The following is a 57,269-nucleotide window of genomic DNA, read 5'->3' as shown; positions in this document are numbered from 1 at the left end:
CGGGGGAGCCAATGTTCCGGCTGGTCTGGACGCATCCGTGGAAACGCTGGTGCGTCGCATGGAGCAGAACCACGTTGCGCGCACGGTGCTTATCCAGGTGATCCATTACAAGTGGGACAACCGGTATCTGGTCGACTGCCTGCGGCGATATCCGAAGATGTTTGCCGGTGTGTGCCGTGTGAATCCCGAAGATCCTGATGCTGCCGACCAACTGAGCCATTGGACGGAGCAGGGCTGCCGGGGCGTGCGGCTCAGTCCGGCAGCGGATGCCTCCGGCGACTGGATTCGCGGTGCCCGGATGGCTGCGTTGTGGAAGCGCTGCGAGGAACTTCGCGTGCCGATGACGCTACTGATTCCTGCATCACGACTTGCCGATGTGCAACCGCTGATCGAGCGGCATCCCGAGCTCACGGTAGTGATCGATCACATGGCCGACTGCGCGATTGACGATGAGAAAGGGCAGGCACAACTGTTGGCGCTGGCTCGCTATCCGCGGGTCTTTGTGAAGATCACGCACCTGTGGTCGCTGTCGCGGCAGGCGTATCCGTTCCGCGATACCTTCGCCCTGGTGGCCCGCGTATGCGATGCCTTTGGCTCGCAACGCATCATGGGTGGAACGGACTGGCCCATCAAGACGGAGCTTGCCGGCTACGAACAACGCCTCGCGCTCTATCGTGACGCGCTGACCTTCCTGAACACAGACGAGCGCAAAGACGTGCTCTTCGGGACCGTGCAACGTGTGTGGCCCTTTGGGCTGTGAGCAAAGTAAAAGGGCACAGCCGCAGCCGTGCCCTTTGGTTCGTGTAATTGTTTAGCGGAAGGTGACCTTGTAGGTCACTCCGGGTTTGAGCGTGAGCTTGCCATCGGCGCCGACCTTCGATCGGTCAGAGGCGGTGACGCCGGCAATGCTTTGGCCTGCGGGCAACAGCAGGTGAAGGGTGCTGCCGTGCGCAGAGAGCAGACTCATGGACGTGACCTTGCCAGTCTTCCAGGTGATGTCTGCAACGGCACCTCCGCGCAGATGCACGCCCTGCAGATTGCCTTCTGTCCACTGCGTGGGCAGCGCGGGCAGCAGTTCGATCTCTGCTCCATCGTCCATCCAGCGCGACTGCACCAGGGCTTCCAGCATGCCGTTGGCTGCGCCAAGGTTGCCGTCAATCTGGAAGACGCCCGGTGGATGGGTGTCCATCAGGTTAGGAAAGGTGGACTGGCGGAAGAGCACCTGCATGCTGTCATAGGCCTGCTTGCCGTCATGCAGATGGTCCCAGTAGTTGACTACCCAGGCACGTGACCATCCGGTCTGTCCGCCGCCGTTGTCCAGGCGGCGCTGCAGGGAGGTGCGTGCGGCCTGCGCTAGCTCCGGCGTGTGCTGCAGTGAGATCTGCGTTCCTGGAAAGAGTGCCCACAGGTGCGAGATGTGGCGATGGCCCGGAGCGCTGTCTTCATAATCAAGCTGCCACTCCTGCAGATTGCCCAGCTTTCCTACCTTGAACGGCGGCAGCTTGGCGCGGGCGTCTTCTACCTGTTTCAGAAAGGGATTGTCCTGGCCGAGGATGCGGCCGGTGTCGAGCGTGCGTGTGAACAGCTCGCGGATAATCTCGATGTCCATGGTGGGCGCCATGGTCAGCGAGTGCGGTGTGCCGTCAGACAGGTTGTACTTGTTCTCCGGCGAGAGCGATGGCCCGGTGACCAGGTGCCCTTCGCCATCGGGAGTCAGATAGTCGAGGAAGAACAGCGAAGCGTCATGCAGGATAGGCCATGCGCGCGCCGACAGGAAGTTGCGGTCCAGCGTGAAGGCGTAGTGTTCCCACGCATGCAGCGCCAGCCATGCGCCTCCCACGGGCCACACGCCGTACTGGTAGCCGTCAATGGGTTCCGCATCGCCCCACAGGTCAGTGTTGTGGTGGATGACGAAGCCGCGAGCGCCGTAGTAGTTCTGTGCCACCTTCATGCCGGTGCCGCTTGCCGGGGTGCGCACCATATCGACCAGGTTGATCAGCGGCAACGTGGTCTCGGAGAGTCCTGCTGGCTCAGCGAGCCAGTAGTTCATCTCCGTGTTGATGTTGATGGTCCACTTGGATCCCCAGGGATTGCTGATACCCGCCGCCCAGATACCCTGCAGGTTTGCGGGCAGGCCGTCAGGGCGAGAGGAGCTGATAAGCAGGTAGCGCGCGAACCTGAAGTAGAGCTCCTGCAGCGCCACATCATCCGCGCCTTCGCTCACGCGCTTCACGCGTTCGTCTGTCGGCAGAGAGAGTGCCGCCGTGTTGCTGGTCGCAAGGTGCAGCGACATGCGGTTGTAGATCGGCTGGTAAACAGCCTCGTGCGCGGCCATGAGCTGCGGCACACTCTGCGTGCGAGTTTCCTCCAGCACCTGATTGCACCGTGCTTCCGGGTCGCCTCCGGCGAAGGGTCCACCTTTGAAGTCTGTGGCTGCGGCAACCAGCAGTGTGACCGAGTTGGCGTTGCGGACGACAAGCTGTGCATTCTCTGCATGCACGCTGCCGCCCTGGGGCAGTGCCAGAAGCTCCCCGGCAAACCGTATCTGGTCTTTGTGAGATGGACCTTCGCGAAGTACCAGCAGGTTTTCGCCGCGTGTCTTCACGCTGAAGTCGGCGGGGCGGTCCATGCTGGCGTTGAAGTTCAGAGCACCCTTCCTGTCTGCTTTCAGGCGAATCACGATTACCTGTCCGGGGAGGGAGGCGAAGACCTCACGGGTGTAATGCACGCCGTTCTGCGTGTAGCTCACCTTCGCTACGCCGGTGCGCAGGTTCAGCTCACGGCGATAGTCCGTGACCGGGGCTTTCGATTCCGAGCGCAGGTACAGGTCGCCCAGCGTGCTGTAGCCGGGCATGCCCTTCGGGATGCCGATGAGGCTCTCCTGCGCCAGCTTTTCAGCTTCGGTGATCTTTGCGCCGTCGAGCCCTTTGGAGTCGAGCAGAAGCTGACGAATCTTCGGGAAGGCGTCATGCGCTTTGGGGTTCAGGCGGTCGGTGCGGCTGCCTTGCCAGAGGGAGGACTCGTTGAGCTGAATGTGCTCGTCGGTGCCAGAGGTGTGGCTGCCGTTGATCAACTCGGCGTTCTTTGCGGCGTCCTGCAAATCGCCGTTGTTGGGCAGGTTATTCGCTCCGCCAAAGATCATGGCACCCAGCCGGCCGTTTCCCACCGGCAAGGCGTGATCCCAGATGGGAGCCGGCTGTCGATACCACAGGGTATCTTCACTTGCCTGCTGGGCGGGAAGCGCTGAGCCGGCAAACAGGAGAGTGAGACTCGCAGTGGCAGACAGAAATTTATTTCGAGGTCTGTACATAATGTGGGCTCTTCCGCCCGGGGGCAGGGAGTTCGGTGTCCTTTTCGAAGTCAGAGCTGTTTTTGCAGAAGAGAGGAATCGATGTCTGCGCTATCTGTAAAAAACTATTTCTACCTGTCAAAAATGCTCGGGGAAACTTTATCAAATGCAGGGCACCGTTGTATGCCCAAAACAGGTTGCGACCGGGGAGATGTTGATCAAAGCGGACGAAGATTAGCTTCCAGCGTGCGATGATTTGATGATTCGGGAATTGCTTCGATTGTGATTGCGCTGCTGAAATGTCTCCTGCGGTGGCGAACCGGTATTGGTCTGCTTCCGGTCGCGTTGTTCTGCGCGATGGCTGTGGGGCAGGAATACTCTTTTCAGGTTTATGACCAGGCTGCCGGTTTGAAAGATCCGGCGGTCTTCTGCATGGAACAGGATCCCGATGGGACCCTATGGTTCTGCACATCCCATGCGCTGTACCGCTTTGACGGACATAGCCTGGAGGAGTTCGCCGATAAGGCCTTTGGCGATGACCAGATCTTCGGCCTGAAGATCGATTCGGATGGCAAGATGTGGATCAAAACGGGTTGGACTGTGAAATATGGCCGTCCTGGCGCGTTTCTTTCGCTGGACAAGGCGCATGTACAGGCCATTGTTCCGATGGGCGAAGCGGAGGCAATGCTGCTGGTCGATGACCACATCCTGCATGTGCAATATCGTGCAGGACAGTGGATTCAGAAGCCGTATCTGACGGAAGCGGAGTTGCGCGCGCATCCGGAGGCTGCAAAGCTGACCAGCCTGGTGAAAGACCGCGACGGAACACTGTGGGGTGGGTGCGACCGGAAGATCTGCCGCATTCTGCAGGGAAAAGTTACGGTCTGGGGAGATCTTCCACCGGACGACTGGTCGGCATTTCTGAAAGATCGCCACGGTGTGATCTGGGCGCGAGGCCAGCAGCGGACGGCCGTACTGACCGGTACACGCTTTGAGTTACGGGACAACCCGGATGCGCTGCTGCTGCAGCAGGACGTCCCGGACGCATCCCTGGTGGAGGACCGGGACGGGCACATCCTGACCTTCCAGGGGGATGAGGTCGCCAGCTGGGACGGAAGCCGTTGGACGAACTATCGTCCCGGCCAGTACACCGGTTATCCGGTCAGTTTTGTACGCGAGGACCGGAACGGATCGGTATGGATCGGCCGCTCGGCTATTGGTGTGATGCGCTGGGTTGGCTATGGGCAGACCGAGCACTGGACGCGGGCAACGGGGCTGGCCAGCAACCTGATCTACTCCGTAACGCGCGATCACCGGAACCGCGTCTGGATTGGCGGTGTCGCCGGGATTGATGTGCTGCAGGATGGCCTGGTGGTGAAGAGCTATCGCGGAAGCAATGCACAGCAGACGCGTTCGCTGGTCACGACCGAGGACGGTACGGTATGGGCCGGTACTTCGGTGGGCGGGCTGCTGCGGTTCCGCAACGATGGCGAGTTGGTGGTGCAGGCCAGGGATGTTCCGCACATCACCAGCATGTTTCCGGACCACCATGGGAACCTGTGGCTCTCCACATGGGGCGGGGTGTACCGGGTAGACATTGCGACCGGCAAGATGCAGAAAGAGGCCCTGATCCCCCGCGAATCTGAGAGCGTGTATGGCGGCAATGAGGATGCGGAAGGGAATCTCTGGTTTGCGACGGCGAAGGGACTTCTGCGGCGCACGGCGGACGGGACATGGAGCCTGGTCGCGCAGAGCCCCAATCCGCTTATAGAGGGATCGTTCGTCTCCACCATCGATCCGCAGCAGAGGCTGTGGGCAAGTTCGTTTGCCGGCTTTCTGCGCCGCTTTCAATTGAAAGATGGCCAGCTCACCGATGAGCAGCACATCGTTACGCCCTCCAGCTATCTGCGCACACACTACATCCTGTCGCACGACACGCGAGGCTGGATCTGGTTTGGTACCGACCAGGGGCTCGATATCTTCAACGGTCACAACTGGCTGCACATTACGGAAGAGGATGGTCTCATCGCGAATGACACTGACGTGTATGCCTTTCTGGCTGACGCGGATGGCAGCGTGTGGGTGGGCACCAGCCGCGGCATTACGCACTTTCTGAAGCCGGAAAAGCTGTTTGTGGAGAAGTCGCTCCATGCAAGGCTGCGCTCGGTTACCTTTGCCGGAAAACCCGTCCATCCTGACAGCCAGCAGACGCTTACCGGGCAGGGCGGAGCGCTGGAGGTCGGCTTCCGGGTGGATGAGGATCCATCGCCCTACAATCTGCGATTCACCTACCGGCTTGTGGGGCTTTCGGATGAGTGGCAAAGCACGTACGAGAGGTCCGCACGCTTCGTGGGACTGCCGCCGGGAACGTATCACTTCGAGTTTGTCGCGGAGAACCTGGGGCATGGGGTCCGGTCGGCTCCGGTTGGCTTTGACATTACGGTGCGGCCGCCGTGGTGGCGCAGGCCATGGGCGTATGCTGTGGCCGGTCTGCTGGTGGTTCTGCTGGCCGTTGCGCTGTGGCGGTGGCGCACCGCGCAACTGCGTCGCAGCCAGCACGCGTTGGAGCGCATGGTGGCGATACGCACCGAGGAACTGCACAAGGAAAAGGCCGAGCTGATTGCGGCCCGCGAAGAGTTGCGCGAGAAGGCAGAGCGCGACGGCCTGACCCGTTTATGGAACCGGCACACCATCCTCGACATCCTGGATCGCGAACTGGAGCTTGCCCACCGCAGCGGAGAGTCGCTGACCATTGTGCTGGCGGACCTGGACTACTTCAAACGCATCAACGACAGCTACGGTCATCTGGCGGGGGATGAGGTGCTGCGCACGGTAACGGGACGCATCCAGGGCTGGGTGCGTCCCTATGATTTCATTGGCCGCTTCGGAGGAGAGGAGTTGTTGATGATCTTCCCGGGGCTGAAGCTGAACCAGACGGCGGAACGGCTGGAGGGCCTGCGCCGCGTCATCAACCAGGATCCCTATAGCGTTGTGGGCCAAAGCATCTGGGTGACCTGCAGCTTTGGCGTAGCCGAGGCCAAAGCCGGCATGACACGCGAGCGTGTTATCCAGATTGCGGATGCCGCTCTCTACCGGGCCAAGGATGATGGCCGCGACTGCATCCGTATCGGCTCAGAGATCGCCTAAATTCGGCTGGTCCAGTGAAGAACGTCTTTATGCTCTTCTTACACTTTCCGTCCGAGAATTAAACCTGAGGCATTCGGGACGGAGGGAGACATGAAGTCGCCGATTGTGAAAACAGGTACCGGGCGGCGCATCTATCTGATGTTTGCAGGAGCCCGGCAGAAATCCAGCAAGCCAGAAACCCCGGCGAAGGACGATGACCGCTGGACCTTTATCGTGGCTTTCCTGCTGACCTTTACGGGCTGCATCCTCCTTCTCACCCTGTTTGATTTCCTGCGAAAACACACGTGGTAGGAACGCTATCTACGGGAGAGCGTGGACACAGATATGTCGATTCTCGATAAGGTTGTAGGTTCGGCCCTGGCGACCGAAGAAGAACACGGGCAAACCATCTCAGCAAAAACAGGGGTAGCGGTCTTCGGGCTGGATGCCCTGAGTTCCGCCGCCTATGGTCCGGAGGCAGCGTTGACGCTGCTGATTCCGCTGGGGCTTTCCGGAAGCTCGTATTTGATTCCCATTACCGCAGTGGTCATTCTGCTGCTCACCATCGTGTTCTTCTCTTACAGGCAGACCATTGATGCGTACCCTGGCGGTGGCGGCTCCTACACGGTTGCCGGGGCGAATCTTGGTGCGACCTCCGGCCTGCTCGCCGGTGCTGCGTTGATGATTGACTACATTCTCAATGTGGCCGTGGGTATTGCCGCGGGTGTTGGCGCGATCGTCTCCGCGTTTCCTGCGTTACAGGCGCATACGGTTGCGCTGTGCCTTGGCATCCTTTTCCTGCTGGCCTTTCTGAACTTGCGCGGCGTCAAGGATACGGGCGTTGCTTTTATTCTTCCTACCTACTGGTTCGTCTTCGCCCTGACAGCGCTGATTGCCGCCGGAGCGTGGAAGATCCTTGCTTCGCACGGACACCCCTCGCCTGTGGTGGCTCTTCCTGTACCCCCGGCTGCTGCGCTGGCACTGCCGGGAATCTGGCTGCTGCTCAAAGCCTTTGCCAGCGGCTGTACGGCGATGACGGGGGTTGAGGCTGTCAGCAACGGTGTCACGGCTTTCCGCCGCCCGGCTTCCACCCAGGCCAAAAAGTCGCTGAGCATCATCATCGGCATCCTGGTGGCGCTGCTTGCGGGGCTGGCGTGGCTTGTTCATGCGTATGGCGTGACTGCGACCGACCCTGGAGCTCCGGGGTACCAGAGCGTGCTTTCGCTGTTGCTGAGCGCTGTTGCGGGGCGCGGATTGTTTTACTACTTCACGATGTGCAGCATCACGCTGGTGCTCTGCCTGTCGGCCAATACCTCCTACGCTGACTTTCCTCGCCTGTGCCGCGTGATGGCGCTGGACCGGTTTCTGCCCTCTGTCTTTGGCGTGCGCGGCCGCCGCCTGGTTTACACGCACGGCATTGTCGCTCTCACGGTTTTTGCCGGAGCTCTGCTGACGGCATTCGGCGGCATTACCGACAAGCTGATTCCGCTTTTCGCCGTGGGAGCCTTCCTGGCTTTTACGCTTTCGCAGGCGGGGATGGTGGTGCACTGGTGGAGGCGCGGCAAGTTTGGCATGGCGAGCGTGAACGCTATTGGAGCCGTCGCTACGGGAACGACCGTTCTGATTGTGCTGGTGGCCAAGTTTACCGATGGTGCATGGATCACGCTGCTGCTGATCCCCACGCTTTACGTAGGGATGGTCGCTATCCGCAGGCACTATCACCATGTTGCGAAGAGCATCACCACGCATGCACCGCTGACGGTGCGTTCTACGGAAGAGCCGATTGTGATTCTTCCGGTCGATCGCTGGAGCCGTGTTTCGCGCAAGGCGCTTTCGTTCGCCATGCGGTTATCTTCCGATGTGCGCGCCGTCCATGTGGGAGGCACGGGAAGCCACTGCATGCTGGAAAACCAGTGGAAGGAGATGGTGGAAGAGCCTGCGCGGAAGGCCGGTGTACCTGCACCGACGCTGACCAACGTGCATTCTCCCTATCGCTTTGTTGTCCACCCTATCCTGAAGTTCGTTTTCGAGGTGGAGCGGCAGAACCCGGACAGCCTGATTGCCGTTGTTGTTCCGGAGCTGGTGGAACGCCGGTGGTATCACCACATCCTGCACAACCAGCGTTCGGCCATCCTTAAGGCGCTGCTTTTTCTGCGGGGCACCAAGCGCATGATGGTCATCAACGTGCCGTGGTACGTGGAAAAGAGCGACCAGGAAGACCTGCTCACGGAAAGCAGAATGTCGCGTCCCCCGGCCGGTGCACAGCGGCGTGGCGTGCTGGTTGCCCCGGCAGACTAGAGATGCTCACAAGAGGAAAGGCCGCCCATGGGCGGCCTTCTCTTATTCCGTGCAGCGCAGGTTTACTTCTTTGCGGCCTTTTTGACTTCCGGTCCGCTGGTCTGGGCCTTGGCGGACTGGATGGCGGGCTCGATCTGGTCAAAGTCCGAGATCTGCTGGAATGCCTTGTCGGTCACGATCCAGATGGTCGGGGTCTGGTTGATGCCGATCCGGTCGCCCAGGGCACGGTCAGCCTTGACCTCATTGGCCAGCTCGCCCTGCGGGTCAACGACGAAGGGCAGCTGCAGCTTGCGGTCAGCCATAAACTTCTGGGTGGCCCGCAGCAGGTCGTCCTTGCTGGCGATCATGGTCTGGTTGGCGAAAACTGCGCCGCGGTACTGGTCGGCGAGATTTTTGCCGTTGGGCAGCTTGTCCTGCATGTAGCGGGCGTAAACGGCCGCGTCAAAGCTCCAGATATGGGCTCCGCCCAGCGGAAAGTCCTTCTGGACCACCGGAACGCCGTACTTCATGCCCAGCTCATGTACCAGGGGGTAAGCGCGGGAGCAGGCGGGACACTCCAGGTCCACGAACTCCCAGATGGCCACTTTGGCGCCAGCCGGAGGCTTCAGCATGGAGGTGTCCTTGAAGGTTGTGGTCGGGGCCTGGCCGCCGACAAACTGGGCGACCGCGGGCATGGAGGCGGCGGTAAGAGCGAGGGCGAGCAGAAGTCTGGGCGTGCGCATCATATGAGTTAAAGGACGTCGCCGGGCTACCGGGGCGAGCAAGCTGATTTTACCCAATTTCCCGGGTGGGAGAATTTTGCGCAACCGCTTCCGTGCGGCGACAATCTAACAACAGACGAACGCCTGAAGATGACTCGACGCACACGTGCCCTTCGATCGGTAATTTCTGCCCTGCCGCTGGCGGCCACACTGGCCATCGGGCAGAGCGCAACGCAGTTTCCGCCGATTTCTAACCTTCCGGACGCCCCCTCGGCCGCTCAGACGACCTTTGCGGGTGTTCCCATCGGTGTGTCAACCCCGGATGTGCGGCGTCTTTCGCTCGATGAGGCCATCGAACTCGGCATGGAGAACAATCTGCAGCTGGTGGTCGCCCGCCAGCAGCAGCGGTCGCTGCACGGCCAGGTGGGCACCGCCCTGCAGGCCATTACGCCGAACATGTCGGTCTCCAGCACGGCCAGCCGTGCGAAGATCAGCCTGGCGGCCATGGGCTTCAGCCCCAGCAAAGCGGCGGGGCTTCTGGATGCTTTCGGCATCCCGGCAGACTCGATTCCCAGCCTGGTGAAGGTCGATACGGTCACCGCGCAGGTCAATCTGCAACAGTATTTGTTCAATATGCCGGCGATCGAGGTCTACCGTGCCTCCAAGTCGCAGCAGCAGGTGGCCGCGCTGAACACCGCGTCCGTGCGCGGAGAGGTAGTTCTGCAGGTAGGCACGACCTACCTGGGCATTCTGGCCGATGCCGCCAATGTCGCGAACAACAGGTCTCTGCTGAAGCAGGAAGAAGAGGTGCTGCGGCAGGCACGCGCGCAGCATGACGCCGGTGTAGGTACCAATCTGGATGTGCTTCGCGCGCAGTCGCAGTTCCAGCAGCAGCAGCAGGCGCTGATCAGCGCCGAGAATGCGCTGGCCAAGGACAAGATCGCGCTCAACCGGCTGATTGGCCTGCCCGCCGACCAGGCCATTGAGCTGAGCGACGTGGTTCCATACTCCGAGCTGTCGCAGATGTCTTTGCCGGATGCCAAGGCGCTTGCTTACCAGCGCCGTAAGGATTTTCTCCGCCTGCAGTCGCAGCTTCATGTCTACGAACTGGAGCGCCGCGCCATTACTTACCAGCGTCTGCCCGCGCTCAGCTTCCAGGGCAACTATGGCGTTACCGGCGGCTACCTGGCTGACTCCATCTACAGCGGCATGTATCACGGCACGTTTGCGGCCATGGCCAAGCTGGATGTCCCCATCTTTGCCGAGTCCCGCTTCCGTGGAGACCGCCGGATTGCGGACGCGCAACTGGAGTCGTTGCGCAACCAGATCTCTGACCTGCGTGTCGGCATCGACCAGCAACTGCGTTCGGCGATGCTGGATGTGAACTCGACCTCGGAGCGTGTGAAGGTTGCGGGATCGAATGTTGACCTGGCTTCGCAGGCTCTGAAGGACACCATTGACCGCTACCAGGCGGGCGTGGACGACAACCTTCCGGTGATCCAGGCGGAAGCGCAACTGGCCGCGGCGCAGTCACAATATGTGACGGCAAACTTCCAGTTCAACCAGGCCAAACTGCAGCTTGCCCGGAATACGGGTGTGGTGGAGACGCAGTATAAGAGTTATCTGGGACGCTAGTCGCGCAGTTCTGTGGTCTGTGTTGCGTGTTGTGGGTTTGCCGGCGCCGCAAGATACTGCGCCAGGCCAGCCAGCATACGTGAGACGTCGTCTGTCATTCGTTCCAAGGGAAGCAGTTGTTTCTCCTCAGCCATCCCAACCCGCTTTACGATTTCAAGCTGGGTTTGCAATTCGAAATTAGAACCACGAGCAATCAGTACAAACTGACGGAAGTCCTTTCTCGTCGCTCGCGCTGACCCTTCCGATATATTGCTGGCGATGGAGACAAGACTTCGCCGCATCTGTGCGCTGACCGTAGATTTCTTTCCTGGGAAAGGTCTCGGTCCGTTGATAGATTGCTTGTGCGAGAGCGATCGATTTCTGCCAAACAGCGAGCTCACGAAATGATTTGGCCATGGTGCAGAAAGCCTGGCGTTGCAGCAACGCCGGTCAACACACAACTCGCACCGCTTAACCCGCAACTACTCTTTGACTGCCTCAATCTTCACAGCCTTGTCGTTCACAAATGTCACGTCATAGGGCTTGCCGAGGTTGAAGTAGTGCACGGTGCGGTCGCCCTTTTTGGTGCTGCCGCTCTTGCTCACCTGACCCAGCGCCATCATCATCATGTTTTCGCTCATGCCCATTTTTGGCTCGTGTTTGTCGATGGCGGTCCAGTTGTCGGTTCCCCAGTGCTTGTAGAGCGTGCGGGGGTCGTCGTAGAAGAACATCTCGTCCAGGTAGAAGGTGTACTGTCCGTTCTCGATATAGCCAACGGTGGCGGCGTACTGGGCCTTCTCTTCCGGCCTGGTGAAGATGGCCATGATGGCTGAGCTGCCCTCGGGAATACGGAGTGTCTTCAGGCTGGCCGGGGGACGGGCTGTGATCACGTCCTTGATGTCCATAGGCTCGGCGCCCAGCAACGTGCCTGCGGGCTTCCACTGGACTGATTTTCCGGCAGCAGGGAAGTACTGCATCTGCCCACCGGCGGAGACCCAGACCCGTTTGCCGACCAGGTCCCTGGCGTCCTTCATGGAACTGGGGTAAAGGTGCTTCAGGTGCACCATGTCGTCGTCCGTCAGCTTCCACTCGAAGGTGGGCTTCTCCGTGGTCTCCGTTGCAGCCTGGTGGCGTTGGTAGGCGATCATGCCGAGCCGTCCACCTACCGCGAGGACGACGACGAGGGTACAGCCGAGGGCAATCTTCTTCCCGTTTTCCATTTCAAAAAAGATTACTCTACCGGTTCAGAAGATGCCTGGAGTTCGTGGACGGGCAGCAATTCTTCGGCGCTCAACTGGTCAACATCGCGCAGCGGCTTGAACAGGACGCTCCACAGGCCGGTGACGGTGAGGGAGAGGACACCGCCTATCACCACCGCGCGCACGGCTCCCAGCCACTGTGCCGTAACGCCCGACTCGAATTCGCCGAACTCATTCGATGCTCCAAGGAAGAGCCAGTTCACGGCGCTGACGCGTCCGCGCATCTCGGGTGGTGTGGCCATTTGCAGCAGGGATGAGCGTACGACCACGCTGACCATGTCGCTGGCGCCGACGACGGCAAGCGCGGCCAGGGAGAGCCATAACGATTTGGACAGGCCGAAGACAATGGTGGCTACACCGTAGATGGCCACGCAGCTCAGCATCTTTTTACCCGCACTGTGGCGGATGGGCCGTACGGTCAGCAGAAGGGAGATGGTGAGGGCTCCTACGGAGGGCGCGGCGCGCAGCATGCCCAGGCCGGCGGGGCCGGCGTGCAGAATCTCCTCGGCAAAGATCGGCATCAGCGAGACGGCGCCACCCAGAAGCACGGCGAACAGGTCCAATGAGATAGAGCCGAGCAGCAGCTTTTTGCACCAGAGGTAGTCCAGCCCGGCGAGTACGGTCTTCAGGCTGATGTTCTTGGGACCGGCAGGAGCTCCCTGCGGCTTGACCATGCTGATGAGGACAACGAAGGACAGCAGACCGATGATCGTGAAGCAGTAGACAATCGGCGCTCCACGCATAGGCGCCAGGGTGCCCGTCAGTGGCAGGGTGAACAGGATGCCGCCGAGTGCGGGGCCTGCCGCATTGGCAATCTGGAAGAAGGTAGCGCCCCAGGTGACGGCATTGAAGAAATCATCCTTGGGAACAAGCTGCGGCACCAGAGCGGAGCTGGCGGGGCCGCTGAAGGCGCGGCCGGTGCCGATGAGGAAGAGCACCGCGTAGATAAACAGCACGTTCCTGGTGCCGGTGAGTGCGACCCACAACAGTGCCGTGGTACAGACTGCCTGCAGGATGTAGCAGATGCGGATGACGTTGCGGCGGTCGTAGCGGTCGGCCACGTGGCCGGCCACCAGGGCGAAGAAGATGCCCGGCAAGAACAGCGCGAGGCCGGTGTAGCCAAGGTCGATGGCTTTGTGCGTGATCTGGTAGACCTGCCAGGCCACGGCGATGGTCTGCGCTTCTGCGCCAAGGATGCCGAGCAGGCGTGCGGCCTGATAAAAGCGGAAGTTTCGCGATCGAAAAGCGCTGGCGGCCGAGCTCCGCCGTTGCGAAGAGTCTGACATTGCAGTCCTAATGCTTGCATATCGGCCATAGCGCCGTCATGCGGAGGTTATCCGGGTACGCAAGTAGGACGTTGGCCGGAGCAAAGGGTATTCTGAATTTACCCCCGATCATTACTTCTGAAAGAAGACGTATCCATGATTCGTAGGCCTCTAGCTGCAGCCGTGTCTCTGTTTTCCCTTGTTGCGCCGTTTGAATCGGTGGCCCAGTCGCCGGAGCCGGTACGCGCCAAACATGGCATGGTGGTCAGCATTCACCATGATGCCTCCGACGCTGGCCTGGAAATGTTGAAGCAGGGCGGCAATGCCGTGGATGCGGCCGTGGCCGTGGGCTTCGCCCTGGCGGTGGTATATCCGCAGGCGGGCAACATTGGCGGTGGCGGCTTTATGCTCATCCGCGATAAGCATGGCAAAACGCATTTCATTGACTATCGCGAGAAAGCTCCGGCCGCGGCCAGCGCCAACATGTACCTGGACGAGAAGGGCAACATCATCCCGCGGATGTCGATGACCGGCATGAAAGCCAGTGGCGTTCCCGGCACGGTGGCGGGTCTTGCTTACGCCGAGCAGCACTTCGGCAAGCTGGGGCTGGCAAAGGTCATGGCTCCAGCGATCCGCTTTGCGGAAGAGGGCTATACGCTCTCCGCCGGGGAGGTTGGTTCGCTGCACAGCGCCAACATGGCCAAGTTTCCGGAGTCGCACCGCATCTTCCAGCGCAATGGCGACTATTACAAGGCGGGCGAGGTTTTCAAGCAGCCGGAGCTTGCCGCCACGCTGAAGCGCATCGCCGCCGACCCGACCGAGTTCTATAAGGGCAAGATGGCCCAGCAGATCGCGGACTTTGAGGCAAAGAACGGCGGCAATATCACCGCTGCAGACCTGGCGGCGTATGAGGCGAAAGACCGCAAGCCCATTGAAGGCGACTACCACGGCTATCACATCATCACGGCTCCCCCGCCAAGCTCCGGCGGCATTGTGCTGATGGAGTCGCTGAACATCCTCTCCGGCTATGACCTGACAAAGTTCGGCGGCGACCGCAGCCCCGGGCAGGTGAACCTGATTACCGAGGCCTATCGCCGTGCCTTCATGGACCGTGGCGACTACCTGGGCGATCCGGACTTCATGAAGATGCCTCTGAAGGAGATGGCCAACCCGAAGTATGCCGCTGCATGGCGCAAGACCATTACTCCGGGCAAGGCGACACCATCGGCAGGTCTGGAACGGCCCGCGGGCTTCATGCCTCCTCCTCCGCAGGTTCCTCCCGTGAAGGACCACATGGAGACGACGCACTTTTCGACCATGGATAGCGATGGCATGGCTGTCTCCAACACCTACACGCTGAACTTTCTCTTCGGATCGTCCGTGACGGTGGAGGGTCTGGGTTTCCTGCTGAATGACGAGATGGATGACTTCGCTTCGAAGATGGGCGTGCCAAATGGCTTTGGGTTGATTCAGGGCCCGGCGAATGCGATTGCTCCGGGCAAGCGTCCACTCTCGGCCATGACGCCGACCATTGTCACTACAAAGAACCACTGGTACGGCAAGGGGAAGGTGCGCTTTGTGCTGGGCTCGCCGGGCGGACCGACGATTATCTCGACTGTTGCCAACGACCTGATCTCGATCTTCGACAATGGCCTGAATGTGCAGCAGGCGGCAGATGCTCCGCGCTTCCACCACCAGTATCTGCCGGATGAGTTGAGCGTCGAGAAGAAGTTCCCACAGGATGTGGCCGAGCAGTTGAAGGCGATGGGCTACAAGATCAAGCGGTCGGGCGAGTTCGACGAAAAGAACCCCGGCGTGTGGGGCGACAGCGAACTGATCGCGGTTGATCCGAAGACTGGCGAGTTGCTGGGTGGGCACGACAACCGCAAGGACTTTGGCAAGGCAGCAGGATACTGAAGAAACAGTTGTGAGTTGTTAGTCAGAGAGGGATGTGGCGACCAGGAATGGTGGCCACATCCCTTTTGCTTGCTGAATTGTGCTTTTCCTGGTGTCGTTACGCGGCGAAGCGGGGGAATTGGTTCCCTCCGTTAGGGTGCCAACTAACAACTAACAACTGTCTTACTTGAGCGCTTTTTCCACCGCTGCAGCGGCAAGGGGCTCCATGATCGCGTAGCCCGCATCGTTCGGGTGGACGGTCTTGTCTGTTGCCAGCTCTTCCTTCATGCCGCCTTCTGAGTCCACAAGGGCGGGGTAGTAGTTCAGGAATACGAGTTTCTCCTTCGCGCAATACTGCTCCATCCACTGGTTCAGTGTCTTGATGGTCTCCGCTGGCTGGACGTCGGGGTTCCAGAGGAATTTTTTTGCCGGCAACGTGCTGGCCAGCACCACGCGGATACCGTTGGCCTTGGCAATGGCCACCATGCTGGCAATGTTGTCCTGGATCATCTGCAGGTTTTCGGGGCCAGTGTTGCCCGCAACGTCATTGGTTCCGGCCAGGATGACCACGGCGGTTGGCTTCAGGTGAACGACATCCTGCTGAAAGCGGATGAGCATCTGCTGCGTGGTCTGTCCGCTGATGCCGCGGTTGATCCACGGTTTGCCGGGGAAGAACTTGCCGGTGCGGCGTCCCCAGCCGTCGGTAATGGAGTCGCCGTAGAAGACCACGCGCTTCTCTCCGGGTGCAGGCGGCGCCAGCTTGTCGTTGTCTTCGCGGTAGCGGCTGAGCTGTGCAAAGTCCAGAACGCGCGCCTGCAGGCCGGCGATGGTGCGCTCTGTCGGTGTGGAGATCTGCCCCGGCACCGGCGGCATCTTCTGCAGCGGCACGGTGACGGGCTGGGCCGGAGCGGCTGCCTCTGCAGGTTTTACCACCTGCTGTTCTGGAACCGGACTCTGTTCCTTTGGGGCCTGGCCCCATGCCAGCGCCGCACACATTGCTACAGGAAGCATTACAAAACCACGCATCGCAGAACCCTCCACGGTCCTCCATTCAAACACGCCAAAGTTACGTCATGTGCGTTACCTGACGAATCGTGAACCAAACAAACCACTTTCGCACCCAAGGGGGAGTGTCTATCGTCAAATGTTGGGATGCTACGGGCCATTTCTACGCACGTTTTTCTGGAACAGCGGCTGCACCCGGGCCTGCTGGATACCCTTGTGGCCGGGGGAGCTCAGGCCATTGAAGTTTTTGCGGCGCGCCATCACTTCGATTACACCGACCAAGCCGCTACCCGCGAGATTGCCAGCTGGTTCCGTTCCAACAACGTTGTTGCCACCCTGCACCAGCCGCTGCACGACCGCGCCTTCTGGTCGCGCGACCTGTCGCAGACGGTCAACCTGATTGATCCGGACAAGTCTAAACGCATTGAGGCGATGGACGAGATCAAGCGCGCGCTTGAAGCCGCGGACTATGTTCCCTTTGAAGCCATGGTGCTGCACCTGGGGCAGAAGGGGGACCTGTGGTCTCCACGTGCACTGGAGCATTCGCTGACAGCGATTGAACACATCAAGGCTTTTGCCGGTCCGCTCGGCATCAAGACACTGATTGAAACGCTGGACAACGACGTTACCAGTCCTGAACATCTTCTGGAGATTCTGACCGTGGGCCACTTCAGCACGGTGAACGTCTGCGCGGATATAGGCCACCTGAACCTGCGCGGAGCGAACGGTGTGGAAGAAGCCTTTGGCCTGCTGGCCGCACGCATCAAGGAAGTGCACCTGCATGACAACCACGGTATGAAGGATGAGCACCTGTGGCCCGGCAGCGGCACGATCGACTGGAAGAAGGTTTCGGAACTGATCGCCGGCCTGCCTCAGCCGCCGATGGGCGCGCTGGAGATTGCCCACGACCTGCAGGAGACAGCCGACTCCGTCGAGAAGAAGGCAACGGCCGCCTGGAAGCTGTTGGGCGCGTAAGCGACAAAGCCGCTGAAGTTGTCAGGAGTTTCGGTCGCGCAGCCACGCGTGGGGCGTAGCTCCGGTCACTCGCTTGAAGGTCCGCGTAAAGTGGCTCTGGTCTACAAAACCGGTCGCCGCCGCTACCATGGAAAGGCTTTCGCCTTGTACCAGCAATAGCTCCTGCGCTTTGCCGATCCGGGTATTGAGCTGATAACGATGCGGAGATACGCCCGTCGCCGCCTTGAACTGTCGCGCAAACTGCGACGGGGACAGGTCGACCAGCCGCGCCAGTTCGGAGAGCGAAAGGGCTGCATCCAGATGCTGGTGCAGGAAGTCGAGCACCTGGCGGAGCTGCAATGCGGAAAGGCCGGAGCCTTGCTTTCGCGGCGGACTCTGAAAGCAGAGGCTCAGAAGGGCAAGCACGAGCCCCTCTCCATACAAACGCGGGCTTTGCTCGCCGGCGTCGCATGCGGCGGCCAGCAGGCGGGCGCAGTCGACGGCGCGCTTATCCTGAAACATCAGGTCAGGTATCTGCGTTCTCGCCGGGGCCAGGTCAGGTCCGAGCAAATTCGCCAGCGATTTGCTGTCGAAGCTCAACCGAAGCTCGCGTACCGACTCGATGTTTTCCGCATAGCCCCAGGTCCGCATCTCGGCCGGAACAAAGCTGATGTGATGAGGCCGCTGCTGATGGAGAGCGACGGAGCGGCGCAGGTTTTCGCGCGCCTCGCACCGGCCGCCAATCTCCGCGAGCACAACGGTTAGGGTATCCTGCGGGCCTGACAGATCGTGCCAGGCGCGGCCCGGGTTGTTGAAGTGCTGCAGGTGGCGAACATCGATGCCGGCGACCTTTCGCAGGCTTCCACGTGCTGCCTTCATGCCGTGCGGGGAGCGGAACGCAAACTTGTCTGTCCCGTCTGAGGCTTGCATTCCGCACCCCCTTTCACGCAGATAGCATTTTCGTACTATAACAGCCGTTTCGTACAAGCTTTACGCGGTTTTTCTGCCTATGGTGAAAGACATGCCAGGAGGAAAAATGGCCGGAAAGCTTGAAGGAAAAATCGCACTCGTTACGGGCGGCAGCTCGGGAATCGGATTTGCAACCGCAAAGCAATTCATTCGCGAAGGTGCGTTCGTCTACATCACAGGCCGCCGCCAGGCGGAGCTTGACAGCGCAGTGCAGGCGCTAGGAGCGCAGGCAAAGGGCGTTCAGGCGGATGCCTCGAAACTTGCCGATCTGGACACGCTCTATGCGCAGATTCAGCAGGAGAAGGGCCGTCTGGATGTGCTCTTCGTCAACGCCGGGGGAGGTTCGTTCGCTCCGCTGGGACAGATCACGGAAGAGCAGTTTGACTCCACCTTCGACACGAATGTGAAGGGTGTTCTTTTCACCGTGCAGAAGGCGCTGCCGCTGATTCCCGACGGCGGTGCGATTGTGCTGAATGCCTCCATCGTCTCCGTGCAGGGCGTTCCCAGCTTCAGCGTGTACTCGGCCAGCAAGGCGGCGGTGCGCTCCTTTGCGCGCGGCTGGACCAACGACTTGAAGGAACGGAAGATCCGCGTCAACGTTGTCAGCCCCGGCCCTATCGATACCCCAGGGCTGAGCGGACTGGCGCAGAACGAGGAGCAGAAGAAGGCGCTGTATGCACAGCTTGCCTCCACCGTGCCGCTGGGCCGCGTGGGTGAGCCGGAAGAGATTGCCAAGGCGGCCGTCTTCCTCGCCTCCAGCGATGCCAGCTACATCGCCGGTATTGAACTGTTTGTCGATGGCGGTTCGGTACAGGTCTAGCAGGGAGAAAAGATGACTGTTGCCGAACTGATGCGCTACAACTTCGACCAGATCTTCATTGAGCTCGATCCGGTAAAGCGCGAGGCCATGATGCGCGAGGCCTACACCGAAGACTGCGTGTGGATTCACCCGGGCGGCCGGCTGGTGGGCATTGCCGTCATCAACGCCGCAGCGTCAGAGATTCGCAAGCGCATCCCCGACTTGCGTTACACGGTCGTCGGCGAGATCCACACGATGCACACTGTCGGCATCTGTCGCTGGGGCAGCGGGCTTCCGGGTGAGCCCTTCCGGTACACCGGCACAGATGTTGTGGAAGAACGCGACGGGCGCGTGGTCATCTTCTACACCTTCATCGACGGCGGCACACCGCCGCTCGCTGGCTGACTGACAAAACCTGTCCGGGCCGGTTCCTTCGCGGGACTGGTCCGGAGACAGGGCCGTTGCACGCCACCGCCTGCAACGGCGGCTTCGGACGTAGAATAAACAGCGTTATGCAGTTGGCAACCATCGCGTCCCTGGGCCAGTTTGAAGGCCAGTCCGTCACCCTGCGTGGGTGGCTCTACAACATCCGCAAGAGCGGCAAGCTGCTGTTTCCCATCTTCCGCGATGGCACCGGCACCATCCAGGGCATTGTTCCCAAGGCTGCGGTTCCAGAGCAGGTCTTCGAGACGATCAAGGATCTGACGCTGGAGAGCTCGGTCATTGTGACCGGCAAGGTACGCCGCGACGAACGCGCGCCCTCCGGCTTCGAGCTCGACGTCGAGAACATCGAGGTCATTCACAAGATCCCCGAAGAGACGCCCTTCCCCATCTCGCTGAAAGAGCATGGCGTCGACTTCCTGATGGAGCACCGCCATCTGTGGATCCGCACGCCGCGGCAGTCGGCCATTCTGCGCATTCGCGCCACCATCATGCGCGCCGCGCAGGAGTACTTCGATACCAACGGCTTCACGCGCACCGATCCGCCTATCCTGACGCCGAACGCCTGCGAGGGAACGAGCGAGCTGTTTGAGATGGATTACTTCGACCAGGAGAAGGCCTACCTCACGCAGTCGGGCCAGCTTTACATCGAGGCGACTGCTCTTGCCTTGGGCAAGGTCTACAGCTTCGGGCCGACCTTCCGCGCGGAGAAGTCGAAGACCCGCCGCCACCTGACCGAGTTCTGGATGATCGAACCGGAGGTTGCCTACCTGGAGCTCGACGGCCTGATGGAGCTGGCTGAGAACTTCGTCTCGCACATTGTGAAGCGCGTTCTGGAAGGCCACCAGGCTGATTTGAAGGTGCTGAACAAGGACGTCGCAAAGCTCGAAGCGATCCAGGCTCCGTTCCCCAAGATCAGCTACGACGAAGCCCACGCAATGTTAGAAGATGCCTATGCGAAGGGGTTGATCGAGAACCCGCACACATACGGCGACGACTTCGGCTCACCCGACGAGACCTACATCAGCAACCAGTTCGACCGGCCGGTGATGGTGCATCGTTACCCTGCGGCGGTAAAAGCCTTCTACATGGAGCCCGACCCCAAGGACCCGACCAAAGCTCTGTGTCTGGATGTCCTCGCTCCCGAAGGCTACGGCGAGATCATCGGCGGCAGCCAGCGCGTCTCATCCTACGAGCTACTGAAGAGCCGCATCGAAGCCCACGAACTCCCGCTCGAAGCCTTCCAGTGGTACCTCGACCTCCGCAAGTACGGCTCAGTACCCCACGCAGGCTTCGGCATGGGAATTGAGCGCGTAGTGGCGTGGGTCTGCGGTCTGGATCATGTTCGGGAGACCATTCCGTTTGCACGCACGCTGAATCGGATTTATCCGTAAGAAACGGGTACTTGCGCTGGGTTACCTTGTAAGGCCCACACTGATTTATAAAGTTTCCGGCCACTCTTTGTGTCCGATACACTCCATGACGAATCGATTCTTTGTCTTATTGCAGGTAACATTCAGGCGATGCACGTTTCCGTGGGTATGGGTGGAGGTAAGCTCGTAACCAAGCTTGTTCAGCTCATGGAGTGCAAGCCGAAAATCATCAACATCGTAAAGTTCGCCATTCTGCGGAATCTGCTGGTTGGAGCGATTGTCTCGTTTGCTTGTCCTCATGGCAAGGAACCTCTGAATCATATTAGTCCCACATATGTAGTAACTATCAGCAGCCGAATATGGGGTGAGGACACCTAAAAGCTAGCCCGCAGTTCCACCTTCTTCGCCACCGGCTCCACAATCTTCACCCGCCCATGCCCCGGATTAATCTGCTCCCGGAGGCGGACGATTCCATACTCTTCCAGCTTTTTCACGTCGCGCCGGACTGACTTCGGGTCGCGCTTCAGAAGGACCGCAAGCGCGCTCATCGAAAGATGCTTCGTACGCACGGTCTCCAGAAGTCGCGTGCGTTCCACCGTCAGCAGCTGAAGCATCTCGCGAGCTGATTCGAAGGTGATGCCGAACGAAGGTTGAATTTTTTCCCCAGCGTCGAGCTTCTTTGCGCGTGCCAGCGCCCGCTTTGTAAAGCCTTCAAAGCCGTCAGATCGAATCTCAAGGTTCATCGCTTTTTCCTCCGCAATACCTCGACCTGTTCTGCAAATTGCAGAACAAGCGCTTCGTAGCCTGCGAACACAAAGTCGGACACGAATCCGCACTGATGTCGATGATGCTTGCCATGAGCGTTGTCATAGCCCAACACGCGCCCGTTATCTTTCACGCACAGCACATGCTGAATAAACGCGAGGTTATAACGGACAACCTCGCCCTTGGCGTTCTCCCATACCTCTTCGCGCAGCAGGCCTCGGCCAGCGGCGCAGCGAATAGGAGCTTCCTCATCGACCGTCTTTCTCAGCAGGTGTTTGCCGGTCACAGAGGAAGGGTAGCACAGGTAGGTCATAATATGCCCTATCTGCTATTCGTCTGATACCCACCGTTAGCCATTTTGAGACGACTATCCGTGAGCACTTCCTTTCCGCCTCTCCCAAGCCGTACCCTCATACGTGATGGCAAAGAAACTTCGCGTAGGCATTCTCTTCGGTGGCCGCAGTGGCGAGCATGAAGTCTCGCTCCGCTCTGCCGCTTCGATTCTCAAGGCGATTGATAAGAAAAAGTACGAGGTGGTGCCCATCGGCATCACCAAGCAAGGCCAGTGGCTGACGGCCGGCAATGCGCAGGCGCTGCTTGTGGGGGAGTTGCCGGTGCAGGAGCCGGTCCCTGCCGTTGCCATCATTCCGCCATCGCCCGCGATTAAGCCCGCGAAGAAGGCCAAGGGGCTTGCTCTGGCTGCTGCGGCGGAGCCGGCTTCGCCTGCGCTCGACGTGGTTTTCCCCGTGCTGCACGGCACCTTTGGCGAGGACGGTACCATCCAGGGACTGTTTGAGCTGGCGGACATCGCTTATGTCGGCTCCGGCGTGCTGGGCTCGTCGGCCGGTATGGACAAGGACGCGATGAAGCGCATGTTTGCGGCGTCTCAGCTGCCCATGACGCCGCACGTCACCCTGCTGCGCAGTGAGTGGACGGCTGATCCGAAAAAGGCCACACGCCTGATTGAGAAGAAGCTGCAGTACCCGGTTTTTGTGAAGCCTGCGAACCTTGGTTCGTCGGTGGGTATCAGCAAGGTGAAGTCGCGTGCTGACCTGGCGGCGGCCATGGACCTGGCGGCCAGCTTCGACCGCAAGATCGTGATTGAAGAGGGCGTTGGCGGCCCCGGTGTGAAGCCGCGGGAGCTGGAAGTGGCTGTGCTGGGCAACGATGCGCCGGATGCCTCGGTTGTTGGAGAGATCGTGCCCGACCGCGAGTTCTACGACTACGCGTCGAAGTACGACGCCACCAGCACCTCCGAGCCGGTGATTCCGGCCAACATTACGGCAAAGCAGGCGAAGCAGATTCGCGAAATGGCCATTGCCGCTTTCCGTGCCTGCGACTGCAGCGGTTTGGCGCGCGTGGACTTCCTGATGGAGCCAACGCACGATGCACAGGGAAAGAAGATCAGGAATCCGAAGATCGTTCTGAACGAGATCAATACCATGCCGGGCTTTACCAGCATCAGCATGTATCCAAAGCTGTGGGAGGCCAGTGGGATTGGGTATTCCCAGCTGATCGACCGCCTGATCCAGTTTGCTCTTGAGCGCCATGCCGAAAAGCGCGAAACCAGCTTCAGCAAGTGAGAACCTATGTCCGTCACGCATCGCGATAACGACAATATGACCACGCCCGAGCCCGGGCTTCGCCGCCAGGTGATGAGCTATACGCCGGAGATGATGCTGGTGCGCCACACCATGGAACCGGGCTGGGTGGGGGCCGCGCATTCGCATCCGCACCAGCAGATGGTGTTTGTCATCAGCGGGCATATTGTGCTGACCACCCCCGACGGTGACCACACGCTGAAGGCAGGGGACAGCATCATCGTCGCCGGAGATGCCATGCACCAGGCTCGTGCGTTCGAGGCCAGCGAGGTGCTGGACGTCTTCACGCCCTATCGCGAAGACTACGCCTGATCGCTTAGGCCCACGACCGGCAGTACGAAGGAGAGGATGGTCGCTGTATCCTGCTCCGGCGTATGGTTGGCCTCGCCATACATACGGCGTTCGTTCATGCCGCGCAGCAGGTCCATCAGCGCCCAGCCGACCGGTTCAAAGTCGCGTGCTGGAAGCTCGCCGGCACGCACCCCGTCCTCGAAAATCTCGACCAGTTCCTTGACCGTGGTCTGCAGCAGGCCGTGTGTCTGCTTGCGGTGGCGGCGTTCGCGGCCAATGGTGACCAGCATGCGGTAAAGGTTCGGCTGCGTGGCCCAGAAGCTCATGCGTGTGGTCAGGAAGACGCGCAACCGGTTGACGGTGCCTGTGACCCCGGTCATCGCCCTCTGCATGGACTCCTTCTGCTCCTGCGCGGCCTGCGAGATGGCGGCCTCATAGATCTCTTCCTTGGAGGAGAAGTAGAGGTACAGGGTGCCCTTGGCGACCTTCGCCTTTTCTGCGACGTCGTCCATGCGTGTTTCCGCAAACCCTTTCTTGCCAAAGAGTTTCAGGGCGGCGTCAAGAATCTCTGAACGCCGGAAGTCGGTCAGCACCTGGCGACGGGATTTAGGCTTAGCGGGCACTCAAAGCCAAGCTAACATAATGAATCCCGAATGGCGGTTCTTCTCTCAAATGACTAGTCAGTCATTTTTATGACCAGCCAGTCTTCCATCCTCGACGCCGAAGAATCGCTCAGCACCTCCGCTCCCGGGTTTGAACCCGGCGTCCCGCTTGAGACCGAAGCAGAAAAGCCCGCATCGGGCATGCCGTACTTTAATCCGTGGATTATTGCGCTGGTGGTGACCATGGGCACCTTCATGGAGGTGCTCGACACCTCCATTGCGAATGTGGCGCTGCCGCATATCGCCGGCTCGCTCTCCGCCTCGCAGGATGAGAGCACCTGGGTGCTGACGACGTACCTGGTGGCGAACGCCATCATTCTGCCCATCAGCGGATGGATCTCTTCCGTGCTGGGCCGGCGGAACTTCTATCTCGGCTCCGTGATTCTGTTTACCGCTTTCTCTGCTGCCTGCGGATTGGCTCCCACGCTGGGGATGCTGGTTGCCTTCCGTGTTCTGCAGGGATTGGCTGGCGGTGGCCTGCAGCCCTCCGTGCAGGCCATCCTGGCCGATACCTTTCCGGGCAACAAACGCGGCATGGCTATGGCGGTCTACACGGTCGCCATTCTTTGCGCCCCGGTTCTTGGACCTACGCTCGGCGGCTGGATCACCGATAACTACTCCTGGCGCTGGATCTTCTACATCAACATCCCCGTCGGACTGGCCTGCGCTTTCTTCACGAGGATTGTGCTGCATGACCCGCCGCACCTGATCGCTGCACGCAAGGCGCAGAAGGGGAAGCCGCTGCAGGTAGACTTCGGCGGTCTTGCGCTTATCTCCATTGGCCTGGGAGCGTTGGAGATCGTACTGGACAAGGGACAGGAGCTCGACTGGCTTGGCTCGACCTTCATTACCTGGAGCAGTATTGTCGCGGTCGGCTGCCTGGTGGGCGCCATCGTGTGGGAGCTCTACGTCGACAAGCCCGTGGTGAACCTGCGTCTTCTGGGCGAACGTAACTTCGCCATCTGCTGCACCATTGTGCTGGCACTGTACACAGCGCTGTATGCAACCACCTTCCTGCTGCCGCAGTTCATGCAGCAGATGCTGGGCTACGACGCGACGACGGCCGGCATTGCCGTGTCACCTGCCGGCCTGGTGACCATGGCGGAGGTGCCGCTGGTGGGCTGGCTGCTGAGCCGCGGAAGCGATGCGCGCCGCATGATCGCCATGGGCATCACCATGATCACACTCGGTACGTGGTGGCTGGCGCATGGCAACCTGGAAGTATCCATGAGCGACATGATCTGGCCTCGCATCCTGCAGGTGATGGGCGTTGGCCTGACGACGGTGCCGCTCAGTACCATCATGTTCCGCTTCCTGCCGGGCGACCAGACCAGCAATGCGGCCGGCATCTACGCTCTGGTGCGCAATGAGGGCGGCAGTATTGGCATCGCCATCTCCAGCACCTTCCTGCAGCGGATGACGCAGACACATCAGGCGTATCTTGCGGCAAATATCACGGGAAGCAACGTAGCGGCTATCCAGGCTGCGCACGCGCTTGGCGGAGCTGTGGGCGGGGCATCGGCGGACACCAGCTACGCGGGCCTTGCGCTGGTCTATCACCAGCTGCAGAGGCAGGCTGAGCTGCTGGCATACATGGACCAGTACAAGCTGTTTGCGTATGTGCTGGCCTGCGTGCTGCCGCTGGTACTGCTGCTCAAAAAGCCACCGAAGATTGTCGGCAAGATCGAGCTGGACGCGCATTAAGAAACGATCAAGTAGGATGGCTGCTGTTCTGCTGTGTCATTCCGCAAGCTGAGAGAAAGAATCTGCTTGCAAAGCGCTAACCCAGCATCTGCAACAAGCCGGCCTCGTCAATCACCTTCACGCCAAGCTCGTTGGCTTTGTCGAGCTTGCTGCCGGCTTCTTCGCCGGCGACGACGTAGGTGGTCTTCTTGCTTACGGAACCGGAGACCTTGCCCCCGGCCGATTCAATCATCGTCTTGGCGTCTTCGCGCTTCAGCGTGGGCAGCGTGCCGGTCAACACGAAGGTCATGCCCTCCAGTTGCGAAGTCTTCTGCCGCTTCTCGGCGGTAAAGCTGAAGCCGAGCTCGTGCAGCCGTTCCACCAGTTGACGGTTCTTCTCTCCACGGAAGAACTCGTGAATGGCTGCAGCGACGATAGGCCCAATCTCGTTGACGCGCTGCAGTTCTTCCTCGCTGGCATCCATCAGCGCCTGCATGGCTTCATAATCCTGGCCGCGTGAGGCAAACTCTTCGGCCAGCAACTGTGCGGTGCGTTCGCCTACGTGGCGAATGCCAAGGCCCAGAAGCACGCGCCACAGCGGGTTGCGCCTGGACTTCTCAATTTCTTCGAGCAGTGTCTGCGCCGATTTCTGGCCAATGCGCTCCAGCGTCAGCAACTGGTCCATCGTCAGCGTGTACAGGTCGGCGACGGAGTGGACCAGGGCTTCACGTTTTACCGGAGCGGCTACCGTCTCTTCTTCCGCGCCTTCTTCCGGTTCAATCTCGGCTTGCCCCAGCAACTGCGCCACCAGTGCGTCGCCCAGGCCTTCAATGTTCATCACGCCGCGCGAGGCGAAGTGTCGAAGCTCCTCGCGCAGGCGAGCCGGGCAACTCGCGTTCACGCAGCGCCAGTCCACCTCGCCCTCTTCGCGAACCACAGGCTCGCCGCATACCGGGCAGTGGGTGGGGAAGACAATCTCCTGCGTGCCGCGCGGATGATTCTCGTCCACCTTGACGATCTTGGGAATGACATCGCCGCCGCGCTCCACCTGCACCCAGTCGCCGATCTTCACGCCCAGCCGAAGAATTTCGTCGGCGTTGTGCAGTGTGGCGTTGCTGACGGTGGTCCCGCCGATGAAGACGGGTGCCAGCCGGGCCACGGGTGTCAGCTTGCCGGTGCGGCCCACCTGAAAGCCGACATCTTTCAACTGGGTAAGGCCGGCGCGGGCGGGGAATTTGTAGGCGATTGCCCAGCGCGGAGCCTTGCCAGTGAAGCCAAGCCGCGCCTGCTGCGCGGTGGAGTTCACCTTGATGACAACGCCGTCGATCTCATAACCCAGCGTGTCGCGCTGTGTCTCAGCCCCGGCGATGAAAGCCAGAACTTCCTCGATCGATTTGACGGACGCTCCGTGCAGGTTCACGCGGAAGCCGGCGGCCTTCAGCGCATCCAGCGTTTCCTGCTGGCCAGTTAGAAGCATCTCGCCATTCTGCAGCAGGAAGTAGGCGTAGAAGTCGAGACGGCGCTGGGCCACGATGTTCGGTTCCAGTGTGCGGATGGTGCCTGCGGCGGCGTTGCGTGGGTTCGCCTTCACGGGAAGGCCCGCGGCAAGGGCTTCCTCGTTCATCTTCTGGAATGCCTTCTGCGGCATGACCACTTCGCCGCGCACCTCGAACGCCTGCGGGATCCCGGCCTTCTTCAGCTTCGCGGCGGAGATGCTGAGCGGCACGCTCCTGATGGTGCGGACGTTGGTCGTGACATCCTCGCCCGTTGTTCCGTCGCCGCGCGTCAGGCCGCGTTGCAGCAGGGAAGAGCCATCTGTCCCGGGGCCATAATGCAGCGCCAGGGAGAGGCCATCCAGCTTCAGCTCGCAGACAAACTCCACCGTCTCGCCTTCGCGCAGGGCGGCGTGTACACGGTCAGACCAGGCACGCAACTCGGTCTCGTTGTAGGCGTTGTCCAGGGACAACATGGGGCGCGAGTGCGCCACCTTGGCGAAGCCCTCCTTGGGGCGGCCGCCGACGCGCTGCGTGGGCGAGTCCGTTGTCACCAGCTCCGGGTGCGCGGCTTCCAGAGCCTTCAGTTCGTTCATCAGAGCGTCGTAATCGGCGTCCTCCACCTCGGGAGCGTCTTCGACGTAGTACAGGTACTCGTGGTGGCGCAGGGTTTCGCGCAACGCCTCAATCTTGGTTTCAACACTCATGCCATTCGCATGATAGAACGCCCGCTTGTCATATTTCCCGCCGCGGGACTGTGCATTTCACCCTACAATCGGTTCGCAAGGAGAGCCATACCCATGACCGAAGCTGCAGTGCCCTCCACCGAAACCGGACTCACGCAAGTCCAGCGAGTTGTTTATACCTTCACGGCGCCATCCAGGACCTTTACCGATATTCTGACCCGCAGCCGCAATGTGCTGCTGCCGATCCTTCTGCTGTTTGCAGGCTCCTACCTCTTTACCTTCAGCGCGGCTACGCGCGTGGGCTATGACGGGCTGGCGGACAGCGCCCTCAAGGCCAATCCGCGGATGGAAGAGCGCCTGCAGAGCATGACCGCCGAACAGGTGGCGAGCATCCAGAAGCAACAGGTCATTGGCATGCGCGTCACGGTGTACGGCTTTCCCGTGGTGTACCTCATCTTCGGATCCCTGTATGCCCTCGTTTTCTGGGGAACGCTCAACTTTGGCTTCGGCGGAACGGCGACCTTCGGGAAGACCTTCGCGGTGGTGGTCTACAGCTTTCTGATTGGCATGCTGAAGTTTCTGCTGGCGGCCCTGATGCTCTGGGTTACGGATCCACCGGAGATCTTCACCTTCCAGGATCCGGTCGGCACCAACCCGGGTTATTACATGGACCAGCACACGGGCGCCCTGTACGCCCTGCTGACCTCGTTCGATATCTTCGAGATATGGCAATTCATCGCGCTGGGCATTGGCTGTGGCATTGTGGCAAAGCTGTCCGTGAAGAAGGGGCTGATCGCTGTCTTCGCGTGGTACATCGTGTTCGCGTTGCTGAAGGTCGGCTTTGCGGCGGCGTTCAGCTAAATGCAAGGCAGGAGCCATTATTTTGCCCGAAGCGCAGCACCTCCGGTTGGGATGACAGATGTTATGAGGGGAAAAGAAAAAGGCCGCGACAGGGTCGCGGCCTTTTCCGTGTTTCTCAAAAAAACTACTCAACCCACTTCTTGAAGACCAGCGAGCCATTGGTTCCGCCGAAGCCGAACGAGTTCGACAGGGCGTAGTTGATCTCCAGGGGTTGCGGCTTGCCCGGTGTGTAGTTCAGCCTGCACTCGGGGTCCACGTTCTCCAGGTTCATGGTCGGCGGAGCGATGCTGTGCTGCATCGCCATGATGGTGATGCCTGCCTCCAGGCCGCCGGCGCCGCCCAGAAGGTGGCCGGTCATCGACTTGGTGGAGCTGACCTGCAGCTTGTGGCTCAGGGCATGCTCGCCGAACAGGTTTTCGATGCCCTTGGACTCCAGCGCGTCACCCAGCGGTGTACTGGTGGCGTGGGCGTTCAGGTAATCGATCTGCTCGGGCTTCACTCCGGCTGACTTCAGAGCGTTGTTCATCGCGCGGTAGCAGCCTTCGCCTTCCGGTGCCATTCCGGTCATGTGGAAGGCGTCGGAGCTCATGCCGTAGCCGACGATTTCAGCGAGAATCTTTGCACCGCGCGCCTTGGCAAACTCCAGCTCTTCCAGAATCAGAATGCCTGCGCCTTCGCCCACCACAAAGCCGTCGCGGTCCTTGTCCCAGGGCCGGCAGGCATGCAGCGGATCGTCGTTGCGGGAGGAGAGAGCCTTCATCGCGGCAAAGCCGCCAACGCCCATGGGCGTGATAGCTGCTTCTGCGCCGCCAGCGATCATGGCATCGGCATCGCCCCGCTCAATAATGCGGTAGGCGTCGCCAATGGAATGGGCGCTGGTGGTGCAGGCCGTGGCCGTGGCTTCGTTCGGTCCCTTCGCGCCAAAGCGGATGGAGACGTGCCCGGCGGCCAGGTTCACGATCGATGCGGGAATAAAGAACGGCGAAATTTTGCGCGGACCGCCGTTCATCAGGTTGGTGTGCTCGCGCTCGATGACATCGAAACCGCCGATGCCGGAGCCGATATGCACGCCAACCATCTCGGCGTTATCCGGCGTGACCTTCAGCCCACTCTGGTCCATCGCTTCCTGTGCGGCGGCAATGGCAAAGTGGATGAAACGGCCCATCTTGCGGGCCTCTTTCTTATCGATGAACTGGTGAGGATCGAAGTTCTTGACCTCGGCTGCAAAGCGGACGGAATGGCCTTCCAGGGGGAAGGCCGTGATCTCCGCCATACCGCTCTTGCCAGCCATCAGTCCATCCCAGATCTCAGGTGCGGAGTTACCAACACCGCAGATCAGACCCAGGCCTGTTACGACGACGCGACGCTTTTCCACGTGATTCCTTTGGTTACTTCTTCGAATGCGACTCGATGTAGTCGATCGCGTCCTTTACGGTCTTGATCTTCTCGGCGTCCTCATCCGGGATCTGGATGTCGAAGGCTTCCTCAAACTGCATCACCAGCTCGACCACGTCCAGCGAGTCGGCGCCCAGGTCTTCCTGGAAGCTTGCACCGGGGGTTACCTCGGCCTCATCCACCTGAAGCTGCTCGACAATGATTGATTTCACCTTTTCTGAAACGTCTGCCATGAGTTGGTTCTCCTGTCTTTCCCTCGTGTGAATCTTGGGTACTGCTCAATCCTGATGCGTTCTTCCGGGTACGCGCGGCAAATTTTCCGCGAAATCCCAGGATACGAAACGCCCTGTTGAGTGTAAAACAACCGGGTGGAAAGGAAAACGAGCCCTTTTAAAAGGGTTCCTCTTCCGATGCCGCCAGCAGCGGAGCAACCCCCGCGATCTCTTCGAAGCTGACCGGCGGCATTTGGTTGTCGCCGGACGGTAACTCCGTCACTCCACGCAGGTTGCGGTTGATGGCCCGGGTGCGGGTACCGATCTCGCCAAGTGTTTTCTGGACGCGTCCGACGTTATCTTCCACCTTAGTCATCAGGACTTCGAATTTTCCGAACTCCGTCTTCACGTTGCTCAGCACCTTCCACACCTCGCTGCCCTTCTTTTCAAGCGCAAGGGTGTGGAAGCCCATCTGGAAGCTGGTCAGAATGGCCATAAAAGTGGACGGTCCGGCAATGGTGACGCGGCACTTCTGCTGGACCTCAGTCTGCAGCCCCGGGCGGCGGACCACCTCGGCGTACAGGCTTTCCGTGGGCAGAAACATGATGGCGTGGGGCAGCGTCACCGGTTCCTCAATGTACTTGTCGCAGATGCGCTGACCTTCAATGCGGATGGCACGCTCAAAGGCCGTGCCTGCCTTGGCAATCTCTTCCGGGGTGCCGTGTTCGTAGGCTGCCTCCAGGCGTTCCCAGTCTTCGCGGGGGAACTTAGCGTCGATCGGCAGCAGAACCTCACCCTCGGCTCCGTTGGGGAACTTCAGGGCATATTCCACGGTTTCCAGCGAACCCTTTTTGATACGGGCATTTTTCACATACTGTTCGGGAGAGAACATCTGCTCCAGCTGCATCCCCAGCTGGAACTCGCCCACAACGCCGCGTGACTTCACGTTGGAGAAGACCTTCTTCAGGTCGCTGACGCCGGTAGCCAGCTCCTTCATCTCGCCCAGGCCCTTCTGCACCTCGCCCAGATGGGTGGTTACCTGGCCAAAGCTCTCGGTCAGGCGGGTTTGCAGGGTGGCGTGCAGCTTCTCGTCCACCGTCTGGCGCATCTCCTCCAGCTTGGCGGCGTTGTCGCGGTTCAGCCGCTCCAGGCTCTGGGTGTTGTTCTGGGTCAGGTCGTTCAGCTTGGAGTTCAGGCTTTCGCGCAGGCTGGTGGCCTGGTCGTTCTGCGTCTGGGCAAACTGGCCCAGGCGGTTCTGCAGAAAGTCCATCTGCACCTTCATGGCGTGTTCCAGGCCGGCGGCAGACTGCTTGTTGTCGGAGCGGAAGCTGTCCAGACCGGTCGAAAGGCGGTCGCCCATCTGCATGATGCTGCCCATGACCTCGGTGCGCAGCTCGGCGGCGGCTTTGGCCTGTGTCTCAATGGAGCGCAGAGCGGCCTCGGCGGTCTCGCGGCGGGCGTCGGCAAAGCCGGTGCGCAGGGCTGCCTCAAGCGCCTCGGACCTGGCCTCCAGGCGTCGCAGCTGCTCGGGATCGATGGGAGGCGCCTGCTTGCGCAGCAGCACTGCGATCACCAAGATCAAGGTCAACCCATTTAAAGCCGCAAGCGCAATCAACATTTCGTTTTTCCTTCGCCCTTCAGGCTACCATTGTTCTGCGACAAATTCTGACGTGGAAATCCTGGGGAGAAACCGGAAAGAAACGTCGAGCGCGGTACATTAAGCAGCGAAGCAGCACGTATCCCTGAATGGAGCTCCCCCTTCCCGATGGCGATGATCGAATTCGTCCGCAACTATTCTGACCGTTCCACGGACCGCGGTTATCAGTTTGAGTTTCGCTGCGACCACTGTCACTCCGGCTATATGTCCAGCTACAAGGCCTCCGCCATCGGTGCGGCCGGGTCGGTGCTGGAGGCTGCGTCCAATATCTTCGGCTCGGTTTTCGGCAGCGCGCGCGAAACAGCCTACGATATTCAGCGCGCCATTGGCGGTAAGGCGCATGACTCGGCCCTGCAGGAGGCCGTCACCGAGGTGAAGCAGAAGTTCTCCCGCTGCCAGCGCTGCGGTAAATGGGTCTGCAACGATGTCTGCTGGAACGCCCGGGCGCAGCAGTGCACCGGCTGCACTCCGAAGTACGAGCAGGAGATCATCTCGCAGCGCACGCAGGCGCAGTTGCAGGCCTCTCAGCAGCAGTTGCAGGAGAAGGCGATGAGTACCGATTACGTCTCTGGCATCGACATGCGGCCTGACGTACAGATCGAGTTCAACCACGGCAACGCCGAGATTGAAGGTCACGATGTGCGCCAGCTTCCTTCCTCCGCCAACCAGGCAAAGACGGCTGCCGTGGCGGCTTGCACCGCTTGCAACGCGCCACTGACCGGTGGAAAGTTCTGTGGAGAGTGCGGAGCGCCGGTGGCACGGGCATGCCCGGCGTGCGGCGTGAGCGCCTCACCCACAGCAAAATTCTGTAACGATTGCGGGACGAAACTCTAATGCCAGAAAAACAGCGCTGCTCCTGGGCCAATTCTGATGAACTGATGCAGCAGTATCACGACAAGGAATGGGGCCGCCCGGTTCGCGACGCCCGAGCCATGTGGGAGTGCCTGATGCTGGAGGGCTTCCAGGCGGGCCTCTCCTGGCAGACCATCCTGAAGCGTCGCGAGGGCTTTCGCAAGGCGTTCAAAGACTTCGACCCGGCCAAGGTGGCGAAGTTCACCGAGAAGGACATCGAGCGCCTGATGCAGGACGAGGGCATTATCCGCGCCCGCGCCAAGATTGTGGCGACCATCGAGGGAGCGAAGATCTTCCTGAAGATGCAGGACGAGGGCGAGGACTTTGCGAAGACCTACTGGTCGTTTGTCGGTGGTAAGCCCATCGTGAACCGGACAGGGAAGTTTGTCGCGGAGACCGAGGTTTCGCAGCGCATCTCAAAAGACCTGAAGAAGCGCGGGTTTAAATTTGTGGGCCCGGTGATTGTGTATGCGTGGATGCAGGCCATCGGCATGGCGGATGACCACCACCCGGATTGTTTTCGGGCGTAGTGTTTTCTTTGTTTGTTATCCCGACCGGAGGCGTACTGCGCTGCGCTCCGGTCGGGATAACAACTCTCTACCAGGTCAAAGCAGCATCTGCCACCTTCGCGCTTTGTACTGCCGCTTTCACATCATGCACGCGGATAACATGAGCGCCGGCCAGGATGCAGGCCGTATGAAAAGCCACGGTCGCAAACTCGCGGTCATGGACGTCGCCGCCAAGGAAGCCCTTGCGCGAAGCAGCCGCCAGTACCGGCAGGCCAAGCTCCTGCATCTGCGACATTCCTGCCAGCAGCTCGAAGTTCTCCGCTCCGCGTTTGCCGAAACCGAAGCCGGGGTCGATCACCAGCCGCTCAGGCTCGATCCCGCTGGAGGCCACGCGCTCCCGTAGCTCCCGTACGACGGTCGCGGCGATCTGCTGCATGGGCGGTAGTGCAGCCCACTCCTGTGGCCTGCCGCGCGTGTGCATCAGAACTACGCCGCAACGGAGATCGCGGCAGATGGCAGTCATCTCCGTGTCCCACAGCAGGCCGGAGACATCGTTGACGATCTCCGCTCCTGCCTCCACCGCAAGCCTTGCCGTGGAGGCCCGGTAAGTGTCCACGCTGAGGATCGCGCCCGCCCTGGTCAGCGCCTCAATCACCGGAAGGACACGGCGCTGTTCTTCGCTGCCGTCCACAAGGCCCGCTCCGCCGGGACGCGTGGATTCGCCGCCAATGTCCAGGATGTCCGCGCCTTCGTCCAACAGGCGCAGCCCGTGCGCCACCGGGTCATAGCTGCCGCCGTCGCTGAAGGAGTCCGGCGTGGCGTTGACAATGCCCATCACCCGCGTGCGCTCCCCCAGCGTCAGCGTGCGGCTGCGAAGCTGCCACGCAAACCGGTTTCTCTTCGCAAAGCCCATCGACCCCAATGCTAAACTCCGCCCATGCGCATGAGTTCGTTCTCAACCGGGTGCCCCACCCTCGCAACGCCAGGGTGGGTTCGGCTTCGTACGATTACCACTGGTCTTTTGCTGGCTTCCATGGCGATGCCTACCTTCGCCGCCAGCAAAAAGCCACGCAAGCCCTCGCTGCCGCAGCAGGTCGCCACCATCCTGGCCGATCCATCCGTCAGCCGCGCCCACTGGGGCGTCTTTGTCTCCACCATGGACGGCAAGCCGGTCTACGGTCTGAACGACGCGCAATACTTTGTCCCTGCCTCCAACAACAAGGTTTTCACCACGGCCACGGCCATCGCGCTGCTGGGGTCGCAGGCCACCTTCATCACGCGCATTGTGGCGGAGGGCAACGGCACGGCGATCCTGAGCGGCAACCTTGCGCTGGTGGGCGGCGGCGATCCGAATCTCTCCGGACGAAGCTTCCCTTATCTGCCGCCCTCGCAGCGGCCCAAGCCCGCGCCGCCCGCGGCCGATCCCTTGCAATCTCTGGCGAAGATGGCTGACCAGGTTGCCGGGACCGGCCTGAAGACCATCAACGGAGACATCGTCGGCGACGACACGCTCTTTCCCTGGGAGCCTTACCCGGAGGATTGGGCGATTGACGACACCGTCGGCGATGACGGATCGCCTGTCAGTGCGTTGACCCTGAACGACAACCGCATCGACGTGATTCTGACGCCGACGGAAACGGGCAAGCCCGCCGCCTATACCTTCGCTCCGGCGGTGCCGTATTACACGATTGAGAACCACGTGCTGACCGTTGCCGCTGGAGGCACAACCCGCATTGTTGCCGACCGCGACCTGGGTGCGCGCACGGTGACGCTGAGCGGGACGATCGCGCTGGACGCCAGGCCCTATGACGAACCGCTGGCCGTGCACGATCCGGCGGAGTTTGCAGCCGTTGCTCTGAAGCAGTTGCTGGAGCAGCGTGGAATTCTCGTCACCGGCAAGGCTGTTGCGCGTCATCGCTTGCCCGTCTCGCCCGCACCGAAGAACTTTCTTGCCGCTTCGCATGCGCCACTTGTTCTCGGCTCACCAAAGCCTGAGCCCCAACCTGCGGGCAGGGTGCTGGCCACGCATACTTCCGTGCCGCTGATCGACGCCATGCTGTGGACCAACAAGATCTCGCAGAATCTGCACGCCGAACTCTTCCTGCACCACCTGGGCGCGGCCTTTGGCGACGATGGCTCGACGGTCGAGGGTGCTCGTGTGGTCCGCAGCTTTCTGACGACGCGCGCGAGCGTGGGCCCGGATGATTTTGTTTTGTTTGATGGCAGCGGCCTCTCGGGCCACGACCTGATCACACCGCGCGCCCTGGGCAAGCTGCTGCAGTACGCGGGCACACAACCCTGGTTCGCAGAGTGGAAGAAGACTCTGCCCATCGGCGGTGAGGATGGCACGCTGTCTTCGCGCTTTCCGAACGCCCCGATGAAGGACCATCTCTTCGCTAAAACGGGAACCTTGTCGGAGGCGCGTGCGCTCTCCGGCTACGTGGATACGGCCAGCGGCAAGACACTGATCTTCTCCGTGATGGTGAGTACGCACTACCCGCGGACGAATGCGGACCGCGATGCGATGGACAAGATCGTGACCGCGATTGCGGCGGAGAACTAGCGCAATTTCTTGTCATCCCTCCACTGCGGCGCTACGCGCCTCCGGTCGGGATGACAAGTCTGCGGGATGCGTTACCCCTTCAACCAATCCTCCAACCGTATCTCACCCAGCCACGTCTCACCGATGGGCACCAGCGAATGGTCATCGACCGTCGCTCCGAAGTAACCAACGGAATCATCCGTCACCACTACCCGCGGGTCTTTCTTCGCGGCGAGCACCCGGCGCACCAGCGCATCAATCCCCGCCTTCTCCGGCCCGGCAACATCCACCGTCGCATGCAACGGAATGCCCAACGTAGCCTTCGCTACCGCAGCAGCTACATCATCCGCAGCCATCGGCTGCATCTTTACGGAAGAGACCGTCACGAATCCATCCTTCGTCGAAAAGTCCGCAATGCTTCCCAGGAACTCAAAGAACTGCGTCGCCCGCACAATGGTGTAGGGAATGCCGCTGGCCTTCACGGCCTCTTCCTGCGCAACCTTCCCGGGCATGTAGCCACTGCCGGCCTGCCTCTCCGCTCCTACAACGGACAACACAACATGATGCTTCACTCCTGCCGCCTTCTCCGCCGGAATCAGGTTGGCCGCGCTCTTCGTGAAGAAGTCCATCACCACGGCCGGGTCGAACGATGTGGGATTGGTCAGCTCCACCACAACCTCCGCGCCGCGCAACACATCCGCGAGCCCCTCACCGGTATAGGCATTCACGCCTGAGCTGGGCGATGCGGCGACTGCCGTGTGTCCAGCCTGCTCCAGAAGCTTTACCAGCTTCTTTCCGATTAATCCCGTTCCGCCAATGACTACGATCTTCATGATCTTTCACCTCTCTGCCAGTCATGACCGGCGAGGGTTCAGATCTGTGACAGCGCGGCGATATTTTTCAGCTTGGCGGGATTCATGACCCACAGCATGCGATGGACGCCTTCGTCGGTGGCTTCCATGTGGATGATGGCGAACGGCTCCGTACCCTGCACCAGAACGAGGGCGGGTTCGCCGTTCAGTTCCATGCGGGTTGTGCGCATCTCCGGACCGAAGCGCTGGCCGAAGAAGGCAACAACCTGCGCCACGCGCTCGCGGCCGAGGACAGGTACGCGCGCTGCTGTGACCACACCGCCGCCATCGGCCAGGGAGACGATATCCGCTGTAAACAGCTTTTCGAGTGCGGCGGTATCGCCCGTCTGTGCCGCTGCCAGAAACAGGTCGAGCAGCCGCTCCTGCTGCTGGCGTGAGACGGTGGCACGGCGTTCCGTGGCCAGATGTTTCTTTGCGCGCGTCACCATCTGGCGGCAGTTAGCTTCTGTAGTCTCCAGCAGTGCGGCAATCTGGTGGTAATCGTAGTCAAAGGCCTCACGCAGCACATAGGCGGCGCGTTCGGCGGCGGGCAGTTTCTCCAGCAGCAGAAGAACGGCCATCTCCAGCGCCTCGCCGCGTTCCGCGCCAAGGTAAGGATCGGCGCTGGTATCGACCGGTTCCGGCAACCATGGGCCAATGTAGGTCTCCCGCTGCACGCGGGCGCTTTGCAGGGCGTTGATGGCCAGCCGTGTGACCGTCGTGGTCAAAAATGCCACCGGCTCGCGGATCTCCTCGTGATTGGTTCCTTGCCAGCGCAGCCATGCGTCCTGCACCACATCTTCAGCCTCGGCGGCGGAACCGAGCATGCGGTAGGCAATACCGAACAGCCGGGGCCGTGCCGCTTCAAATGCGTCCAGGCTTTCTGTGGAGACAGTCTGCATTGACTGGCATTGTATAAACTCGAAGTTTCACGGAGAACCTTCGCCCATGAAGCAAGCGCTCGCCCTCTCTCTCCTCGCCGGAACCCTGGTCGCGCAGACCTCTGCGCCAAAACCGTTGCCGCCTGCTGTGGAGGCTGCCGAAAAGGCCGTCTCCGCTGATTCGATCCGCGCCTTCGACCAGTACCTGTCGGACGACCTGCTGGAGGGCCGCTATCCCGGCCAGCGCGGCGGCGAGTTGGCCGCAAAGTTTATCGCCACGCAGTTTGCCAGCTACGGCCTGCGGCCCGGCGGCGACAACGGCACGTATTTCCAGCAGGTGGACTTCACCAGTGTGAAGTCGGACGCCGCGAAGACCAGCTTTACGCTGGTTCCGAAGTCGGGAGCGGCGCTGCCGCTGAAGTTTGCCGAGGACTACGTCGTCTTCAACTCGAAGCTTGAGCCGGAAGCCACCGTCAACGCTCCCATTGTCTGGGTTGGATATGGCGTTACCGCTCCCGAGTACAAGTGGGATGACTATGCGGGCGTCGACGTGAAGGGCAAGGTCATTCTCTGCATCGTCAACGACCCGCCATCGGACGACCCAAAATTCTTCGGCGGCAAGGGGATGACCTACTACGGCCGCTGGACCTACAAGTTTGAGCAGGCCGCCAAGATGGGCGCCGTCGGCGCACTGATCATCCACCGTACCGATCTGGCCAGCTACGGCTGGGACGTCGTCAAGAACTCGAACACCGCAGAGAAGACCTTCCTCTCGCAGGACAAGGACCCCAAGCTCTCGGCGGCTTCATGGATACAGCTCGACATTGCGAAGAAGCTTTTTGACGCCAGCGACACCACGCTGGACAAGGAGTTTGCCGCCGCTGCCAAGCCCGGCTTCAAGGGCCGTGAGCTTCCGGTCTCGCTCAAGGCAACAGTGGTCAGCTCCGTGCGCCACTTCCAGTCGCCGAATGTCATCGGCATTCTTCCCGGCGTTCTGCGTTCCGCACGTGACCAGGCGGTCGTCTACTCCGGCCACTACGATCATCTTGGCGTAAAGGCAGATGCGAAGCCCGGCGAAGACGCCATCTTCAACGGAGCCGCCGACAATGGCACGGGCACAGCCATGCTGCTGGAGATGGCCCGCGCCATCACGTCCTCGAAGGTGATGCCCCCGCACTCCATGGTCTTTGCTGCGGTCACGGCGGAGGAGCAGGGCCTGCTCGGCTCGCTCTACCTGGCGCAGCATCCGCCCATCCCCCTGGGCCAGATCAACCTGAACCTGAACTTCGACGAGATTCTGCCCATCGGCATCGGCAACGAACTGCACGCGGGCGGCATCCAGCGCACCAGCTTCTATCCAACGATGGAGGCGGTGGCAAAGAAGTTCGGCTACACCATTCCTGCGCCTCGTCCGGACACCAGCGGCGGCTACTACCGCTCTGACCATTTCTCGTTCGCGCATGCGGGCATTCCGGCCTTCTCCATCGGCCAGGGCGGAACCTTCAAGGGTCACGATGCCGCGTGGGGCCGCAAGCAGGGTGAGCTGTTCAACACGAACGACTACCACAACGTAAGCGACAACTTCCGCCCTGAGTGGGACTTCAGCGGCTTGGCGAACCTGTGCCGTCTGGGGATTGAAGCTGGCTTTCTGTCGGTGGCCGAACCGCCGATTACATGGAACGCAGGCGATGAGTTTGAGGCCGCTCGGAAAGAGACGCAAAAGTAGCTCATAATACAAAAGGCCCGGAGATTTCTCCGGGCCTTTCTTGTTTTAAGCGAATGCTTCTTACGCGAACTGCTCCAAAAACCGCATATCGCCGGAGTAGAACTGGCCGATGTCGCCTACCCCGTAGAGCATCATGGCAATACGCTCCACGCCCATGCCAAACGCGAAGCCGGAGAGCTTCTTCGGGTCGTAGTCGACGAAGCCGAAGACGGCAGGATCGACCATGCCGCAGCCCAGCAGCTCAATCCAGCCGGAGTACTTGCACTTGCGGCAGCCCTTCTGGCCGCAGAACGGGCAGCTGATCTGCACGTCGGCGCTGGGCTCCGTGAAGGGGAAGAACGAAGGGAAGAAGCGCGTCTTCACGTCAGAGCCGAACAACGACTTCATGGCATGGTCCAGCGTGCCCTTCAGGTCGCTGAAGGTGATGTTGGTGTCCACGCAAAGACCCTCCACCTGGTGGAAGACCGGCGAGTGGGTGGCGTCCGACTCGTCATTGCGATGCACCTTGCCGGGGATGACGATACGCAGCGGCGGCGGCTGCTTCTCCATGGTGCGGATCTGCACCGGGGAGGTGTGCGTACGCATCAACAGCCGTTCGCGCAGGGGCTTGCCATCCTGGTTGGCAAGCACCAGGGTGTCCTGGGTGTCGCGAGCCGGGTGGTTCGGCGGGAAGTTCAGGCTCTCAAAGTTGTAGAAGTCGGTCTCGACCTCCGGGCCGGTGCCGACGGAGTAGCCCATCGCCTTGAAGACGCCGACGACCTGCTGCATGGTCTTCACCAGCGGGTGCTCCACGCCGACGCGAGGCGAGGTGCCGGGCAGCGAGATGTCCAGCGCAGCGGCCTGCTTGCCGCCACCGGCGACCGAGCCACTTTCGAGCGCGGACTCAATCTCCTGCTTCAGTTGGTTGAAGCGCATGCCCAGGGCCTTTTTGGCCTCAACAGGCGCGGTCTTCAGCCATGCGTCGCTCACCAGCTTCAGCCGGCCCTGCTTGCGGCCCAGCCACTCCAGGCGGAAGTTCTCGACGGCCTCGGGTGAGGCAAGAGAGGCAGCGCCTTGGCGCACCTCGTCCAGCAGGCCGGTAAAGGCCTGCTCCAGTGCGGCTTCGCTGTAATCGTTCAGTTGCGGAATCAGTTCACTCATACGCCGTGTATCAGGATAAATGCCCGGACCGCGCGCGTTAGAAACGAATGATGGCTGAAGCGATGACCAGCAGCATCACCAGGCCGATCACCAGGCTGTTTTTGTCTTCCAGGGCGTAGACCACCGGATCCTCGTCCAGTTCGCCGCGGGAGGCCACCATCCACAGCCGGCTCACCCACAGGATGATGATCGGGATCAGCAGCCAGAGCCGGGTAATGTGGGGGTACAGGTTCTGCGCAGCCAGCGAGTTCAGATAAAGCGCCAGGACCACCACGGCAGCATAGCCGCTGGCCGCTCCAAAGGTCCGCAGCTGTTCCAGGTCGCCAACGCGGTAGCCGCGTCCTGCCGCGGTCTCTTTTTCGCGGGCGCGCAGGTTCTCCAGTTCCGCAAAGCGCTTGGCGAAGGCCAGCGACAGGAAGAAGAAGATGCTGAAGGCGGCCAGCCATGTGGTGACCGGGACGCCCGTTGCGACCGACCCCACGATGATGCGCAGGGTATAGAGCATGGAGAGCACAATCGCGTCGACCAGGACCATCTTCTTGAGCCGGAAGCTGTAGCTCAGGGTCATGATGGTGTAAATCCCCAGCCAGAGCAGGAACTTATGCGGGCTGGGAAGCGAGGAGTGGCCGGGGACGGCGGTGAAGATGTAGGGCAGCGCGAGGCCCAGGAGCACGGAGAGGGCAAAGAAGGTGGCAACGATGGCCAGGCCGGCGCCAACGCTCAGATCGGCTGCTGCAAAGGGGCGGAAGCGCTTGCGGGGGTGCCGGCGGTCGACTTCCAGGTCCAGCAGATCGTTAATGATGTAGGTCGCGGAGGCGCACAGGCCAAAGCTCAGGAAGGCGACGGCTGCACCGGCGAGGGTGTTCCAGCGGATCTGGTGGGCCAGCAGCAGGGGAAGGAAAATGAGGACGTTTTTGGCCCATTGATGGATGCGGATGGCCTTAAAAAAGGCCTTTATGGGGGGCTTTTTGTCCTCAAAAACACGCGTCGGAACAGTTCCCGCGCGCTTCATGGCGACCTTCAGCTTGCCATGGGGATTGGCGACCATCGGAGTCTGGCAGACGGCCAGCAGCTTTGCATCCGGCAGGGCGTTGCCGATATAGCAAAACCCGCCAGGGAACATCTGTTCGAAAGCGGCCAGTTTATTTTTCCCTGCCAGATTGATCTTTCCTTCGCTGGCCAGAACCCCGTCAAAGATGCCCAAGTGGTCGGCCACGCGGTCGGCCAGGGCCTTCTCGGCGGCGGTGGCCAGGTAGATTTTGCGGCCGCGGGCCTTCTCCTCGCGCAGGAACTGTAGAAGGGCATGGTTGTAGGGCAGGTGCGCGGCATCCAGCATTACCACGGAGGTGACGTGGCGCTTAAAGGCGGCCTTGCCCTGGCGCAACCATCCGAAAGCTTTCAGAATGCTGACCGGGGACTGGCGCATCATGACCATCAAAGCGTCGTGCAAGGTATCGCTTTTAACCAGGGTTCCATCGAGGTCGACGCAGAGTGGTACGTCCACTCTCTGGTCTGAAGCGTCAAGTGTTTGCAGTTCGACTGGCAAGATCACCGCCTTAGGGTTTGGCCCGATTATAAATTCGTCTCTATTTTGAGAAACCTTCTAGGGGGGTCGTCCGTATTTTCAAGTACGCTTGCTCTAGCTTTCCGGGACAACTTTGCACCGCCTGTCCGGGGAGATTACCACCCAAACGTTTCAAGATATCTACAAATCAAATCTGGAATTGATTTCGAAGTCATGACGACCGTACAGAAGCCCGAACACGAATCCACCCAGGCCCTGCCTTCGCCTGCTCACCACGACGCGCTGCCTTCTCCTGAGGAGCCGAAGAAGGGCGGCGCTCTTCGCAAGATCATCATCTTCCTGGTGATTGCAGGGTTTGTGAGCTTCTGCGTCTGGAAGATTGTGGATAACCGGAAGAATGCGGCCGCGCAGGGCGCGGGTCCGGGTGGCGCGGGCGGACGTGGCGCGGGCGGATTTGGCGGACCCGTGGCTGTGGCTGCCGCCGCTGTTCAGCAGCGCACCATGCCGATCTATTACACGGCGCTTGGAACGGTGACCGCTTACAACACGGTGACGATCCGTTCCCGCGTGGACGGCCAGCTGCTGCGCGTCAATGTAACGGAAGGACAGCAGGTAAAGCAGGGACAACTGCTGCTGCAGATTGATCCGGCTCCGTACGAGGCCGCGCTTGCCGTGGCAGAGGGCAACCTGGCCCGTGACCAGGCGACTGCGATCAATGCCCGTCAGCAGGGCACCCGGTATGACCAGCTGTATGCCGCCGGTGTTGTAAGCCGCGAGCAGGCACAGACGCAGGATGCGGCGGCAGGTCAGGCTGACGGCACGGTGAAGGCCGACCAGGCCCAGATCCAGACCGCGAAGGTGAACCTGAGCTATACCCGTATTGTTTCGCCGATCAATGGCGTGGTGGGTCTGCGCCAGGTGGACCCAGGCAATATTGTTTCCGCAGCGTCGACGACCGGCCTGCTGGTGATCACGCAGATGCATCCGATCGCGGTGATCTTCACCCTTCCTGAAGACCAGCTGCCCGAGGTGCTGAAGCGCACGCGTGCCGGTCAGAAGCTGAAGGTGGAGGCGTACGACCGCTCCAACACGAACCTGCTGGCGACCGGATCGCTGCTGACCGCCGACAACCAGATTGATACGACGACCGGCACGGCCAAGCTGAAGGCCGTTTTTGACAACAATGACAACACCTTGTTCCCGAACCAGTTTGTGAATGTCCGCCTGGTGCTGGAAAACCGTCCTAACGCGATTGTGGTGACCACCGCCGCGGTGCAGAACGGAACCCAGGGACCGTTTGTGTATGTCGTGAAGGAAGGCAATCCTCCGGCCGGCGCCGAAGGCGAGGGTGGCGGCGGTGCGCGCGGCACGGGTGCCGCACAGCCTGCCGGGCAGGGTGCTGCCGCGGGTCAAGCTGCTGGTGCAGGCCGCCGTGGAGGACAGGGCGGTGGCGCGGGTGTACAGCAGGGGCCGCCGCGTTATGTGGAAATGCGCCCGATCAAGATTGAAATGACCGAGGGCACGCTGGACATTATCTCTGACGGTCTGAAGCCGGGCGAGATGGTGGTTACCGACGGCGCCGAGCGTCTGCGGAATAACTCGCGTGTGACCATGCGTCAGGCCAACCCGGTGACGGGTACCGCGATTCTGGGCAACGGGCAGGGTGGTGGCCGACGTGGCCAGGGAGCAACTCCTGGATCGCCGACCGCTCCCGATACCACGATGGGTGAGCCTCCGAAGTCTCGTTCGGGTGAAGAGAGCGGACGCGGTCAGCGTCCGCAAGGGGGGCGGTAGCCATGAGCCCGTCAAGGCCGTTTATCCTCCGGCCGGTGGCCACCTCGCTGTTGATGGTGGCCATTCTTCTTGCCGGAGCGGTTGCCTACCTGCAGTTGCCGGTCTCGGCGCTGCCGCAGGTTGACTATCCCACCATCCAGGTACTGACCTTCTACCCGGGTGCGAGCCCGGATGTGATGACGCAGTCTGTGACCGGACCTCTGGAACGCCAGTTCGGCCAGATTCCCGGTCTTACGCAGATGACCTCCATCTCTTCCGGTGGCGGGTCGGTCATTACGCTGCAGTTCAACCTGAACGAGTCCATCGATATTGCGCAGCAGGATGTGCAGGCCGCGATCAACGCCGCCAACTCCTACCTGCCGAAAGATCTGCCGAACCCGCCGATCTACTCCAAGGTGAACCCGGCGGACGCTCCGATTCTGACGCTGGCGCTGAGTTCCACGTCGTTGCCGCTGTCAAAGGTCGAAGACCTTGCCGACACGGTGATGGCGCAGAAGATCTCGCAGCTTTCCGGAGTAGGCCTGGTCAGCATCAACGGTGGCCAGAAGCCGGCTGTCCGCATCCAGGCCAACCCGACGGCGCTGGCCAGCTATGGCATGTCGCTTGAGGACATCCGCACCTCCCTGGCGTCGGCCAACGTCGACCAGGCCAAGGGTGGTATCTCCGGCGCGCGCCAGGCGTTTACCATCGGCGCCAACGATCAGTTGCTGAGCGCGATTGACTACAACAACGTCATTGTCGCCTACCGTAACGGTTCGCCGATCCGCCTGTCGGATGTCGCCAACGCGGTGGACTCGGCTGAGAACCTGTACCAGGCTGCATGGTGGAACGAGGACCCTGCGGTCATCGTTAACATTCAGCGTCAGCCGGGCGCCAACATCATTTCGGTGGTGGATTCAGTGAAGGCGTTGCTGCCGCGCCTGCGTGAGACGCTGCCGAACACGGTCCGCATTGAGGTGCTGACCGACCGTACCAATACCATCCGCGCTTCGGTGAAGGACGTTCAGTTCGAACTGCTCCTGACCATCGGCCTGGTGGTGCTGGTCATCTTCCTGTTCCTGCGCTCGTGGCGCGCGACCCTTATTCCTTCAGTGGCTGTGCCGCTGTCGATTGTCGGCACCTTTGGCGTGATGTACCTGTTGGGCTACTCGCTCAACAACCTGTCGCTGATGGCGCTGACCATCTCCACCGGTTTCGTGGTGGACGATGCCATCGTCATGGTCGAGAACATTGACCGTTACCTGGAAATGGGCGACTCGCCGCTGGATGCCGCGCTGAAGGGCTCCGAGCAGATCGGCTTTACGATTCTGTCGTTGACGATCTCGCTGATCGCCGTGCTGATTCCGCTGCTGTTCATGGGCGATATCGTCGGCCGCCTGTTCCGCGAGTTCGCGGTAACGCTGGCTGTCACAATTCTTGTTTCGGCGGTGATCTCGCTAACGCTGACGCCGATGATGGCCGCCAAGCTGCTGAAGCATGTGCCGGAGTCGGAAAAGGGTCTCTTCTACAAGAAGAGTGAAGACTTCTTCAACTACGTGATCGCGAAATACGCCGTGGGAGTGCGCTGGGTGCTGCGCAACCAGGTGCTGACGCTGCTGGTGACGCTGGGCACCTTTGTGGCCACGGTGATGCTGTACATCTATGTGCCGAAGGGCTTCTTTCCCGTGCAGGACACGGGTGTGATCCTGGGCATTACGCAGGGGCCTGAGGATACGAGCTTCAACGCGATGGCCGCGCGGCAGAAGGCGCTGGCTTCTGTCGTGCTGAAGAATCCGAATGTTGAGAACCTGTCGTCGTTCATTGGCATTGACGGCACCAACATGACGGTGAACTCCGGCCGTATTCAGATCACGCTGAAGGATCGCGAGGAACGCACGAAGACCGCCAGCGAAATCATCCAGGAACTGGAACCGGAGCTGGCCAAGGTTGAGGGAATCAAGATCTACCTTCAGCCTTCGCAGGACCTAACCGTGGAAGATCGTGTGACGGCGCTGCAGTATCAGCTCTCCGTGGAAGATGCGGATTCGGCAGAACTGCAGACGTGGGTGGGCAGGATCATGGACCGGATGCGGACGCTGCCGGAGGTGACGGCGGTGACCAGCGACCAGCAGACCAATGGTCTGGGAGCGCACCTGGTGATCGATCGTGATACTGCATCGCGTCTGGGCATTACACCGCAGAACATTGATGACACGCTGGACGATGCCTTTGGGCAGCGCCAGATCTCGACGATCTACACGCAGATCAACCAGTACCACGTGGTGCTGGAAGTATCGCCAAGGTTCCAACGGAATCCTTCTTCGCTGGACCATATTTTTGTGAAGAGTTCGAACGGGACCCAGGTGCCGCTGTCGACCTTCACGCACTTTGAGCAGATACGGACGCCGCTGTCGATCAACCATCAGAGCCAGTTCCCGTCGGCAACCATCTCTTTCAACGTCGCTCAAGGCAAGAGCATTGGCGACGCGGTGGACTCGATTGAAAAGTCGATGAAGGAGATGAACATCCCGCTCAGCGTCAACACGGAGTTCCAGGGAACGGCGCGCAGCTTCAAGGCGTCGCTGTCCAATGAGCCGATCCTGATTCTGGCCGCGCTGGTCGTCGTGTACATCGTGCTGGGTGTTCTGTACGAGAGCTACATTCACCCCATCACGATTCTCTCCACGCTGCCTTCGGCCGGTGTGGGCGCCATTTTGGCGCTGATTATCGTGAAGGATTCGCTGAACGTGATTGCGTTGATCGGCATTATCCTGCTGATCGGTATTGTGAAGAAGAACGCGATCATGATGATCGACTTTGCCCTGGAGGCCGAGCGGGAGCACGGCAAGAGTCCGGAGGAGTCAATCTATCAGGCGTGCCTGCTGCGCTTCCGTCCCATCATGATGACGACGATGGCCGCGCTGCTGGGCGGTGTACCGCTGGCCCTGGGCAGCGGCACGGGTTCGGAGCTGCGCCGTCCGCTGGGTATCACGATTATCGGCGGCCTGATCGTTTCGCAGGTACTCACGCTTTACACCACGCCGGTGGTTTATCTCTTCTTTGATCGTATTGGCCGCAGGTACTTCAAGACGGACGAAGCTGACCGCAAGATGCGTGAGCACGAACACGCGGTATCGGCGGACTAAGAAGGTTTGAGGGGTGACTTCGCCGGCCTGCACGGGTGGGCGAAGTCCAAAACGGATTCAGAAACAGGCATCTACGTATTTCGCCTATGCATATCTCAGAACCATTCATTAAGCGGCCGGTGGCCACCTTCCTGCTCTCGATTGCAGTTCTGCTGGCAGGTGCGATTGCGTATATCTTCCTGCCGGTTGCTCCGCTGCCGCAGGTAGAGTTCCCCACGATCTCGGTCAACGCGAGCATTCCGGGTTCTGATCCGGAGACGACGGCATCGGCTGTGACGACTCCGCTGGAGCGGCAGTTTTCGCGCATTGCCGGCATCACGCAGATGACCTCGGTCTCCGGTACGGGCAGCTCCAGCATCATTCTTCAGTTTGACCTGTCGCGCGATATCAATGGAGCGGCTCGCGATGTACAGGCGGCTATCAATGCTGCGCGCGCGCAGCTGCCGGCCAACCTGCCGCAGAATCCCAGCTTCCGCAAGATCAATCCTTCGGATGCGCCGATCCTGATGCTGGCGCTGACCTCAAACACCATGACCACGGCGCAGCTTTATGATGCTGCAGACTCGATCCTGACCCAGAAGATTGCGCAGGTGGAAGGTGTTGGTCAGGTGTTCGTCGGTGGCTCGGCCAAGCCTGCCGTTCGGATTGAAGCCAATCCCAGGCAGCTCACGGCCTATGGCATCGGCCTGGAAGCTCTGCGCACGGCGATCAGCCAGATCAACGTGCTGCAACCAACCGGATATCTGCAGGACGACGAGCACAAGTGGTCGGTATCGACCTCTGATCAGCTCTATGGCGCTGCCGCGTATGCTCCGCTGATCATTGCAACGGACCGTGGCAATGTATCCAGCGCCGTGGCTTCCACGGGACTGCCCGCTTCGGTAGCTTCCGCCGTCAGCACGGCAACCACGACCAATACGATGACAAGCACTGCCAGCGGCCCCGCGAACAATGCGAACCGTACAGCTGTCGCTGCATCGAACCAGTCCACCAGCGCCGCGTCCAACGCGCACGGAACGGTTCGTATCCGCGACGTCGCCACGGTGTATGACGGAGTGGAGAACATTCAGACCGGCGGCTTTATCGATGGCAAGGCAGCCATCCTGATCCAGGTCTTCAAGTCGCCCGGCGCGAATGTGATTGAGACCGTGGACCGTGTGCTGGCCACGTTGCCCACGCTGCGCGCCACCATCTCGCCGGCGATCAACCTGCAGGTCGCACTGGACCGTACGGGAACGATTCGCGCCTCGGTGAAGGACATTACGAACACGCTGGTGCTGACCATCGGACTGGTCGTCCTGGTGGTCTTCTTCTTCCTGCGTGAGGTGCGTTCCACGCTGATCCCATCCGTGTCCGTCCCGCTGTCGCTGATGGGAACCTTTGGCGTGATGTACCTGCTGGGGTATTCGCTGGATAACCTGTCGCTGATGGCACTGACCATCTCGACCGGTTTTGTGGTGGACGATGCCATCGTTGTCATTGAGAACATCTCGCGCCACCTGGAAGACGGGATGCAGCCGTTTGAGGCGGCGATGGTGGGGTCGGAAGAGATTGGCTTCACGGTGCTCTCGATGAGCATCTCGCTGATCGCCGTCTTTATCCCCATCCTGATGATGGGCGGCATTGTGGGCCGCCTGTTCCGCGAGTTCGCGGTGACGCTGTCGGTGGCCATTCTGGTGTCTCTGGTGGTGTCGTTGACGACGACCCCGATGCTTGCGGCAAAGTTCCTGAAGCCGCACAACGAACAGAAGCATGGCCGCTTCTACATGTGGGGCGAGAAGTTCTTCAACTGGCTGCTGAAGGAGTACGACCGCGGTTTGCGCTGGGTGATCAGGCACTGGGTGCTGACCTTCCTGATCACGGTAGGAACGTTCATCCTGAATATCTATCTGTTCACGCTGGTGCCGAAGGGCTTCTTCCCGCAGCAGGACACGGGGCGCATCGGCGGCCAGATCCGCGGGCAGCAGGATACTTCGTTTGAGGCCATGCGGCAGAAGATGGTCGTTCTGTCGAACATTGTGCAGCGTGATCCGGCGGTCGAGCATGTGATGTCGTTTGTTGGCGGCGGTGGCCCCGGCGGTGGCGCTACCAATACCGCGAACCTGTTCATGGCGCTGAAACCATGGGACGAGCGCCAGAAGAACGGCGATACGGCAGACGCCATCATCAACCGTCTTCGCCCACGTCTGCAGGGAGTACCGGGAGCGCAGCTCTTCCTGCAGGCTCAGCAGGAGTTGAATATCGGTGGCCGGCAGTCCGCGGCGCAATACCAGTACACGGTGACGGCTGATACCGTTGCGGACCTGAGAGAGTGGGGACCGAAGCTGCAGACGGCCATGTCGCGTCTGCCGGAGCTGCGCGACATTAATACCGACCAGCAGGACAACGGTCTGCGCTATCAGCTGGTTATTGATCGCGATACGGCATCCCGTTTGGGTGTAACGCCGCTGACCATTGACTCCACCTTGTCGGATGCCTTCGGACAGCGCCAGGTTTCGACCACCTATCGCACGCTGAACCAGTACCACGTGGTGATGGAGGTTGCGCCTGAGTTCCAGACGGACGTGGATTCGCTGGGGCACATCTTTGTGAAGAGCTCCAATGGCGGACAGATTCCGCTGTCGGCCTTCTCGCACTTTGAGATGACGCGTGTGCCACTGCAGGTGAATCACCAGTCACAGCGGCCTGCCTCCACGATCTCGTTCAACCTTGGACCGGGGGTTTCTCTCTCGGATGCGACCGCCGCGATTGAGCGCGCGAAGAACCAGATCGGTCTGCCGGGTACGGTTGTGGGCGGCTTCCAGGGATCGGCGCAGGCCTTCCAGGCATCGCTTTCGTCAGAGCCGTATCTCATCCTGCTGGCCATGATCACGGTCTACATCGTGCTGGGTATGCTGTATGAGAGTTTCATTCATCCGCTGACGATTCTCTCCACGCTGCCCTCGGCCGGTGTCGGCGCGCTGCTGGCGCTGTTGATTACGAACATGGACCTTTCGGTCATTGCGATGATCGGCATGGTGCTGCTGATCGGCATCGTGAAGAAGAACGCCATCATGATGATCGACTTTGCCATTGTTGCCGAGCGTGAGCATGGCAAGGATTCAGAAGGCGCGATCTATGAGGCATGTCTTCTGCGCTTCCGTCCCATCATGATGACGACGATGGCCGCGCTGCTGGGCGGTGTGCCGCTGGCCCTTGGCTCGGGTGCGGGCTCTGAGCTGCGCAAGCCGCTGGGTGTCACGATTGTTGGCGGCCTGCTGGTATCGCAGTGCCTTACGCTGTTCACGACTCCGGCCGTGTACCTGTTCTTTGACAAGGTGCAGAAGCGACTGGCGAAGTTTTTCCCGAAGAAGGCTGTTGCCCATGGGCATGAACCGCATCCTGCTCCGGGAGACTGAAAACAGTTGTGAGTTATGAAAGGAAAGGCCGGGATTGATATCCCGGCCTTTGTGCGTGAAGAAACTCACAACTCAGATCTCACAACTACTTCACGACTGGCATTTCAATGAAGCTGGCCTTGCCGGGTTCGTGCCAGATGCGCTGCTCGGCTTTCTTGTAGTCGCCGGGCTTTGCGTTGAAGATGTTGGGTACGAAGGTCTGTGGGTTGCGGTCGTAGAGCGGGAACAGGGAGGACTGTACCTGCACCATGATGCGGTGGCCGGCCTCAAAGGTGTGGTTGACCTGCGGCAGATCGAACTTCACCAGTTCCGGTTCGTTGGGTTTGAAGGCCTCAGGCTTTTCGAAGCTCTTGCGATACCGTGCGCGGAAGATGTCGAGCGAGATGGGCAGCTCGTATCCTTTCCATTCGCTCGGAGCGGTCTCCGGGTAGACATCAATGACCTTTACGGCGAAGTCGGCGTCGGTGCCGGAGGTGGAGGCCACCAGGTTGACGACCGGCGTTCCGCTCACGCGCATGGGTTCCTTCAGTGGCTCGGTGACGAAGGTCAGCACATCGGGGCGACCGTCGACGAAGCGCTGATCGGTGACCAGCCAGGTGCGCCAGTGATCGCCGGTAACGGGGCGGGGCAGATAGGGCACCGGGTTGGCGGGGTCAGCGGTGTAGGCCGTGTACTGGCTGCCATTTTTTGGGGCGTCCCAACTCAGCGTGTTGCCGGCATTCAGGTACAGCGGCTTCGACTTGCCTTCGCAGCCGGAGTCGCAACTCAGCGGCCATTTGTCGAAGCGGTCCCAGTGGTTGCCACTGGTGTTGTAGATCAGCACGGGCGGCGTTGCCGCCTTAGGAGCGGCTTCCACCAGGTACTGGGTGAAGAAGGGCATCATGATCTCGCGGCGGAAGTACTGCGTGGTGTCGCCATCCCAGACCAGCGGGCCGAGGGCGCGGCCTTCGCGGTTGACCTGGGAGTGGAACCAGGGACCCATGACAAGGTAGTTCAGCGTGTTGGTCTTGTCCTTGGGTTCCGCGGCGCGGTAGCTGTGGATCGCGCCCCACATATCTTCCTGGTCCCACAGGCCCTGCAGCCACATGGTGGGCACAGTCAGGGGCTTGTCGCCGGGCAGCTTGTCCAGTGCCTGCGCCTGCCAGAAAGCGTCATAGGCAGGATGCGACTCGACCGTCTTCCAGTAGGGCAGCTTTTCCTCGCCCAGGTAACGGGCCATGTCCCCAGCGGAGCCGCGCTCCAGGTAAGCGGTGTAGTCATCGGCTGCGCCGTGGTTCGCGCGCTTGCCGCCGCCGCGGGCGGAGGTCTGCGACAGGAAGTAATCGAGATTGTTCTCGCGGAAGGCGCCGTAGTGGAACCAGTCATCGCCCATCCATCCGTCGGTCATTGGGCTTTCGGGCAGGGCGACCTTCAGCGCCGGATGCGGATTCAGCAGGGCCATCTGGACGGTGTAGCCCTCATAGCTGGAGCCGAGCATGCCGACGCGGCCATTGGACTCGGGAACATTCTTTACCAGCCAGTCGATCGTGTCGTAAGCGTCGGTGATGTCGTCCGCGCCAGTGGCATTGAAGGGGCCGACGGGCGGCGGAGTCATCAGGTACGGGCCTTCGGAGCCATACTTGCCGCGGACGTCCTGGTAGATGCGAATCCAGCCAGCATTGACGAAGACCTCGTCCGGAAGGCCGAGTTCGTCGATCATATGCGGGGAGTCTTCCTTTTTCGTTGCTGCACCACCAGGGCTGGCTGCCGTGGCGTTGCCGGTAGCGTTCGGCGTGCGGATTGCCGCAGCGCGCGCGGCGGCATTGTAGGGCGTGCGCGTCAGGATCATGGGCACGTTTCTGGCGCCCTTGGGAATGACGATGACGGTATAGAGCTTTGTGCCGTCACGCATGGGCACCATCTCCACGCGCTTGATGTAGTCCCACTCGGGTTTGGTGGTGGTTCCGGCCGGCTGGTTGGGGGGCGGGGCACCCGGAATGTCGTTGTGAATCTCAGTGGTTTGCGCAAAAGCGCATCCAGCGGCAAACAGTACGGCTGCAGCCAGACCGGTCAGCTTCATCGGCGGAGTTCTCCTGTGTGGAAACAGGATATGTCAGAGAAAGAGCCGGATGCCCGCAATTCCTTTTGCGCCGGCCTGGAGGCAGGCGGCGGTGTTTTCTGGAGTGACGCCGCCGAGGGCGAGGACGGGAGTTTCTCCCGCTGCGAGGCAGGCTTCGTGCAGCAGGTCGAGGCCGGTTCCTGCGGCGATATGCTCGCCCGTTACCGATTTCTCAAAGACGGGTCCGAAGAGGACGAGGTCTGCGCCTGTGGCGCGAGAGATGTCTTCAAGGGTGTGGCAGGAGACGCTGACGATGGCGTGAGGTAGGACCTTGCGCACCTGAAACGGGGTCAGTTCTCCTGGATGGGAGGTCAGGTGGACGCCGTCGGCTGCGACAGCCGTTGCGACATCCAGCCGGCTATTGATGAGCAGTTTGGTACGGCTGCCGACAAGGACGGAATGGAGTTGCCGGGCGAGCGAAACCTGTTCGGCCGCCTCTAAGTCCTTTTCTCTCAACTGCAAATAGTCCACGCCGGTTTCTGCACAGCGGTGAGCCAAGGCAACCAGGGCTTCGCGAGAGGCTTTCTCGTGCTGTGAAACTATCTTTCGATGGGTGATGGCATACAGTGTCATGCAGGTGCCAGTCTAACCCCTGTGTTAGCTTAGGGTTTGGCAACGTAGTGCAGCGAAACCCGTCCACGTGCAACCAAACGATTACCCGGGGATCATTCTAAAAAGCGCATGAGCAGTGTTTACGATCTGATCGTTATCGGTTCCGGCCCAGCCGGTCAGCGCGCCGCAATTCACGGCGCGAAGATTGGCAAGAAGGTCGCATTGGTAGAGAACCGCGAGGTCGTTGGTGGAGCCTGTATCAATACCGGCACCATCCCCTCCAAGACCATGCGTGAGGCTGTGCTGCACCTTTCCGGCTACAACTATCGCTCTATCTACGGCATGAACTACCGTGTGAAAGAGCGCATCACGATGGCCGACCTGGCCTTCCGTGTGCAGCACGTTATCAAGACCGAGATTGATGTCACCACGGCGCAGCTTTCCCGCAATAACGTGGAAGTGCTGACCGGTACGGCGAGTTTTGAGGATCCGACCCACATCCGTGTGACCAACTCCCGCGGGTCGACGGTGTATGAAGCGGGCGCGACGCTGATTGCGACCGGAACGAAGCCGGCCAGCTCGCCCAAGGTGCCCATCAACGGCACCACCATCATCAACTCTGACCAGGTGCTGGATCTGAAGACCCTGCCGAAGACCATGATCATTGTGGGCGGCGGCGTTATCGGTGTGGAATACACCTGCATGTTTGCCGCTCTTGGCGTGCGCTGCACGCTGATTGAGCGCCGTCCGCGCCTGCTGGAGTTTGCCGACCAGGAGATTGTGGAATCGCTGAGCTACCACCTGCGCGACTCGCGCGTGACCATGCGCCTGAACGAAGAGGTGGAGTCGGTGGAGTCCATGGAAGACGGCACCGTGGTGGCCAACCTCGAGTCGAAGAAGAAGGTAACCGGTGACACGCTGCTGTACGCTGTGGGCCGCCAGGGCAATGTGGATGAGCTGAACCTCGCCTCCATCGGCGTGGAGTCTGACAACCGTGGCCGTATCCCGGTGGACAAGGACTTCCGCACCAAGTGCCCGAATGTTTTCGCCGCGGGTGACGTGATCGGCTTCCCGTCGCTGGCTTCGGTCAGCATGGAACAGGGCCGCGTGGCCAGCGCCCGCGCCTTTGGCGATGAGACAATCCTGTCCAACCCCAGCTACTACCCCTATGGCATCTACACCATTCCAGAGATCAGCTTTATCGGCAAGACCGAGGAGCAGTTGACGGAAGAGGATGTGCCGTACGAGGTGGGAGTGGCCTACTACCGTGAGATTGCGCGCGGCCAGATTCGCGGCGATACGACCGGCCGTCTGAAGCTGATCTTCCACCGCGAAAACCACTCTCTGCTGGGTGTCCACATCATCGGCGAAGGCGCTTCGGAGCTGTTGCATATTGGCCAGGCGGTGATGGCGCTGGGCGGTACGATCGAGTACTTTGTCGACACGGTGTTCAACTACCCGACGCTGGCCGAGTGCTACAAGGTAGCGGCCTTCAACGGTCTGAACCGTGTGAGCAAGTTCGACTAGTCTGAAAATTCAGAAAAAGGCCCGCCCACTGAGCTCTGTGGTCGGGCCTTTTCTTTGCCTGAGAATCCACCTTTGTGTTGCGAAGGTAGGGCACCCGGTGGGTGATTACTCTTTGATGATTTTGACGAATGCGCCTTCAGGCAGAGTTACGCCGCCCAGGACATGGACGACGCCGTCGCGCACGAAGCCGCGCAGCATGGGGTTTCCGTTGGGATTGGGCGGGGCTACGGACTTGACCGGGTAGGGAATCGCCTTCAGCGGCGCAGGAGCGGGAGCGCCGGGCTTGTTTTCGCGCTTCATGCCGCGGTCCATGGCTTCGTTCGCCAACTGGTCGGCGATCTTGTTCTTTGCGCGCAGGGCGTGGGTGATCTCAAAGCCTTTCAGATGGCGGATGCGGCGTTTCGCCTCTTCCCACAGGGGCTTCAGGTCGGGGGAGTTGACCTTGTACTTGCCCTGGATCTGCTTGACCATCAGCTCCGAGTCAGACGTTACCTTCAGGTGCGTGATCTCGTGCTTGATGGCGTATTCCAGCACGGCCAGCAGGCCGGAGTACTCGGCATAGTTGTTGGTGCGGAAGCCGAGGAACTCGCTCAGCTCCGCAAGGATGGTGCCGTCCGGCGCATAGAGCACGGCTCCGAAGCCCGAGGGGCCCGGATTGCCGCGTGCACCGCCATCACAGAAGGCCGTGACCCAGCCGGTTTCTTTTGTGGATTGTTCTGCAAAGAGGCCTGTTGATTCGCGCATGAAAGAGTGTTTGTACCTCAGGGGCTAAAGCCCGTTCGCTTGTAAGCGTGCATGCGGCATGGCTAAAGCCATGCCCTGACGGTTTGCGAGCAATTACTTCGCCAGCTCCGCCTTGATCATCTCGGAGACGCGCTTGTTGTCCGCGTGCAGGCCGCTGGCTGCAAGACGCTGCTGAACGATCTTCATGGCTGCGCCCATGTCCCTGGGGGTGGGTTTGGTGCCGCTCTCGGCCAGCGTGGCGATTGCGCCCTGCACCACAGAGAGGATCTCCTCGTCGGAGGACTGCTTGGGCAGGTAGGCCTCCAGGATAGTGATCTCCTCCAGCTCCTTCTTCGCCAGTTCTTCGCGGCCACCCTTGGTGAACTGTTCGGCGGAGTCCTTGCGCTGCTTGATCAGCGTCGTCAGGATCTGCTGCTCCTCGGCCTCGGTCAGGGGCTGGCGCTTGTCGATCTCCTTGCTCTTCATTGCGGACTTGGCCATGCGCAGGGTGGTGAGGCGCAGCTCCTCTTTCGCCTTCATGGCCGTGATGATGTCTTTTCCGATCTGCTCTCCAATGGGCATCGTCGTTTCCTTTCAGTCGAACTCTAGTGTAAGTCTCCAGGCCGATGCCGGGGAAACGCCGCCCCTCGTACAATGGAGGCATCATGATCCGTAAAACCCGCCTCTTCACGCCCGGTCCGACCCCTCTGCTTCCGGCAGCGCAATTCGCCATGGCAGCTGCGGATATTCATCACCGCACGCCTGAGTTCCGCGCCCTGTTTACCAAGGTGCTTTCGCAGTTGAAGGATTTCGTCGGCACCTCCAACGACGTCATCATCCTGTCTTCGTCCGGCTCCGGCGCCATGGAGGCTTCGGTCTCCAACCTGACCTCGCCGGGAGACCGTGTTCTGGTACTGACCGCCGGTAAGTTCGGCGAGCGCTGGACAGGTATTGCCAAGGCCTTTGGCCTGCAGGCTGAGGTGATCAGCCGCCCTTACGGCAGCACCTTCTCGCTGGATGAGGTGAAGGCCGCGCTGACGCCGGAGATCAAGGCTGTGTTCGTGCAGGCCACCGAGTCTTCGACCGGCGTGCGCCACGACATCAAGGGCATTGCCGAGGTGCTGAAGGCTGCTGGCTCCGACGCTCTGCTGATCGTCGATGCGATCACCGGTCTGGGCACCACGCATCTTGATATGGATGCCTGGGGCGTGGATGTGCTGATTGGCGGTTCGCAGAAGGCCGTGATGATGCCTCCGGGACTTGCCTACCTGGCCGTGAGCGAGAAGGCATGGGCGCGTATGGAGACCAGCAAGAGTCCACGCTATTACTTTGACCTCCGCAAGGAGCGCAAGAACGCCGCCAAGGGCGAGTCCGCTTACACCCCGCCGGTATCTCTGATTGCCGCGCTGGGTGCTTCGCTGGACTACATTGCCGGACAGGGCGGTGGCGATCTGAAGGCCGGCCGTGCTGCGCTGGTGGACAACGCCGAGACCTGTGCCGCGATGACTCGCGCTGCAGCGACGGCGATGGGACTGAAGCTGTTTGCTCCGGTGGGCTATGAAGCTGCCGCCGCGACGGCGATCCTGCCGCCTGAGGGCGTCGATTCCGGCGTGATCGTGAAGGGTCTGAAGTCGAAGTTCGCGGCCATTGTCACCGACGGCCAGGGCGAGATGAAGGGATCGTTGTTTCGCATCGCGCACATCGGCTTCTTCGACTACCTGGACACCATCG

Annotated in this window: 46 protein-coding genes (2 of these 46 running past the window's edge); 23 read left to right on the top strand and 23 right to left on the bottom strand. The window is 60.7% G+C overall.

The window, feature by feature from the left end; translation table 11 throughout:
* Nucleotides 1–760 carry the 3' portion of an amidohydrolase family protein gene (locus tag OHL13_RS13375; RefSeq protein ID WP_263410626.1) on the top strand. Its footprint begins 143 nt before the window's first position, so 760 of the gene's 903 nt are visible here — the last part of the coding sequence; its start codon lies off the left edge, out of view; its stop codon occupies nt 758–760.
* A gap of 51 nt (nt 761–811) precedes the next feature.
* Here OHL13_RS13375 and OHL13_RS13370 read toward each other — a convergent pair whose 3' ends face one another.
* On the bottom strand, nt 812–3,310 hold the full coding sequence (locus OHL13_RS13370) for a glycoside hydrolase family 95 protein (RefSeq protein ID WP_263410625.1): 2,499 nt from the start codon (nt 3,308–3,310) through the stop codon (nt 812–814).
* A 336-nt stretch (nt 3,311–3,646) separates the two neighbouring features.
* Between OHL13_RS13370 and OHL13_RS13365 the strand changes: the two genes are divergently transcribed.
* The 3 genes from OHL13_RS13365 (at nt 3,647) to OHL13_RS13355 (ending at nt 8,713) form a co-directional block, all read left to right on the top strand.
* Nucleotides 3,647–6,436: a diguanylate cyclase gene (locus tag OHL13_RS13365; protein WP_399256086.1), complete on the top strand. Its 2,790-nt coding sequence runs from the start codon at nt 3,647–3,649 to the stop codon at nt 6,434–6,436.
* Nucleotides 6,437–6,526: 90 nt separating this feature from the next.
* Entirely contained in the window at nt 6,527–6,727 is a 201-nt protein-coding gene (locus tag OHL13_RS13360) for a hypothetical protein (protein ID WP_263410623.1), read from the top strand.
* A 33-nt stretch (nt 6,728–6,760) separates the two neighbouring features.
* Nucleotides 6,761–8,713: an APC family permease gene (locus OHL13_RS13355; protein WP_263410622.1), complete on the top strand. Its 1,953-nt coding sequence runs from the start codon at nt 6,761–6,763 to the stop codon at nt 8,711–8,713.
* Nucleotides 8,714–8,775: 62 nt separating this feature from the next.
* On the opposite strand, the gene OHL13_RS13350 is transcribed toward OHL13_RS13355, so the two are convergent.
* Complete coding sequence (locus tag OHL13_RS13350) at nt 8,776–9,438, bottom strand: DsbA family protein (protein WP_263410621.1); 663 nt, start codon at nt 9,436–9,438, stop codon at nt 8,776–8,778.
* Between the two features lie 126 nt (nt 9,439–9,564).
* On the opposite strand from OHL13_RS13350, the gene OHL13_RS13345 reads away from it, so the two are divergent.
* Nucleotides 9,565–11,049, top strand: a complete 1,485-nt coding sequence (locus OHL13_RS13345; protein ID WP_263410620.1) for a TolC family protein — start codon at nt 9,565–9,567, stop codon at nt 11,047–11,049.
* Here the strand turns inward: OHL13_RS13345 and OHL13_RS13340 are convergent.
* The 3 genes from OHL13_RS13340 to OHL13_RS13330 form a co-directional block, all read right to left on the bottom strand.
* The gene (locus OHL13_RS13340; protein ID WP_263410619.1) at nt 11,046–11,429 is read right to left on the bottom strand and encodes a four helix bundle protein; all 384 of its coding nucleotides are present in this window, start codon (nt 11,427–11,429) and stop codon (nt 11,046–11,048) included. The two genes, OHL13_RS13345 and OHL13_RS13340, sit on opposite strands and share 4 nt — an antisense overlap.
* 81 nt (nt 11,430–11,510) lie before the next feature.
* Nucleotides 11,511–12,248 carry a hypothetical protein gene (locus OHL13_RS13335; RefSeq protein ID WP_263410618.1) on the bottom strand — a complete coding sequence of 246 codons (738 nt, stop codon included), beginning with the start codon at nt 12,246–12,248 and terminating at the stop codon, nt 11,511–11,513.
* Between the two features lie 11 nt (nt 12,249–12,259).
* Nucleotides 12,260–13,573 (bottom strand): MFS transporter, encoded by a 1,314-nt coding sequence (locus tag OHL13_RS13330; RefSeq protein WP_263410617.1) that lies wholly within the window; start codon nt 13,571–13,573, stop codon nt 12,260–12,262.
* A 135-nt stretch (nt 13,574–13,708) separates the two neighbouring features.
* On the opposite strand from OHL13_RS13330, the gene ggt reads away from it, so the two are divergent.
* Entirely contained in the window at nt 13,709–15,469 is a 1,761-nt protein-coding gene (gene ggt, locus OHL13_RS13325) for a gamma-glutamyltransferase (RefSeq protein WP_263410616.1), read from the top strand.
* Nucleotides 15,470–15,631: 162 nt separating this feature from the next.
* On the opposite strand, the gene OHL13_RS13320 is transcribed toward ggt, so the two are convergent.
* Complete coding sequence (locus tag OHL13_RS13320; protein WP_263410615.1) at nt 15,632–16,459, bottom strand: SGNH/GDSL hydrolase family protein; 828 nt, start codon at nt 16,457–16,459, stop codon at nt 15,632–15,634.
* Between the two features lie 141 nt (nt 16,460–16,600).
* On the opposite strand from OHL13_RS13320, the gene OHL13_RS13315 reads away from it, so the two are divergent.
* Nucleotides 16,601–17,428 carry a sugar phosphate isomerase/epimerase family protein gene (locus OHL13_RS13315; protein ID WP_263410614.1) on the top strand — a complete coding sequence of 276 codons (828 nt, stop codon included), beginning with the start codon at nt 16,601–16,603 and terminating at the stop codon, nt 17,426–17,428.
* A 21-nt stretch (nt 17,429–17,449) separates the two neighbouring features.
* On the opposite strand, the gene OHL13_RS13310 is transcribed toward OHL13_RS13315, so the two are convergent.
* Nucleotides 17,450–18,337 (bottom strand): helix-turn-helix domain-containing protein, encoded by an 888-nt coding sequence (locus OHL13_RS13310; protein WP_263410613.1) that lies wholly within the window; start codon nt 18,335–18,337, stop codon nt 17,450–17,452.
* 106 nt (nt 18,338–18,443) lie between these two features.
* On the opposite strand from OHL13_RS13310, the gene OHL13_RS13305 reads away from it, so the two are divergent.
* The 3 genes from OHL13_RS13305 (at nt 18,444) to asnS (ending at nt 21,010) form a co-directional block, all read left to right on the top strand.
* Nucleotides 18,444–19,196 (top strand): SDR family oxidoreductase, encoded by a 753-nt coding sequence (locus tag OHL13_RS13305; protein ID WP_263410612.1) that lies wholly within the window; start codon nt 18,444–18,446, stop codon nt 19,194–19,196.
* 12 nt (nt 19,197–19,208) lie between these two features.
* On the top strand, nt 19,209–19,580 hold the full coding sequence (locus tag OHL13_RS13300; RefSeq protein WP_263410611.1) for a nuclear transport factor 2 family protein: 372 nt from the start codon (nt 19,209–19,211) through the stop codon (nt 19,578–19,580).
* Nucleotides 19,581–19,687: 107 nt separating this feature from the next.
* A complete protein-coding gene (gene asnS, locus OHL13_RS13295; RefSeq protein ID WP_263410610.1) occupies nt 19,688–21,010 on the top strand; it encodes an asparagine--tRNA ligase in 1,323 nt (440 codons plus the stop codon).
* 353 nt (nt 21,011–21,363) lie between these two features.
* Here the strand turns inward: asnS and OHL13_RS13290 are convergent, their stop codons facing one another.
* Both OHL13_RS13290 and OHL13_RS13285 read right to left on the bottom strand, forming a co-directional pair.
* Nucleotides 21,364–21,732, bottom strand: a complete 369-nt coding sequence (locus tag OHL13_RS13290) for an HVO_A0114 family putative DNA-binding protein (RefSeq protein WP_263410609.1) — start codon at nt 21,730–21,732, stop codon at nt 21,364–21,366.
* The gene (locus tag OHL13_RS13285; protein WP_263410608.1) at nt 21,729–22,067 is read right to left on the bottom strand and encodes a DUF6516 family protein; all 339 of its coding nucleotides are present in this window, start codon (nt 22,065–22,067) and stop codon (nt 21,729–21,731) included. The genes OHL13_RS13290 and OHL13_RS13285 overlap by 4 nt, the downstream gene beginning before the upstream one ends.
* Before the next feature lie 106 nt (nt 22,068–22,173).
* Here OHL13_RS13285 and OHL13_RS13280 point away from each other — a divergent pair, with 106 nt between their 5' ends.
* Together OHL13_RS13280 and OHL13_RS13275 are read left to right on the top strand one after the other, a co-directional pair.
* A complete protein-coding gene (locus OHL13_RS13280) occupies nt 22,174–23,337 on the top strand; it encodes a D-alanine--D-alanine ligase family protein (RefSeq protein ID WP_263410607.1) in 1,164 nt (387 codons plus the stop codon).
* A gap of 6 nt (nt 23,338–23,343) precedes the next feature.
* Entirely contained in the window at nt 23,344–23,667 is a 324-nt protein-coding gene (locus OHL13_RS13275; RefSeq protein ID WP_263410606.1) for a cupin domain-containing protein, read from the top strand.
* Here OHL13_RS13275 and OHL13_RS13270 read toward each other — a convergent pair.
* A complete protein-coding gene (locus tag OHL13_RS13270; RefSeq protein WP_263410605.1) occupies nt 23,658–24,269 on the bottom strand; it encodes a TetR/AcrR family transcriptional regulator in 612 nt (203 codons plus the stop codon). The two genes, OHL13_RS13275 and OHL13_RS13270, sit on opposite strands and share 10 nt — an antisense overlap.
* 69 nt (nt 24,270–24,338) lie before the next feature.
* On the opposite strand from OHL13_RS13270, the gene OHL13_RS13265 reads away from it, so the two are divergent.
* A complete protein-coding gene (locus OHL13_RS13265; RefSeq protein WP_263410604.1) occupies nt 24,339–26,012 on the top strand; it encodes a DHA2 family efflux MFS transporter permease subunit in 1,674 nt (557 codons plus the stop codon).
* Between the two features lie 76 nt (nt 26,013–26,088).
* Here OHL13_RS13265 and ligA read toward each other — a convergent pair whose 3' ends face one another.
* The gene (gene ligA / locus OHL13_RS13260) at nt 26,089–28,191 is read right to left on the bottom strand and encodes an NAD-dependent DNA ligase LigA (protein WP_263410603.1); all 2,103 of its coding nucleotides are present in this window, start codon (nt 28,189–28,191) and stop codon (nt 26,089–26,091) included.
* A 93-nt stretch (nt 28,192–28,284) separates the two neighbouring features.
* Here ligA and OHL13_RS13255 point away from each other — a divergent pair, with 93 nt between their 5' ends.
* Nucleotides 28,285–29,031 carry a YIP1 family protein gene (locus OHL13_RS13255; protein WP_263410602.1) on the top strand — a complete coding sequence of 249 codons (747 nt, stop codon included), beginning with the start codon at nt 28,285–28,287 and terminating at the stop codon, nt 29,029–29,031.
* Between the two features lie 124 nt (nt 29,032–29,155).
* Here OHL13_RS13255 and fabF read toward each other — a convergent pair whose 3' ends face one another.
* The 3 genes from fabF to rmuC form a co-directional block, all read right to left on the bottom strand.
* A complete protein-coding gene (gene fabF / locus OHL13_RS13250) occupies nt 29,156–30,406 on the bottom strand; it encodes a beta-ketoacyl-ACP synthase II (protein ID WP_263410601.1) in 1,251 nt (416 codons plus the stop codon).
* 13 nt (nt 30,407–30,419) lie between these two features.
* Entirely contained in the window at nt 30,420–30,659 is a 240-nt protein-coding gene (locus tag OHL13_RS13245; RefSeq protein ID WP_263410600.1) for an acyl carrier protein, read from the bottom strand.
* Nucleotides 30,660–30,816: 157 nt separating this feature from the next.
* Nucleotides 30,817–32,256: a DNA recombination protein RmuC gene (gene rmuC / locus OHL13_RS13240; protein WP_263410599.1), complete on the bottom strand. Its 1,440-nt coding sequence runs from the start codon at nt 32,254–32,256 to the stop codon at nt 30,817–30,819.
* A gap of 147 nt (nt 32,257–32,403) precedes the next feature.
* Here rmuC and OHL13_RS13235 point away from each other — a divergent pair, with 147 nt between their 5' ends.
* Together OHL13_RS13235 and OHL13_RS13230 are read left to right on the top strand one after the other, a co-directional pair.
* Nucleotides 32,404–33,129 carry a zinc ribbon domain-containing protein gene (locus OHL13_RS13235; RefSeq protein ID WP_263410598.1) on the top strand — a complete coding sequence of 242 codons (726 nt, stop codon included), beginning with the start codon at nt 32,404–32,406 and terminating at the stop codon, nt 33,127–33,129.
* Entirely contained in the window at nt 33,129–33,677 is a 549-nt protein-coding gene (locus tag OHL13_RS13230; RefSeq protein ID WP_263410597.1) for a DNA-3-methyladenine glycosylase I, read from the top strand. The genes OHL13_RS13235 and OHL13_RS13230 overlap by 1 nt, the downstream gene beginning before the upstream one ends.
* 67 nt (nt 33,678–33,744) lie before the next feature.
* On the opposite strand, the gene folP is transcribed toward OHL13_RS13230, so the two are convergent.
* On the bottom strand, nt 33,745–34,569 hold the full coding sequence (gene folP, locus OHL13_RS13225) for a dihydropteroate synthase (protein ID WP_263410596.1): 825 nt from the start codon (nt 34,567–34,569) through the stop codon (nt 33,745–33,747).
* A 120-nt stretch (nt 34,570–34,689) separates the two neighbouring features.
* Here folP and dacB point away from each other — a divergent pair, with 120 nt between their 5' ends.
* Nucleotides 34,690–36,219: a D-alanyl-D-alanine carboxypeptidase/D-alanyl-D-alanine endopeptidase gene (gene dacB / locus OHL13_RS13220; RefSeq protein ID WP_263410595.1), complete on the top strand. Its 1,530-nt coding sequence runs from the start codon at nt 34,690–34,692 to the stop codon at nt 36,217–36,219.
* Between the two features lie 71 nt (nt 36,220–36,290).
* On the opposite strand, the gene OHL13_RS13215 is transcribed toward dacB, so the two are convergent.
* Both OHL13_RS13215 and OHL13_RS13210 read right to left on the bottom strand, forming a co-directional pair.
* On the bottom strand, nt 36,291–37,031 hold the full coding sequence (locus OHL13_RS13215) for an SDR family oxidoreductase (protein ID WP_263410594.1): 741 nt from the start codon (nt 37,029–37,031) through the stop codon (nt 36,291–36,293).
* Between the two features lie 38 nt (nt 37,032–37,069).
* A complete protein-coding gene (locus OHL13_RS13210) occupies nt 37,070–37,951 on the bottom strand; it encodes an RNA polymerase sigma-70 factor (protein WP_263410593.1) in 882 nt (293 codons plus the stop codon).
* A gap of 46 nt (nt 37,952–37,997) precedes the next feature.
* On the opposite strand from OHL13_RS13210, the gene OHL13_RS13205 reads away from it, so the two are divergent.
* Nucleotides 37,998–39,656, top strand: a complete 1,659-nt coding sequence (locus tag OHL13_RS13205) for a M28 family peptidase (protein WP_263410592.1) — start codon at nt 37,998–38,000, stop codon at nt 39,654–39,656.
* 60 nt (nt 39,657–39,716) lie between these two features.
* Here the strand turns inward: OHL13_RS13205 and pheS are convergent, their stop codons facing one another.
* Nucleotides 39,717–40,796, bottom strand: coding sequence for a phenylalanine--tRNA ligase subunit alpha (pheS, locus tag OHL13_RS13200; RefSeq protein WP_263410591.1), 1,080 nt, complete (start codon nt 40,794–40,796; stop codon nt 39,717–39,719).
* Nucleotides 40,797–40,833: 37 nt separating this feature from the next.
* Nucleotides 40,834–42,348, bottom strand: coding sequence for a UbiA family prenyltransferase (locus tag OHL13_RS13195; protein WP_263410590.1), 1,515 nt, complete (start codon nt 42,346–42,348; stop codon nt 40,834–40,836).
* Between the two features lie 186 nt (nt 42,349–42,534).
* Here OHL13_RS13195 and OHL13_RS13190 point away from each other — a divergent pair, with 186 nt between their 5' ends.
* The 3 genes from OHL13_RS13190 (at nt 42,535) to OHL13_RS13180 (ending at nt 50,638) form a co-directional block, all read left to right on the top strand.
* On the top strand, nt 42,535–44,115 hold the full coding sequence (locus OHL13_RS13190; RefSeq protein ID WP_263410589.1) for an efflux RND transporter periplasmic adaptor subunit: 1,581 nt from the start codon (nt 42,535–42,537) through the stop codon (nt 44,113–44,115).
* A 2-nt stretch (nt 44,116–44,117) separates the two neighbouring features.
* Nucleotides 44,118–47,240, top strand: coding sequence for a multidrug efflux RND transporter permease subunit (locus OHL13_RS13185; protein ID WP_263410588.1), 3,123 nt, complete (start codon nt 44,118–44,120; stop codon nt 47,238–47,240).
* Nucleotides 47,241–47,326: 86 nt separating this feature from the next.
* The gene (locus OHL13_RS13180) at nt 47,327–50,638 is read left to right on the top strand and encodes an efflux RND transporter permease subunit (RefSeq protein WP_263410587.1); all 3,312 of its coding nucleotides are present in this window, start codon (nt 47,327–47,329) and stop codon (nt 50,636–50,638) included.
* Nucleotides 50,639–50,723: 85 nt separating this feature from the next.
* On the opposite strand, the gene OHL13_RS13175 is transcribed toward OHL13_RS13180, so the two are convergent.
* Nucleotides 50,724–52,697, bottom strand: a complete 1,974-nt coding sequence (locus OHL13_RS13175; RefSeq protein WP_263410586.1) for a CocE/NonD family hydrolase — start codon at nt 52,695–52,697, stop codon at nt 50,724–50,726.
* A 33-nt stretch (nt 52,698–52,730) separates the two neighbouring features.
* Nucleotides 52,731–53,309 (bottom strand): thiamine phosphate synthase, encoded by a 579-nt coding sequence (locus tag OHL13_RS13170; protein ID WP_263410585.1) that lies wholly within the window; start codon nt 53,307–53,309, stop codon nt 52,731–52,733.
* Nucleotides 53,310–53,417: 108 nt separating this feature from the next.
* On the opposite strand from OHL13_RS13170, the gene sthA reads away from it, so the two are divergent.
* A complete protein-coding gene (gene sthA / locus OHL13_RS13165) occupies nt 53,418–54,815 on the top strand; it encodes a Si-specific NAD(P)(+) transhydrogenase (protein ID WP_263410584.1) in 1,398 nt (465 codons plus the stop codon).
* 105 nt (nt 54,816–54,920) lie between these two features.
* Here the strand turns inward: sthA and OHL13_RS13160 are convergent, their stop codons facing one another.
* Both OHL13_RS13160 and OHL13_RS13155 read right to left on the bottom strand, forming a co-directional pair.
* Nucleotides 54,921–55,559, bottom strand: a complete 639-nt coding sequence (locus OHL13_RS13160) for a ribonuclease HI family protein (protein WP_263410583.1) — start codon at nt 55,557–55,559, stop codon at nt 54,921–54,923.
* Nucleotides 55,560–55,652: 93 nt separating this feature from the next.
* On the bottom strand, nt 55,653–56,120 hold the full coding sequence (locus OHL13_RS13155) for a GatB/YqeY domain-containing protein (protein WP_263410582.1): 468 nt from the start codon (nt 56,118–56,120) through the stop codon (nt 55,653–55,655).
* A gap of 83 nt (nt 56,121–56,203) precedes the next feature.
* Here OHL13_RS13155 and OHL13_RS13150 point away from each other — a divergent pair, with 83 nt between their 5' ends.
* Nucleotides 56,204–57,269, top strand: partial view of a pyridoxal-phosphate-dependent aminotransferase family protein gene (locus OHL13_RS13150; protein WP_263410581.1) — the 5' portion only. Its footprint extends 113 nt past the window's final position; the window shows 1,066 of its 1,179 coding nt (coding positions 1–1,066); the start codon lies at nt 56,204–56,206; its stop codon lies off the right edge, out of view.

It is taken from the genome of Terriglobus tenax (genome assembly GCF_025685395.1).
GTDB classification, from domain to species: domain Bacteria; phylum Acidobacteriota; class Terriglobia; order Terriglobales; family Acidobacteriaceae; genus Terriglobus; species Terriglobus tenax.
This window is presented reverse-complemented; position numbering and strand designations above follow the sequence as displayed.

What these genes read in the sequence shown, in the direction of transcription:
- OHL13_RS13370 (WP_263410625.1), bottom strand. Translation starts at nt 3,310, where the DNA reads ATGTACAGACCTCGAAATAAATTTCTGTCTGCCACTGCGAGTCTCACT.
- OHL13_RS13365 (WP_399256086.1), top strand. Translation starts at nt 3,647, where the DNA reads ATGGCTGTGGGGCAGGAATACTCTTTTCAGGTTTATGACCAGGCTGCC.
- OHL13_RS13360 (WP_263410623.1), top strand. Translation starts at nt 6,527, where the DNA reads ATGAAGTCGCCGATTGTGAAAACAGGTACCGGGCGGCGCATCTATCTG.
- OHL13_RS13355 (WP_263410622.1), top strand. Translation starts at nt 6,761, where the DNA reads ATGTCGATTCTCGATAAGGTTGTAGGTTCGGCCCTGGCGACCGAAGAA.
- OHL13_RS13350 (WP_263410621.1), bottom strand. Translation starts at nt 9,438, where the DNA reads ATGATGCGCACGCCCAGACTTCTGCTCGCCCTCGCTCTTACCGCCGCC.
- OHL13_RS13345 (WP_263410620.1), top strand. Translation starts at nt 9,565, where the DNA reads ATGACTCGACGCACACGTGCCCTTCGATCGGTAATTTCTGCCCTGCCG.
- OHL13_RS13335 (WP_263410618.1), bottom strand. Translation starts at nt 12,248, where the DNA reads ATGGAAAACGGGAAGAAGATTGCCCTCGGCTGTACCCTCGTCGTCGTC.
- OHL13_RS13330 (WP_263410617.1), bottom strand. Translation starts at nt 13,573, where the DNA reads ATGTCAGACTCTTCGCAACGGCGGAGCTCGGCCGCCAGCGCTTTTCGA.
- ggt (WP_263410616.1), top strand. Translation starts at nt 13,709, where the DNA reads ATGATTCGTAGGCCTCTAGCTGCAGCCGTGTCTCTGTTTTCCCTTGTT.
- OHL13_RS13320 (WP_263410615.1), bottom strand. Translation starts at nt 16,459, where the DNA reads ATGCTTCCTGTAGCAATGTGTGCGGCGCTGGCATGGGGCCAGGCCCCA.
- OHL13_RS13315 (WP_263410614.1), top strand. Translation starts at nt 16,601, where the DNA reads ATGCTACGGGCCATTTCTACGCACGTTTTTCTGGAACAGCGGCTGCAC.
- OHL13_RS13310 (WP_263410613.1), bottom strand. Translation starts at nt 18,337, where the DNA reads ATGCAAGCCTCAGACGGGACAGACAAGTTTGCGTTCCGCTCCCCGCAC.
- OHL13_RS13305 (WP_263410612.1), top strand. Translation starts at nt 18,444, where the DNA reads ATGGCCGGAAAGCTTGAAGGAAAAATCGCACTCGTTACGGGCGGCAGC.
- OHL13_RS13300 (WP_263410611.1), top strand. Translation starts at nt 19,209, where the DNA reads ATGACTGTTGCCGAACTGATGCGCTACAACTTCGACCAGATCTTCATT.
- asnS (WP_263410610.1), top strand. Translation starts at nt 19,688, where the DNA reads ATGCAGTTGGCAACCATCGCGTCCCTGGGCCAGTTTGAAGGCCAGTCC.
- OHL13_RS13290 (WP_263410609.1), bottom strand. Translation starts at nt 21,732, where the DNA reads ATGAACCTTGAGATTCGATCTGACGGCTTTGAAGGCTTTACAAAGCGG.
- OHL13_RS13285 (WP_263410608.1), bottom strand. Translation starts at nt 22,067, where the DNA reads ATGACCTACCTGTGCTACCCTTCCTCTGTGACCGGCAAACACCTGCTG.
- OHL13_RS13280 (WP_263410607.1), top strand. Translation starts at nt 22,174, where the DNA reads ATGGCAAAGAAACTTCGCGTAGGCATTCTCTTCGGTGGCCGCAGTGGC.
- OHL13_RS13275 (WP_263410606.1), top strand. Translation starts at nt 23,344, where the DNA reads ATGTCCGTCACGCATCGCGATAACGACAATATGACCACGCCCGAGCCC.
- OHL13_RS13265 (WP_263410604.1), top strand. Translation starts at nt 24,339, where the DNA reads ATGACCAGCCAGTCTTCCATCCTCGACGCCGAAGAATCGCTCAGCACC.
- ligA (WP_263410603.1), bottom strand. Translation starts at nt 28,191, where the DNA reads ATGAGTGTTGAAACCAAGATTGAGGCGTTGCGCGAAACCCTGCGCCAC.
- OHL13_RS13255 (WP_263410602.1), top strand. Translation starts at nt 28,285, where the DNA reads ATGACCGAAGCTGCAGTGCCCTCCACCGAAACCGGACTCACGCAAGTC.
- OHL13_RS13245 (WP_263410600.1), bottom strand. Translation starts at nt 30,659, where the DNA reads ATGGCAGACGTTTCAGAAAAGGTGAAATCAATCATTGTCGAGCAGCTT.
- rmuC (WP_263410599.1), bottom strand. Translation starts at nt 32,256, where the DNA reads ATGTTGATTGCGCTTGCGGCTTTAAATGGGTTGACCTTGATCTTGGTG.
- OHL13_RS13235 (WP_263410598.1), top strand. Translation starts at nt 32,404, where the DNA reads ATGGCGATGATCGAATTCGTCCGCAACTATTCTGACCGTTCCACGGAC.
- OHL13_RS13230 (WP_263410597.1), top strand. Translation starts at nt 33,129, where the DNA reads ATGCCAGAAAAACAGCGCTGCTCCTGGGCCAATTCTGATGAACTGATG.
- folP (WP_263410596.1), bottom strand. Translation starts at nt 34,569, where the DNA reads ATGGGCTTTGCGAAGAGAAACCGGTTTGCGTGGCAGCTTCGCAGCCGC.
- dacB (WP_263410595.1), top strand. Translation starts at nt 34,690, where the DNA reads ATGGCGATGCCTACCTTCGCCGCCAGCAAAAAGCCACGCAAGCCCTCG.
- OHL13_RS13215 (WP_263410594.1), bottom strand. Translation starts at nt 37,031, where the DNA reads ATGAAGATCGTAGTCATTGGCGGAACGGGATTAATCGGAAAGAAGCTG.
- OHL13_RS13210 (WP_263410593.1), bottom strand. Translation starts at nt 37,951, where the DNA reads ATGCAGACTGTCTCCACAGAAAGCCTGGACGCATTTGAAGCGGCACGG.
- OHL13_RS13205 (WP_263410592.1), top strand. Translation starts at nt 37,998, where the DNA reads ATGAAGCAAGCGCTCGCCCTCTCTCTCCTCGCCGGAACCCTGGTCGCG.
- pheS (WP_263410591.1), bottom strand. Translation starts at nt 40,796, where the DNA reads ATGAGTGAACTGATTCCGCAACTGAACGATTACAGCGAAGCCGCACTG.
- OHL13_RS13190 (WP_263410589.1), top strand. Translation starts at nt 42,535, where the DNA reads ATGACGACCGTACAGAAGCCCGAACACGAATCCACCCAGGCCCTGCCT.
- OHL13_RS13185 (WP_263410588.1), top strand. Translation starts at nt 44,118, where the DNA reads ATGAGCCCGTCAAGGCCGTTTATCCTCCGGCCGGTGGCCACCTCGCTG.
- OHL13_RS13180 (WP_263410587.1), top strand. Translation starts at nt 47,327, where the DNA reads ATGCATATCTCAGAACCATTCATTAAGCGGCCGGTGGCCACCTTCCTG.
- OHL13_RS13175 (WP_263410586.1), bottom strand. Translation starts at nt 52,697, where the DNA reads ATGAAGCTGACCGGTCTGGCTGCAGCCGTACTGTTTGCCGCTGGATGC.
- OHL13_RS13170 (WP_263410585.1), bottom strand. Translation starts at nt 53,309, where the DNA reads ATGACACTGTATGCCATCACCCATCGAAAGATAGTTTCACAGCACGAG.
- sthA (WP_263410584.1), top strand. Translation starts at nt 53,418, where the DNA reads ATGAGCAGTGTTTACGATCTGATCGTTATCGGTTCCGGCCCAGCCGGT.
- OHL13_RS13160 (WP_263410583.1), bottom strand. Translation starts at nt 55,559, where the DNA reads ATGCGCGAATCAACAGGCCTCTTTGCAGAACAATCCACAAAAGAAACC.
- OHL13_RS13155 (WP_263410582.1), bottom strand. Translation starts at nt 56,120, where the DNA reads ATGCCCATTGGAGAGCAGATCGGAAAAGACATCATCACGGCCATGAAG.